At 64.7% G+C, this 56,023-nt stretch carries 55 protein-coding genes and 1 tRNA gene (1 of these 56 cut by a window edge); 38 read left to right on the top strand and 18 right to left on the bottom strand.

All coding sequences use genetic code 11. The features are described from left to right. The 7 genes from U4Z31_RS18225 to U4Z31_RS18195 all read right to left on the bottom strand — a co-directional run. Positions 1–324 carry the 5' portion of a diacylglycerol kinase gene (locus U4Z31_RS18225; RefSeq protein ID WP_044844680.1) on the bottom strand. 213 nt of this gene lie to the left of the window's left edge, so the window shows 324 of its 537 coding nt (coding positions 1–324); its start codon is at positions 322–324; the stop codon falls past the left edge of the window. Next, positions 321–1,355 (bottom strand): glycosyltransferase family 1 protein, encoded by a 1,035-nt coding sequence (locus tag U4Z31_RS18220; protein ID WP_321810993.1) that lies wholly within the window; start codon positions 1,353–1,355, stop codon positions 321–323. Before U4Z31_RS18220 ends, U4Z31_RS18225 begins: the two co-directional genes overlap by 4 nt. Positions 1,356–1,385: 30 nt before the next feature. Next, a complete protein-coding gene (locus U4Z31_RS18215; RefSeq protein ID WP_044844678.1) occupies positions 1,386–2,324 on the bottom strand; it encodes a UDP-2,3-diacylglucosamine diphosphatase in 939 nt (312 codons plus the stop codon). Between the two features lie 300 nt (positions 2,325–2,624). Next, entirely contained in the window at positions 2,625–3,137 is a 513-nt protein-coding gene (locus tag U4Z31_RS18210) for an RDD family protein (protein ID WP_321810992.1), read from the bottom strand. 6 nt (positions 3,138–3,143) lie between these two features. Then, positions 3,144–3,905: a DUF3106 domain-containing protein gene (locus U4Z31_RS18205; protein ID WP_321810991.1), complete on the bottom strand. Its 762-nt coding sequence runs from the start codon at positions 3,903–3,905 to the stop codon at positions 3,144–3,146. Positions 3,906–3,935: 30 nt separating this feature from the next. After that, positions 3,936–4,361, bottom strand: a complete 426-nt coding sequence (locus U4Z31_RS18200) for a DUF3619 family protein (RefSeq protein WP_044844675.1) — start codon at positions 4,359–4,361, stop codon at positions 3,936–3,938. Then, the gene (locus U4Z31_RS18195; RefSeq protein WP_040144687.1) at positions 4,358–4,921 is read right to left on the bottom strand and encodes an RNA polymerase sigma factor; all 564 of its coding nucleotides are present in this window, start codon (positions 4,919–4,921) and stop codon (positions 4,358–4,360) included. Before U4Z31_RS18195 ends, U4Z31_RS18200 begins: the two co-directional genes overlap by 4 nt. Before the next feature lie 352 nt (positions 4,922–5,273). Between U4Z31_RS18195 and U4Z31_RS18190 the strand changes: the two genes are divergently transcribed. The 7 genes from U4Z31_RS18190 (at position 5,274) to U4Z31_RS18160 (ending at position 15,172) form a co-directional block, all read left to right on the top strand. Continuing rightward, on the top strand, positions 5,274–7,037 hold the full coding sequence (locus U4Z31_RS18190; RefSeq protein WP_321802123.1) for an acetolactate synthase 3 catalytic subunit: 1,764 nt from the start codon (positions 5,274–5,276) through the stop codon (positions 7,035–7,037). A 112-nt stretch (positions 7,038–7,149) separates the two neighbouring features. Further along, positions 7,150–7,641 (top strand): acetolactate synthase small subunit, encoded by a 492-nt coding sequence (gene ilvN / locus U4Z31_RS18185; protein WP_034207977.1) that lies wholly within the window; start codon positions 7,150–7,152, stop codon positions 7,639–7,641. Between the two features lie 104 nt (positions 7,642–7,745). Continuing rightward, the gene (ilvC, locus tag U4Z31_RS18180; protein WP_044844673.1) at positions 7,746–8,762 is read left to right on the top strand and encodes a ketol-acid reductoisomerase; all 1,017 of its coding nucleotides are present in this window, start codon (positions 7,746–7,748) and stop codon (positions 8,760–8,762) included. 1,179 nt (positions 8,763–9,941) lie between these two features. Then, complete coding sequence (ltrA, locus tag U4Z31_RS18175) at positions 9,942–11,654, top strand: group II intron reverse transcriptase/maturase (RefSeq protein WP_321810990.1); 1,713 nt, start codon at positions 9,942–9,944, stop codon at positions 11,652–11,654. A gap of 116 nt (positions 11,655–11,770) precedes the next feature. Beyond that, a complete protein-coding gene (locus U4Z31_RS18170) occupies positions 11,771–12,415 on the top strand; it encodes a phosphatidylserine decarboxylase (RefSeq protein WP_039370565.1) in 645 nt (214 codons plus the stop codon). 15 nt (positions 12,416–12,430) lie between these two features. Beyond that, positions 12,431–13,303: a CDP-diacylglycerol--serine O-phosphatidyltransferase gene (gene pssA / locus U4Z31_RS18165; protein WP_044844672.1), complete on the top strand. Its 873-nt coding sequence runs from the start codon at positions 12,431–12,433 to the stop codon at positions 13,301–13,303. Between the two features lie 324 nt (positions 13,304–13,627). Then, on the top strand, positions 13,628–15,172 hold the full coding sequence (locus U4Z31_RS18160; protein WP_044844671.1) for a 2-isopropylmalate synthase: 1,545 nt from the start codon (positions 13,628–13,630) through the stop codon (positions 15,170–15,172). A 79-nt stretch (positions 15,173–15,251) separates the two neighbouring features. Here U4Z31_RS18160 and U4Z31_RS18155 read toward each other — a convergent pair whose 3' ends face one another. From U4Z31_RS18155 to U4Z31_RS18145, 3 genes are all read right to left on the bottom strand, one after another. Next, positions 15,252–16,802 carry a SulP family inorganic anion transporter gene (locus U4Z31_RS18155; protein WP_321810989.1) on the bottom strand — a complete coding sequence of 517 codons (1,551 nt, stop codon included), beginning with the start codon at positions 16,800–16,802 and terminating at the stop codon, positions 15,252–15,254. A 36-nt stretch (positions 16,803–16,838) separates the two neighbouring features. Then, positions 16,839–17,480, bottom strand: coding sequence for a carbonic anhydrase (locus U4Z31_RS18150; RefSeq protein WP_321810988.1), 642 nt, complete (start codon positions 17,478–17,480; stop codon positions 16,839–16,841). Between the two features lie 386 nt (positions 17,481–17,866). Next, positions 17,867–18,379 carry a hypothetical protein gene (locus tag U4Z31_RS18145; protein WP_321810987.1) on the bottom strand — a complete coding sequence of 171 codons (513 nt, stop codon included), beginning with the start codon at positions 18,377–18,379 and terminating at the stop codon, positions 17,867–17,869. A 190-nt stretch (positions 18,380–18,569) separates the two neighbouring features. Here U4Z31_RS18145 and U4Z31_RS18140 point away from each other — a divergent pair, with 190 nt between their 5' ends. From U4Z31_RS18140 to U4Z31_RS18005, 28 genes are all read left to right on the top strand, one after another. Next, positions 18,570–19,829 (top strand): branched-chain amino acid ABC transporter substrate-binding protein, encoded by a 1,260-nt coding sequence (locus tag U4Z31_RS18140; RefSeq protein ID WP_321811045.1) that lies wholly within the window; start codon positions 18,570–18,572, stop codon positions 19,827–19,829. 117 nt (positions 19,830–19,946) lie between these two features. Then, complete coding sequence (rpsO, locus tag U4Z31_RS18135) at positions 19,947–20,216, top strand: 30S ribosomal protein S15 (RefSeq protein ID WP_006398792.1); 270 nt, start codon at positions 19,947–19,949, stop codon at positions 20,214–20,216. Between the two features lie 291 nt (positions 20,217–20,507). Beyond that, entirely contained in the window at positions 20,508–22,655 is a 2,148-nt protein-coding gene (gene pnp / locus U4Z31_RS18130; RefSeq protein ID WP_044844667.1) for a polyribonucleotide nucleotidyltransferase, read from the top strand. 143 nt (positions 22,656–22,798) lie between these two features. Then, the gene (locus tag U4Z31_RS18125) at positions 22,799–23,818 is read left to right on the top strand and encodes an NAD(P)H-quinone oxidoreductase (protein WP_044844666.1); all 1,020 of its coding nucleotides are present in this window, start codon (positions 22,799–22,801) and stop codon (positions 23,816–23,818) included. A gap of 140 nt (positions 23,819–23,958) precedes the next feature. Then, complete coding sequence (gene tpiA, locus U4Z31_RS18120) at positions 23,959–24,714, top strand: triose-phosphate isomerase (RefSeq protein ID WP_124522488.1); 756 nt, start codon at positions 23,959–23,961, stop codon at positions 24,712–24,714. Positions 24,715–24,786: 72 nt separating this feature from the next. Continuing rightward, positions 24,787–25,167, top strand: a complete 381-nt coding sequence (secG, locus tag U4Z31_RS18115; RefSeq protein WP_282505630.1) for a preprotein translocase subunit SecG — start codon at positions 24,787–24,789, stop codon at positions 25,165–25,167. Positions 25,168–25,278: 111 nt separating this feature from the next. Next, positions 25,279–25,363 (top strand) — tRNA-Leu (locus U4Z31_RS18110). 154 nt (positions 25,364–25,517) lie between these two features. Beyond that, a complete protein-coding gene (locus U4Z31_RS18105) occupies positions 25,518–25,877 on the top strand; it encodes an NADH-quinone oxidoreductase subunit A (protein ID WP_006398798.1) in 360 nt (119 codons plus the stop codon). Positions 25,878–25,939: 62 nt separating this feature from the next. Then, on the top strand, positions 25,940–26,419 hold the full coding sequence (locus U4Z31_RS18100; protein ID WP_006398799.1) for a NuoB/complex I 20 kDa subunit family protein: 480 nt from the start codon (positions 25,940–25,942) through the stop codon (positions 26,417–26,419). 21 nt (positions 26,420–26,440) lie between these two features. Further along, the gene (locus U4Z31_RS18095) at positions 26,441–27,043 is read left to right on the top strand and encodes an NADH-quinone oxidoreductase subunit C (protein WP_044844664.1); all 603 of its coding nucleotides are present in this window, start codon (positions 26,441–26,443) and stop codon (positions 27,041–27,043) included. Positions 27,044–27,052: 9 nt separating this feature from the next. Continuing rightward, a complete protein-coding gene (locus tag U4Z31_RS18090) occupies positions 27,053–28,306 on the top strand; it encodes an NADH-quinone oxidoreductase subunit D (protein WP_044844663.1) in 1,254 nt (417 codons plus the stop codon). A 180-nt stretch (positions 28,307–28,486) separates the two neighbouring features. Next, positions 28,487–28,972 carry an NADH-quinone oxidoreductase subunit NuoE gene (nuoE, locus tag U4Z31_RS18085; protein WP_006478266.1) on the top strand — a complete coding sequence of 162 codons (486 nt, stop codon included), beginning with the start codon at positions 28,487–28,489 and terminating at the stop codon, positions 28,970–28,972. Further along, positions 28,969–30,279, top strand: coding sequence for an NADH-quinone oxidoreductase subunit NuoF (nuoF, locus tag U4Z31_RS18080; protein WP_321810986.1), 1,311 nt, complete (start codon positions 28,969–28,971; stop codon positions 30,277–30,279). Before nuoE ends, nuoF begins: the two co-directional genes overlap by 4 nt. An 84-nt stretch (positions 30,280–30,363) precedes the next feature. Then, positions 30,364–32,694, top strand: a complete 2,331-nt coding sequence (gene nuoG / locus U4Z31_RS18075; RefSeq protein ID WP_321810985.1) for an NADH-quinone oxidoreductase subunit NuoG — start codon at positions 30,364–30,366, stop codon at positions 32,692–32,694. Continuing rightward, positions 32,695–33,762, top strand: coding sequence for an NADH-quinone oxidoreductase subunit NuoH (gene nuoH / locus U4Z31_RS18070; RefSeq protein ID WP_044844661.1), 1,068 nt, complete (start codon positions 32,695–32,697; stop codon positions 33,760–33,762). A 15-nt stretch (positions 33,763–33,777) separates the two neighbouring features. After that, positions 33,778–34,266 carry an NADH-quinone oxidoreductase subunit NuoI gene (nuoI, locus tag U4Z31_RS18065; RefSeq protein WP_011885529.1) on the top strand — a complete coding sequence of 163 codons (489 nt, stop codon included), beginning with the start codon at positions 33,778–33,780 and terminating at the stop codon, positions 34,264–34,266. 114 nt (positions 34,267–34,380) lie between these two features. Beyond that, entirely contained in the window at positions 34,381–35,031 is a 651-nt protein-coding gene (locus tag U4Z31_RS18060) for an NADH-quinone oxidoreductase subunit J (RefSeq protein WP_044844660.1), read from the top strand. An 18-nt stretch (positions 35,032–35,049) separates the two neighbouring features. Further along, positions 35,050–35,355: an NADH-quinone oxidoreductase subunit NuoK gene (gene nuoK, locus U4Z31_RS18055; protein ID WP_004185739.1), complete on the top strand. Its 306-nt coding sequence runs from the start codon at positions 35,050–35,052 to the stop codon at positions 35,353–35,355. A 17-nt stretch (positions 35,356–35,372) separates the two neighbouring features. After that, entirely contained in the window at positions 35,373–37,430 is a 2,058-nt protein-coding gene (gene nuoL, locus U4Z31_RS18050; RefSeq protein WP_124487230.1) for an NADH-quinone oxidoreductase subunit L, read from the top strand. An 18-nt stretch (positions 37,431–37,448) separates the two neighbouring features. Then, positions 37,449–38,939 carry an NADH-quinone oxidoreductase subunit M gene (locus U4Z31_RS18045; protein WP_044844658.1) on the top strand — a complete coding sequence of 497 codons (1,491 nt, stop codon included), beginning with the start codon at positions 37,449–37,451 and terminating at the stop codon, positions 38,937–38,939. A gap of 36 nt (positions 38,940–38,975) precedes the next feature. Continuing rightward, a complete protein-coding gene (gene nuoN, locus U4Z31_RS18040) occupies positions 38,976–40,430 on the top strand; it encodes an NADH-quinone oxidoreductase subunit NuoN (protein WP_193759852.1) in 1,455 nt (484 codons plus the stop codon). Continuing rightward, positions 40,430–40,726, top strand: a complete 297-nt coding sequence (locus U4Z31_RS18035; RefSeq protein ID WP_044844656.1) for a DUF2818 family protein — start codon at positions 40,430–40,432, stop codon at positions 40,724–40,726. Before nuoN ends, U4Z31_RS18035 begins: the two co-directional genes overlap by 1 nt. Positions 40,727–40,762: 36 nt before the next feature. Continuing rightward, positions 40,763–41,353 carry an NUDIX domain-containing protein gene (locus tag U4Z31_RS18030; RefSeq protein ID WP_044844655.1) on the top strand — a complete coding sequence of 197 codons (591 nt, stop codon included), beginning with the start codon at positions 40,763–40,765 and terminating at the stop codon, positions 41,351–41,353. A 136-nt stretch (positions 41,354–41,489) separates the two neighbouring features. Further along, positions 41,490–41,912, top strand: a complete 423-nt coding sequence (locus U4Z31_RS18025; RefSeq protein WP_006756910.1) for a DUF1178 family protein — start codon at positions 41,490–41,492, stop codon at positions 41,910–41,912. A 54-nt stretch (positions 41,913–41,966) separates the two neighbouring features. After that, positions 41,967–43,163, top strand: coding sequence for an acyl-CoA dehydrogenase family protein (locus U4Z31_RS18020; protein ID WP_124522494.1), 1,197 nt, complete (start codon positions 41,967–41,969; stop codon positions 43,161–43,163). A gap of 19 nt (positions 43,164–43,182) precedes the next feature. Beyond that, a complete protein-coding gene (locus tag U4Z31_RS18015) occupies positions 43,183–44,316 on the top strand; it encodes an acyl-CoA dehydrogenase (protein ID WP_321810984.1) in 1,134 nt (377 codons plus the stop codon). Between the two features lie 34 nt (positions 44,317–44,350). Beyond that, positions 44,351–44,812, top strand: a complete 462-nt coding sequence (locus U4Z31_RS18010; protein ID WP_044844653.1) for a MaoC family dehydratase — start codon at positions 44,351–44,353, stop codon at positions 44,810–44,812. After that, on the top strand, positions 44,809–45,285 hold the full coding sequence (locus tag U4Z31_RS18005; protein WP_044844652.1) for a MaoC family dehydratase: 477 nt from the start codon (positions 44,809–44,811) through the stop codon (positions 45,283–45,285). Before U4Z31_RS18010 ends, U4Z31_RS18005 begins: the two co-directional genes overlap by 4 nt. A 51-nt stretch (positions 45,286–45,336) precedes the next feature. On the opposite strand, the gene U4Z31_RS18000 is transcribed toward U4Z31_RS18005, so the two are convergent. Both U4Z31_RS18000 and U4Z31_RS17995 read right to left on the bottom strand, forming a co-directional pair. Then, the gene (locus U4Z31_RS18000; protein ID WP_044844731.1) at positions 45,337–46,029 is read right to left on the bottom strand and encodes a glutathione binding-like protein; all 693 of its coding nucleotides are present in this window, start codon (positions 46,027–46,029) and stop codon (positions 45,337–45,339) included. Positions 46,030–46,203: 174 nt separating this feature from the next. Beyond that, the gene (locus U4Z31_RS17995; RefSeq protein WP_124522500.1) at positions 46,204–46,995 is read right to left on the bottom strand and encodes an oxepin-CoA hydrolase, alternative type; all 792 of its coding nucleotides are present in this window, start codon (positions 46,993–46,995) and stop codon (positions 46,204–46,206) included. A 211-nt stretch (positions 46,996–47,206) separates the two neighbouring features. Between U4Z31_RS17995 and U4Z31_RS17990 the strand changes: the two genes are divergently transcribed. Next, the gene (locus tag U4Z31_RS17990; RefSeq protein WP_257772852.1) at positions 47,207–47,863 is read left to right on the top strand and encodes a glutathione S-transferase; all 657 of its coding nucleotides are present in this window, start codon (positions 47,207–47,209) and stop codon (positions 47,861–47,863) included. Positions 47,864–47,912: 49 nt separating this feature from the next. On the opposite strand, the gene U4Z31_RS17985 is transcribed toward U4Z31_RS17990, so the two are convergent. Both U4Z31_RS17985 and U4Z31_RS17980 read right to left on the bottom strand, forming a co-directional pair. Next, complete coding sequence (locus U4Z31_RS17985; protein WP_321802130.1) at positions 47,913–49,085, bottom strand: pyridoxal phosphate-dependent aminotransferase; 1,173 nt, start codon at positions 49,083–49,085, stop codon at positions 47,913–47,915. Between the two features lie 33 nt (positions 49,086–49,118). Next, positions 49,119–49,616 carry a putative toxin-antitoxin system toxin component, PIN family gene (locus U4Z31_RS17980; protein ID WP_044844648.1) on the bottom strand — a complete coding sequence of 166 codons (498 nt, stop codon included), beginning with the start codon at positions 49,614–49,616 and terminating at the stop codon, positions 49,119–49,121. Between the two features lie 57 nt (positions 49,617–49,673). On the opposite strand from U4Z31_RS17980, the gene yaaA reads away from it, so the two are divergent. Next, positions 49,674–50,456, top strand: coding sequence for a peroxide stress protein YaaA (gene yaaA, locus U4Z31_RS17975; protein WP_321810983.1), 783 nt, complete (start codon positions 49,674–49,676; stop codon positions 50,454–50,456). A gap of 88 nt (positions 50,457–50,544) precedes the next feature. Continuing rightward, positions 50,545–51,699 carry a M14-type cytosolic carboxypeptidase gene (locus U4Z31_RS17970; RefSeq protein WP_321810982.1) on the top strand — a complete coding sequence of 385 codons (1,155 nt, stop codon included), beginning with the start codon at positions 50,545–50,547 and terminating at the stop codon, positions 51,697–51,699. An 82-nt stretch (positions 51,700–51,781) separates the two neighbouring features. Here the strand turns inward: U4Z31_RS17970 and U4Z31_RS17965 are convergent, their stop codons facing one another. From U4Z31_RS17965 to U4Z31_RS17950, 4 genes are all read right to left on the bottom strand, one after another. After that, the gene (locus U4Z31_RS17965; protein WP_321810981.1) at positions 51,782–52,435 is read right to left on the bottom strand and encodes a BspC domain-containing protein; all 654 of its coding nucleotides are present in this window, start codon (positions 52,433–52,435) and stop codon (positions 51,782–51,784) included. A gap of 136 nt (positions 52,436–52,571) precedes the next feature. Further along, positions 52,572–53,246: an energy-coupling factor ABC transporter permease gene (locus tag U4Z31_RS17960; RefSeq protein WP_044844644.1), complete on the bottom strand. Its 675-nt coding sequence runs from the start codon at positions 53,244–53,246 to the stop codon at positions 52,572–52,574. A 75-nt stretch (positions 53,247–53,321) separates the two neighbouring features. Then, a complete protein-coding gene (locus U4Z31_RS17955; protein ID WP_044844643.1) occupies positions 53,322–54,158 on the bottom strand; it encodes a response regulator transcription factor in 837 nt (278 codons plus the stop codon). Positions 54,159–54,367: 209 nt separating this feature from the next. After that, positions 54,368–55,585 (bottom strand): DUF2863 family protein, encoded by a 1,218-nt coding sequence (locus U4Z31_RS17950; RefSeq protein WP_044844642.1) that lies wholly within the window; start codon positions 55,583–55,585, stop codon positions 54,368–54,370. Positions 55,586–56,023 lie beyond the last annotated feature (438 nt).

The following is a 56,023-nucleotide window of genomic DNA, read 5'->3' as shown; positions in this document are numbered from 1 at the left end:
CGCGCGCGATGCGGCGGGGACCGGTGAGAACGCACCGATCGGCAGCATCAGCGCGGCGAGCGTGAGCTCCTGGCGAAACGCGCTCTCCTCGCGGATCGCGACGCGAAACCCGTTCAGCGAATGCTTGAGCGCGTACCACGCGCGCGTGATGCCGCGGTGGCGCTTGTACGGGTTCGGCGGCAGCGGCGCCAGGCGATCGTCGGGGCCGAGCGGTTCGTGCGGGTGCACGTCCGCGTCGGCGTGCGGCTCTTCTTCGTCGAACGGACGATGCAGTGGCGCCGTGATGGCAGGGGACGGAGTCTTGTCGTTCAGGTCTCGTTTCAAACGGCGGCACCTTCGGCGGGCGAGTACGCAGTCTTCGGCAGCGGCTTCAGATGCGACGCGAACTGCTCGGACGCCGCGCGCCACGAGAAGCGTTCGGCCCACGCGCGGGCCGTCTCGCGTTCAATCTTCAGCGCCTCCAGGCAGGCTTCCTGCAGGTCTTCGTGCATCGCGCCGGCAGCGCCCCCGCCGAGCACGTCGATCGGGCCCGTGACGGGGTAGGCGGCGACCGGCGTGCCGCACGCGAGCGCTTCCAGCAGCACGAGGCCGAACGTGTCGGTGCGACTCGGGAACACGAACACGTCGGCCGCAGCATACACCTTGGCGAGCTCGGCTTGCGACAGTACGCCAAGATAGTTCGCTTCCGGGTAGCGCGACTTCAGCTCGGCGAGCGCCGGACCTTCGCCCGCGACCCACTTCGAGCCGGGCAGGTCGAGGCGCAGGAACGCCTCGACGTTCTTCTCGATCGCGACGCGGCCCACGTACAGGAAGATCGGCCGGGCGGTGTTGAGCACCTTCGACTCCATCGGCCGGAAGATGTCGAGATCGACGCCGCGCGTCCACAGCACGACGTTCGTGAAGCCGAACTTCTCGAGATCCTGCTTCACGACCGGGGTCGGCGCCATCACCGCGAGCGACGGCCCGTGGAACCAGTGCAGGAACTTGTAGGTCGCCGACAGCGGAATCCCGAAGCGCGCCTGCACGTATTCCGGAAAGCGCGTGTGATACGCGGTCGTGTACGGCAGCTTGCGCGCGCGTGCATAGCGTCGCGCGGCGAGGCCGAGCGGGCCTTCGGTCGCGATGTGCAGCGCGTCGGGGGCGAACGCATCGATCCGCGCGCGCAGCGTGCGGTACGGCAGGATCGACAGGCGGATCTCGGGATAGGTCGGGCAGGGCACCGTGCGGAATTCCAGCGGCGTCAGCATTTCGACCCGGTGGCCGAGCGCGGTGAGTTCACGGGTGGTGCTCTTCAGCGTGCGCACGACGCCGTTGACCTGCGGTTCCCACGCGTCGGTGACGATCATGATCTTCATCGCGGCATGTGTCCTGTAAGTGGAGTTGTGTCAGGCAGTGGCCTTGGCCTTGCGCGACGGGGCAGCGGACGGCGCGGTGCGCATCGCCGTCCAGTAGACGACCTTCAGTTCGCCTTCCATCGTCTCGACGAGCGCGGACAGGCTCTCGACCCAGTCGCCGTCGTTGCAGTACAGCACGCCGTCGATGTCGCGGATCTCCGCCTTGTGGATGTGCCCGCACACGACGCCGTCGCAGCCGCGGCGGCGCGCCTCGTCGGTCATCACCGTCTCGAACTGCGAGATGAAGTTCACCGCGTTCTTCACCTGATGCTTCAGGTACTGCGACAGCGACCAGTACTGGAAGCCCAGCCGGCTGCGGATCCGGTTGAACCAGCGGTTCAGCACGAGGATCAGCGTGTAGAGCGTGTCGCCGAGATACGCGAGCCATTTCGCGTGCTGGATCACGCCGTCGAACAGGTCGCCGTGCACGATCCACAAACGTTTGCCGGCGAGCGTCGTGTGGAACGCCTCGCCGCGCACCTGGATGTCGCCGAACGCGAGGTCGCAGAACTGCCGCGCGCCTTCGTCGTGGTTGCCCGGGATGTAGACGACCTGCGTGCCCTTGCGCGCCTTGCGCAGCACCTTCTGCACGACGTCGTTGTGCGCCTGCGGCCAGTACCAGCCCTTCTTCAGCTGCCAGCCGTCGATGATGTCGCCGACGAGGTACAGGTATTCCGAATCGTTGTGGCGCAGGAAATCGAGCAGGTACGGCGCCTGGCAGCCGCTCGAGCCGAGATGGATGTCGGACAGCCAGATCGTGCGGTAGCGATGCGTGGACGGCTCGGGGTCGTCGCGCTGCGTGACGTGTGCGGCCGCCGGTTCGTGCGGCGAAAGGGCATCGGTTGCGGCCGAGCCGGACAGGAAGGCGGTGACGGCGCGGGCGCCGAGCGGTTGACGGAACAGGGAGGTCGCGGACGTTTTCTGGCCCATGCATGACTCGCGCCGGTTGACATTACCGGCATTGCGCCATGCGGGCGTGACCATGCCGTGACAGTCACGAGACGTTCTTATTACTGTCGTCGCGGCGTGTTTAGCAGTGAATGTGGCGGTGTTGCGTAATCTGCCGAACCGACCGGCCTGCGGTTACCGTGCAAGCCGCGCGGGGCGGGCGTGTGGGCGGTTTCGAGGGGTTTTATCTGATGAATGCACGAATGCACGAATGCACGGATGCACGGATGCACGGATGCACGGATGCACGGAGCCGTCCCGCGATCACGCGAACCGCGCGGGTCAGCGCGGAATCGCGACGATGCGTGTGCGGGCGATGCGGTCGTGCGGAAACTGGCGATCGGTATGCAGGCGGGCGGCGCCGGCCCATACGACGATCCATGCGGCGGCGAGCGCGAGCGTGACGGGCACCGACAGGCCGAGGAGCGGATGCAGTGCGAGCGGCGGCAGGAACCACAGCCAGCCGAGCGCGTAGCGGACGAGCGCGTGGCCGGCGTTCAGCGGCCGGCCGCTCGACGATTCGAGCCGCAGCCGCCAGGTCTTCATCGGCAGCGTCTGGCCGCCATGGGTCCAGAACCAGACGAAGTACGCGCCGACGACGAGTGCGATCCACGCGGCGAGCAGGTTGTGATGGACGAGGCCGTTGCGCTGCTGCGTCGCGAGGCTGAAGGCGAGGGCGGCGAAGAATACGACGCCGAACAGCAGCACGGCTTCGTACAGCATCGCCGCGAGGCGCCGCCGCACGGACGGCGCGGCGGCGACGGCCGGGGCCTCGGGTGCGGGGGCGCTTGCCACGGCGGGTCAGGAACCCTTGAACATCGACGGCGCGTCGGCCGGCGACACGGGCGTGACGGTCGCGGGTGCGGGGGCGGTGCCGGACGTGGCCGATGCGGTCACCGGCGGCGCGCCGGCGCCGACCGATGCGGGCGCCGGTGCCGCAACAGGGTTGCTCGCCGGATGTTCGTGCGAATTGACGAGGCGGCGCACGTCGCGGTCGGCGACGGTCGGCGGCGCGCTGACGACGCTCGGCCGGCGCCGGCGCTCGGTCGCGGCGAGGCGCTGCTTCTGTTCTTCGGGCAGTTGCTGGTAGGCCTTCCATGCGCGCTCGCGCGCCTGCGCGGAAAGCTCCTTCGCGCTCTGGTAATTCTCGCGCGCGACGCGGCGCTGCTCGGGCGTCATCCGCGCCCACTCGGACATCCTGTCCTGCAGGTGCTTCTGCTCATCGGGCGTCAATTTCGCGAAACGGGACGCGATCTTCAGCCATTTGCGCTTGCGCGCATCGCTGAAGCCATCCCACTGATCGGCGAATGGCGCGAGTGCCTCGCGTTGCGCGGGCGTCAGGCGCGCCCACGAGAGCGGGCCGTTGGCGGCCGGCAGCGGCAGGGGCAGCGGGGCGAGTTCGGTGGTCAGGCCGGCTGCGGCCGAGGTCGGCGCGGGCGCGCTGCTGGCCGCGGCGGAGACCGTCGCGGGGGGCGGGTTGAATCGGGAATAGGTGGCGACGTAGGAAATGGCGATCGCGATCACGCATCCGAAAAATACGGCCAGGCCGCGTTTCTGACTCACCCGTGCGATCCCCTCGTTATTGTCTGTTTGTTAGCGTGTGTGCGAAAGATACGCGTTGAACCCGTGATCGAGATACGCGTTGAGCGGCAGGTCGTCGCTGAGCATCGCCGCGTCGATGTCGGCGAGTTCGGCGGTGCGCTGCATGTCTTCCCAGTACGCGATGCCGACGAGCCCCGCGAGCAGCAGCGCGAGCGGCCACGCGCGCAGCAGGCGGCGCGCGAACGACGTCTGCGGACGGCTCGCGGGCGGCGTGCCGTATGCGGCGGCGGCACCGGCGAAGGCGGGCACGAACACCGGCGCGGTGGCGGCTTCCGGCTTCTTGCGCGCGAGCGCGGCCCGGCGCGCGACGGCCAGACGATCGGTGGTCGCGGCAGGCAGCGCCGCGGCACGTTCGTCCAGTGCGCGGCGGACCTTCAGCGCGAATTCGTGTTCTCGATTTACGGGAGCGGAGCTCATAGCGTGATTCCTTTGGCCTTGAGCGCTTGCGCCAGGGCATGGGTGGCTCGCGAGCAGTGCGTCTTGACGCTGCCTTCGGAGCACCCCATTGCGGCGGCAGTCTCGGCGACATCCATATCTTCCCAATAACGCATCAGGAACGCTTCCCGTTGACGCGTCGGAAGTTTCTGGATTTCTTCGTCGATCAGGGCCAGAACCTGCTCCCGCTCGAGGCGGTGCTCGGTGCTCTCGACACCTGCATTGTCGTCCGCGGACTCGAGCGTTTCCAGCGGATCGAAGTCCTCGTCGTCCGTATTGTTGAGCGACGAGAACAGCGTGACCCAGGTGTTGCGGACCTTCTGCCGGCGGAACCAGTCGTGGATCGCGTTCTGCAGGATCCGCTGGAACAGCAGCGGCAGTTCGGCCGCCGGCCGGTCGCCGTATTTCTCCGCCAGCTTGATCATCGCGTCCTGCACGATGTCGAGCGACGCATCGTCGTCACGCACGGCGTACGCAGCCTGCTTGAACGCGCGCCTTTCGACGCCCGCCAGAAAGTCGGCGAGTTCCTTGTCTGATGCCATTCCGTAAAGGTATGCGCTGCGGACTGCGGCGTGTGAAAGGTCGAAAAATTTCGTAAAACCCGCGGATGCTAACAAATTTTCGCGCGACTTGGCACCGGTTGCGGCTCGCCCCGTTGCTTGCGAGCCGCGTCCGCGGCCCGCCGGGCGGGGCCCATGATGCGCTGCGGGATATTTTGCTTGACGACCCAATCATGACCCGCTATCGTCAGCGATTCGCAACATGAAGTGATGGTCTCATTTGAGGCTGGCCCAAGAAGCCCGCCCTTCAAACTGGACGCGCCGCTTGAACCCGAGCCACAAGCCCGGCAGAGAGCACCCGATCAATTTTTTGCCGAAAATTCGAAAGGTCAAAATGAACATGCCCAGCGCGGAATTCTCCACGTCGGAACCCCTTTCCCCTCCCGATAGCGACTCCATCGGCGCCACCGTGCTCATGAAGGCACTGGCCGACGAAAACGTCGAATTCATCTGGGGCTACCCCGGCGGCTCGGTACTCTACATCTACGACGAGCTTTACAAGCAGGACAAGATTCAGCACGTGCTGGTGCGCCACGAACAGGCGGCCGTGCACGCAGCCGATGCGTATGCGCGTTCCACCGGCAATGTCGGCGTCTGTCTCGTGACGTCCGGCCCCGGTGTCACCAATGCGGTGACCGGCATCGCGACGGCCTACATGGATTCGATCCCGATGGTCGTGATCAGCGGCCAGGTGCCGACTGCCGCGATCGGCCAGGACGCGTTCCAGGAATGCGATACGGTCGGCATCACGCGTCCGTGCGTGAAGCACAACTTCCTCGTGAAGGACGTGCGCGACCTCGCGGAAACCGTCAAGAAGGCGTTCTACATCGCCCGCACCGGCCGTCCGGGCCCGGTGCTGATCGACATCCCGAAGGACATCTCGAAGACGCCGTGCCAGTACGAGCCGGTCAAGAGCGTGTCGCTGCGCTCGTACAACCCCGTTACGAAGGGCCATTCGGGCCAGATCCGCAAGGCCGTGTCGCTGCTGCTGTCGGCGAAGCGTCCCTATATCTACACGGGCGGCGGCATCATCCTCGCCGATGCGGCACGCGAACTGAACCAGTTCGCCGACCTGCTCGGCTACCCGGTCACGAACACGCTGATGGGCCTCGGCGGCTATCGCGCGTCGGACAAGAAATTCCTCGGCATGCTCGGCATGCACGGCACCTACGAAGCGAACATGGCGATGCAGCACTGTGACGTGCTGATCGCGATCGGCGCGCGCTTCGACGACCGCGTGATCGGCGACCCGGCGCACTTCGCATCGCGTCCGCGCAAGATCATTCACATCGACATCGACCCGTCGTCGATCTCGAAGCGCGTGAAGGTCGACATCCCGATCGTCGGCGACGTGAAGGAAGTGCTGAAGGAGCTGATCGAGCAGTTGCAGACGGCCGAGCATGGCCCCGACACCGAAGCGCTCGCGCAATGGTGGAAGGACATCGAAAGCTGGCGCGCGAAAGACTGCCTGAAGTTCGACCGCGACAGCGAGATCATCAAGCCGCAGTACGTGGTCGAGAAGGCGTGGGAGCTGACGGACGGCAACGCGTTCGTGTGCTCGGACGTCGGCCAGCACCAGATGTGGGCTGCGCAGTTCTACCGTTTCAACAAGCCGCGTCGCTGGATCAACTCCGGCGGCCTCGGCACGATGGGCTTCGGCCTGCCGGCAGCGATGGGCGTCAAGATGGCGCACCCGGACGACGACGTGCTGTGCATCACGGGCGAAGGCTCGATCCAGATGTGCATCCAGGAACTGTCGACCTGCCTGCAGTACGACACGCCCGTGAAGATCATTTCGCTGAACAACCGCTATCTCGGCATGGTCCGCCAGTGGCAGCAGATCGAATACAGCAAGCGCTATTCGCATTCGTACATGGATGCGCTGCCCGACTTCGTGAAGCTCGCCGAAGCGTACGGCCATGTCGGCATGCGGATCGAAAAGACCTCGGATGTGGAGCCGGCGCTGAAGGAAGCGCTGCGCCTGAAGGACCGCACCGTGTTTCTCGACTTCCAGACCGATCCGACCGAAAACGTCTGGCCGATGGTACAGGCCGGCAAGGGCATCACCGAGATGCTGCTCGGATCGGAAGATCTGTAACGGCGCGACGCGCGTCCAGGCCGGGAGCGGCCGCCTTCACGAAGGGCGGTGCGGCACCGGGCGGCGCGCGGCGCGAGTGAATCGACACGGACACATTCTGGAAGAAGCGAACATGAGACACATCATTTCCGTCCTGCTGGAAAACGAACCGGGCGCGCTGTCGCGCGTGGTCGGTCTGTTTTCCGCACGCGGCTACAACATCGAAACCTTGACGGTGGCGCCGACCGAAGACCAATCGCTGTCGCGGCTCACCATCGTTTCCATTGGCTCCGACGACGTGATCGAACAGATCACGAAGCATCTGAACCGCCTGATCGAGGTGGTGAAAGTGGTGGACCTGACCGACGGTGCACACATCGAACGCGAGCTGATGCTGATCAAGGTACGTGCAGTGGGCAAGGAGCGCGAAGAAATGAAGCGGATGTCGGACATTTTCCGCGGCCGCATCATCGACGTGACCGAAAAGACCTACACGATCGAATTGACGGGCGCGAGCGACAAGCTCGACGCATTCATCCAGGGGCTGGACGCCACCGCGATCCTAGAGACCGTGCGTACCGGCAGCTCCGGCATCGGACGCGGCGAGCGCATCCTGAAGGTGTGATGCAGAAATTGCCAAAGAGGCACGCCGGGTGCGCCGTCATGTCCCGGCCCGCAGTACTCCATCTGAACGAATTGTTGAATTTTTGAATTAGCGAAGGAACCATCATGAACGTTTTCTACGACAAAGACGCTGACCTCTCCCTCATCAAGGGCAAGCAAGTCACGATCATCGGCTACGGCTCGCAAGGCCATGCACACGCACTGAACCTGAAGGACAGCGGCGTGAACGTGACGGTCGGCCTTCGCAAGGACGGCGCGTCGTGGAGCAAGGCTGAAAACGCAGGCCTCGCGGTCAAGGAAGTCGCGGAAGCGGTGAAGGGCGCGGACGTCGTCATGATGCTGCTGCCGGACGAGCAGATCGCCGACGTGTACGCGAAGGAAGTGCACGCGAACATCAAGCAGGGCGCCGCACTGGCATTCGCGCACGGCTTCAACGTCCACTACGGCCAGGTGATCCCGCGCGCCGACCTCGACGTGATCATGATCGCGCCGAAGGCCCCGGGCCACACCGTGCGCGGCACGTACTCGCAAGGTGGCGGCGTGCCGCACCTGATCGCGGTTGCGCAGAACAAGTCGGGCGCGGCACGCGACATCGCGCTGTCGTACGCGGCAGCGAACGGCGGCGGCCGTGCCGGCATCATCGAGACGAACTTCCGTGAAGAGACCGAAACCGACCTGTTCGGCGAGCAGGCCGTGCTGTGCGGCGGTACCGTCGAGCTGATCAAGGCAGGTTTCGAGACGCTGGTCGAAGCCGGCTACGCGCCGGAAATGGCGTACTTCGAGTGCCTGCACGAACTGAAGCTGATCGTCGACCTGATCTACGAAGGCGGCATCGCGAACATGAACTACTCGATCTCGAACAACGCCGAGTACGGCGAGTACGTGACGGGCCCGCGCGTCGTCACGGAAGAGACGAAGAAGGCGATGAAGCAGTGCCTGACCGACATCCAGACGGGCGAGTACGCCAAGAGCTTCATTCTCGAGAACAAGGCAGGCGCCCCGACGCTGCAGTCGCGCCGCCGCCTGACGGCCGAGCACCAGATCGAGCAGGTCGGTGCGAAGCTGCGCGCGATGATGCCGTGGATCGCGAAGAACAAGCTCGTCGACCAGACGAAGAACTAAGCACCGCGTGCTGCTCCGGCCCTTCGAGTGGAGGGTCGGTTTCAAAAAGCCGTCCGAAGGCAGCAGTGCCCCGGGCGGCTTTTGCTATCCTACGGGCTTTGGTGCGACACGCACGCTCGTGTCCGGGCAGTCCCAACGTAAGGGACATCGACTAGCGGTGTTAAGGAGGCGTCAGTACGAGCCTTACCAGCCGCGAAAAGTGCAATGTGGGCCTCATGAAGCCCGGCAGTCTTTGCACTTCTGGTAACGAGACGAACCCGGTATGGGTATGCCGGGTATCGCCATAGGCGACGTCCGGTGTGCTGAACTACGCCGGACTTCGCATTGCATTGACCTGATTACCGTCAGGTTCCGCCCAGTCAGCGGCTTCATCTCCGCTGACCAAGCGGATTGGAGTATGCAAATCCCGCGCCCTCGGGCTACGGATTCGTTACGCGATACGAGCGATAGCTCGGTGTGTCATTGTTCGGCCTCACCAGCAGCAAAGGTGAGTGAAGGGAACCTGCTGTACGACCAGCAGTAGCCTAGGAAGACATGCGCCACTGGTAACGGTGGGGTGTGAAGCTCTTCTGACAATGTAGCCTCCGGAAGTTTCGGGCATGCATGAGTCGCGAGACACGTGCGTGGAGACTCCCAGCAGCGATGGGGTCAAGGAGCTAGGCTGACCGACATGGTTAACGTAAGTGAACTGCTGATAAACCTCGTAAGTAGTGGAAGTGCCTAAGCTGCTGTCAGGCATGAACCAAAAGGTGTGCGGTCGGATAACCCGTTCAAAGCTCGGGTTACGTCGTCGCTGGACCGCCGGGGGAGAGGCAGAACCTAAATCGGTCGTGTGACATGCCGGGAACGTGGTAAGCCCGTATTGCTGCCAACGCGTGAGCGTTGGCAGGCGAACCGTGAGGAACGCTGTTGGCAGTGCGGGTATGGGAGGACGGAGAAAGCGAACGCCGGGCGGTAATGGTCCGGATAGAGGTTGAGACATCACCTCACGCGAAAGCGGGCAGACTTCCGTCTGGTCTACCGTCGCAAGACGGCTGACTAACCCTCAAGCTGAAATTGTGATTGCTGGTGGCTTCTTAGCCATCAGTGTTGTTCTTTTCCCTTGTGGGAGCAAAACGCTCCCGCAAGGGGCGTGTTGCTTTCCGCGAAGGGATTCACTTCTTTGAGCAGGAGAGCAGCATGAAAGTATCTGCCCGTGAGGGTGGGTCTGCGCTCTCCCACGCGCTGGACCACTGGCACGACGTCGATTGGCGTCGCGTGGAACGGAACGTGAGAGGGATGCAGATTCGAATTGCGAAGGCAACGCGGGAAGGTGACTGGCGCAGGGTGAAAGCCCTGCAACGGATGCTGACCCGCACGTTGTCCGCAAAGTTGTACGCGGTACGACGTGTTACGCAAAACCAAGGTGCGCGAACGGCTGGAGTCGATCGCGAACTGTGGGACACGCCTGAGAGCCGATGGGAAGCTGTCGGCAAGTTGAAGCGGCGCGGATACAAGCCTCTGCCATTACGGAGAGTCTTTATCCCCAAGGCCAATGGGAAGTTACGCCCTCTGGGCATACCGACCATGCGGGACAGGGCGATGCAAGCCCTGTACTTGCTGGCTTTGGAGCCGGTGTCGGAGTCGACGAGCGACCCGAACTCATATGGGTTTCGGGCCAATCGCTCAACGGCCGACGCTATGTCGCAGTTGTTTGTCTCGCTGTCTCAGAAGGCTTCGGCCCAATGGGTCTTGGAGGCGGACATCAAAGGCTGCTTCGACTACATCAACCATGACTGGCTGGTGAACCATGTCCCGATGGACAAGGAGATCCTCCGCAAGTGGTTGAAGGCTGGCCTGATTTACAAGGGGCAGCTACAGGCAACCGAGGCCGGTACGCCACAGGGAGGCATCATTTCCCCGACGCTGGCCAACGTGACGCTGAACGGGTTGGAGCGTGAATTGATCGAGCACTTGCGTGCGAGATTCGGGATCGCGAAAACCAAGAAGTTGAAAGTAAATGCGGTGCGATACGCAGACGACTTCGTGATCACCGGTGACTCGCAAGAGATACTGGCGAGCGAGGTCAAGCCTTGGGTTGAAGCATTCCTTGCGCAGCGAGGACTGCAACTTTCCGAGGAGAAGACGCGCATCGTGCACATTGACGAAGGCTTCGATTTCCTTGGGTGGAATTTCCGGAAGTACTCGGGAACGCTACTCATCAAACCGAGCAAGAAGAACGTGCAGACGTTCTATCGCAAGGTTGCGGAAACGATCGGCGGCAACAAGGCGGCAAAGCAGTCGGACTTGATTCGATTGCTGAGTCCGATGCTACGAGGGTGGGCGCAGTATCACCGCCCCGTGGTGGCAAAGCAGGCGTACAGCCGCATGGAGTCTTTGGTCTTTCAGAGGCTCTGGCGGTGGGCGAGGAGGCGGCACCCGAAGAAGAGGGCTGACTGGGTGAGAAAGAAATATTTCCACACGGTTGGAACTCGACACTGGGTATTCGCTGTCCGAGCGGTTCGCGAAGACGGTAGTCAGGGGCTGAATGAGCTGTACCACCTCAGTGGTACGGAAATCAAACGGCACAAGAAGATCAAGGGCGGCTACAACCCCTTTGATCCGGAGTGGGAGCAGTACGGCGAGCTGTTGCGGCAGGGGCGGATGGGAGACACCATGCGCTACCGAAAACAATGGGCGAGCCTGTACATGTCGCAGGGCGGGTTGTGTGCGCACTGCGGCTGTGCCCTGTCGGACGAGACGGGATGGCATGACCATCATCTGGAATACCGGATGAATGGCGGCACCGATGCTCTGTCCAACCGGGTTTTGCTTCACCCCGACTGTCACCGGCAGGTGCACGCCGGTAAAATTGCGGTAACTAAGCCGGTCCGACCCCAGGTCGGACTTTGATCTACATGTAGGCTCGAGCCGTATGCGGGGAAACTCGCACGTACGGTTCCTAGGGGGCCCCTTCTCCGCAAGGAGAGGGGGCTACCCTACCAATTCACCGAACACCGAACGAACCCATGAACTATCCTCATCCGATCATCGCGCGCGAAGGCTGGCCGTTCATCGCGATTGCAGCCGTCATCGCGTTGTTGATCCACGCCGTCGGGGGCTTCGGCTTCGCGTGGCCGTTCTGGCTGCTGCTCGTCTTCGTCGTCCAGTTCTTCCGCGATCCGCAGCGCCCGATCCCGGCGCAGCCGAATGCGGTGCTGTGCCCGGCCGACGGCCGCATCGTCGCGGTCGAGACCACGCAAGATCCGTACGCGAACCGCGAAGCGCTGAAGATCAGCGTGTTCATGAATGTCTTCAACGTTCACTCGCAGCGTTCGCCCGTCGACGGCGCGATCTCCAAGGTCGAGTACTTCCCGGGCGCGTTCCTGAACGCGGCGATCGACAAGGCGTCGACCGAGAACGAGCGCAATGCGGTCGTGATCCAGACGGCGAGCGGCAAGACCGTCACCGCCGTGCAGATCGCCGGCCTCGTCGCCCGCCGGATCCTCTGCTACGTGCGCGCCGGCGAGCCGCTGTCGCGCGGCCAGCGCTACGGTTTCATCCGCTTCGGTTCGCGCGTCGACGTGTATCTGCCGCTCGGCAGCCGCGCGAAGGTGTCGATCGGCGAGAAGGTCTACGCGTCGTCGACGATCCTCGCCGAGCTCGAACAGTAAGCGGCGGGGCGCACGATGGCCGCATTCAAACCGCGTCGGCCGCGTAACGGCTCCGGCCAGACGCCACGTCCGTTCCGCCGCAACAAGGGAATGGCGCCCGATCCCGCGCCGCTCGAGAGCCGCCGCGCCGCGCGCCAGCGGTTCCTGAAGACGCGCGGCATCTATCTGCTGCCGAACGCATTCACGACCGCCGCGCTGTTCTGCGGCTTCTTCGCGGTCGTGCAGGCGATGAACGTGCGCTTCGAGATCGCCGCGATCGCGATCTTCGTCGCGATGGTGCTCGACGGGATGGACGGGCGCGTCGCGCGGATGACGCATACGCAAAGCGCGTTCGGCGAACAGTTCGACAGCCTGTCGGACATGGTGTCGTTCGGCGTCGCCCCCGCGCTCGTGATGTACGAGTGGGTGCTGAAGGATCTCGGCCGCTGGGGCTGGCTCGCCGCGTTCGTCTATTGCTCGGGCGCCGCGCTGCGTCTCGCGCGCTTCAACACGAACATCGGCAGCGTCGACAAGCGCTTCTTCCAGGGCCTGCCGAGCCCGGCCGCCGCCGCGCTGATCGCCGGCTTCGTCTGGCTCGCGACCGACAACCGAGTGCCGATGAAGCTCGGCTGGCTGCCGTGGGTCGCGTTCGCACTGACGATCTATGCGGGCGTGACGATGGTGTCGAACGCACCGTTCTACAGCGGCAAGGCGCTCGACGTGCGGCACCGCGTGCCGTTCGCGGCGATCCTGCTGGTCGTCGTCGCGTTCGTGCTCGTGTCGTCCGATCCGCCGCTGATGCTGTTCTGCCTGTTCGTGCTGTACGGACTGTCCGGCTACGTGTTCTGGGCCTACATGGCCGTGCGCGGACGGGCGAATCCCGCGCGCTCGTCGCAACGCGACCACTGACGCGCAACCTGTCCGGAAACGGCGGCCTCGGAGATGATTCCGGGCCGCCGTTTTCATTTGCCCCTTTTTCGTGCGTCGGAGCCCGGTATCCCGGGTGCCGTCCGATTGCGCACCCGACGGAATGTCGCTATAGTCTTCGGCATGACTGCATTTCCCCGCCTCTCCCTCCTTCTAGCCGGTGCGCCGCTACGCGCGCTAGCTTTGGCGCGCCTGCCGCGCTGACCGTTCTCGCCCTCCGTCAAGCCTCGTCTGTTGTTGAGCGTCGCCAGCGGTGGCGCGATCTCATTACGTTCGATTCCCGTATAAAGAGCCCTGGAGCCCCCCATGACAGACAAGCTGATCATTTTCGATACGACGTTGCGTGACGGTGAACAATCGCCCGGCGCGTCGATGACGAAGGAAGAGAAAATCCGCATCGCGAAGCATCTCGAGCGGATGAAGGTCGACGTGATCGAGGCCGGTTTCGCGGCCAGCTCGAACGGCGATTTCGACGCGATCCACACGATCGCCGGTCTCGTGAAGGACAGCACGATCTGCTCGCTGGCGCGCGCCAACGACAAGGACATCCAGCGTGCGGCCGACGCGCTGAAGCCGGCCAACAGCTCGCGGATCCACACGTTCATCGCGACGTCGCCGCTGCACATGGAAAAGAAGCTGCGCATGACGCCGGACCAGGTGTTCGAGCAGGCGCGCCTCGCGGTGCGCTTCGCGCGCAAGTTCACTGACAACGTTGAATTCTCGCCGGAAGACGGCAGCCGTTCGGATCTCGACTTCCTGTGCCGGGTGCTGGAAGCGGTGATCGCCGAAGGGGCGACGACGATCAACATCGCCGACACGGTCGGCTACGGCGTGCCGGAACTCTACGGCAACCTCGTGAAGACGCTGCGCGAACGCATTCCGAACTCGGACAAGGCGATCTTCTCCGTGCATTGCCACAACGATCTCGGGATGGCGGTGGCGAACTCGCTCGCCGGCGTGAAGATCGGCGGCGCGCGCCAGGTCGAGTGCACGATCAATGGTCTCGGCGAGCGCGCGGGCAACACGTCGCTCGAGGAAATCGTGATGGCCGTGAAGACCCGCAAGGACTACTTCGGCCTCGACGTCGGCATCGACACGACGCAGATCGTGCCGACCTCGAAGCTCGTGTCGCAGATCACCGGTTTCGTCGTGCAGCCGAACAAGGCGGTGGTCGGCGCGAACGCGTTCGCGCACGCGTCGGGCATCCACCAGGACGGCGTGCTGAAGGCGCGCGACACCTACGAAATCATGCGCGCGGAAGACGTGGGCTGGACCGCGAACAAGATCGTGCTCGGCAAGCTGTCGGGTCGCAACGCGTTCAAGCAGCGCCTGCAGGAACTCGGCGTGTCGCTCGACAGCGAAGCCGAACTGAACGCCGCGTTCATGCGCTTCAAGGACCTCGCCGACCGCAAGGCCGAGATCTTCGACGAAGACATCATCGCGATCGTCTCGGAAGAATCGGCGCTCGCGCACGAGCAGGAGCACTTCAAGTTCGTGTCGCTGTCGCAGCGTTCGGAGACGGGCGAGCAGCCGCAGGCGAAGATCGTGTTCGCGGTCGAAGGCAAGGAAGTGACCGGCGAGGCACGCGGCAACGGGCCGGTCGACGCGACGTTCAACGCGATCGAGGGTGAAGTCGGCAGCGGTTCCGAACTGCTGCTGTACTCGGTGAACGCGATCACGACCGGCACGCAGGCGCAGGGCGAAGTGACGGTCCGGCTGTCGAAGAGCGGGCGGATCGTCAACGGTGTCGGCACCGATCCGGACATCGTCGCCGCGTCCGCGAAGGCGTACATCTCGGCGCTGAACAAGCTGCATTCGAAGGACGACAAGGTCAACCCGCAGCGCGCGTAAGCGCTGCGCGTCGAGCGCCCGAAGCACACGAAACGCCCCGTGCGGCCTCGCGCCGCGCGGGGCGTTTTTCATGCGCCGCTCATTCGGCGGCCGGCGCGCGGAACGACCAGCGGCGCGCGGCCGGGCGGGGCGCCGGGCTGCGGCGGCGGAATTCGACCGCGATCCCGCGCCGCGGCGCATCGGCGATGAACGCGTCGAGCAGTTCGAGCACGTCGTGGTCGATGTAGTCGGCGCGCGTCGCGTCGATGATCACGGCCGCGCGGTCCGGAATGTGCCGCAGGTGATGCTTGACCTGCACCTTGCCGAGGAACGACACGTCCTTGCGGAACGACAGCAGGAAGTGGTCGTCGTGCTGCGCGAGCGTGACGGGGCTCTTCAGGTTCGCCACCGCGACCGCCAGCACGCTGCAGGCGAGGCCGAGCGCGATGCCGAACAGGAGGTCGACCGCCAGCACGCCCGCGATCGTCGCGGCGAACGGCACGAACGCGGCCGGGCCCTGCTTCAGCACCGAGCGGAACAGCGCCGGTTTCGCGAGCTTGAAGCCGGTGTGGATCAGGATCGCCGCGAGGCTCGCGAGCGGGATCAGGTTGATCAGCCCGGTGAGCGCGAACACGCTGGCGAGCAGCAGGATCCCGTGCACGATCGCCGACATCCGGCTTTGGGCACCCGCGTTCACGTTGACCGAACTGCGCACGATCACCGACGTGATCGGCAGCCCGCCGACCGCGCCCGCGACGAGATTGCCGACGCCCTGGGCCTTGAGTTCGCGGTCCGGCTGGGTCGGCCGGCGCTTCGGATCGATCTGTTCGACCGCCTCCAGGCTCAGCAGCGTCTCGAGGCTCGCGACGACCGCGAGGGTGATCGCGACGCGCCACACGTCCGGATTGACGAGTTGCGCGAAGTTCGGGCCGAGCTCGGCATGCTTCAGCGATGCCGCGAGCGCCGCGAACGATTCGAGCTCCGGCAGCGTGACGCGATGCGCGGCGCCCGGCGCGACCGACGGTGCAACGACGCCGAGCACCAGCGTCGCGCCGATGCCGAACACGACGACCGCGAGCGGCGCAGGCGCCGCGCGTACCCAGCCGAAGCGCTTGAGCGCGGGCGTGTCCCACGCGACCAGCAGCGCGAGCGAGGCGAGCGCGATGGCCGTTGCGGCCCAGGCGGTCGGCAGGCCGGGCCATGATGCAAACGATTGCGCGGCCGGCCCGCCGATGCCGAATGCGAACGGAATCTGCTTCACGACCAGCAGCAGGCCGATCGCCGCGAGCATGCCCTTGATGACGGGCGACGGTACGTACGCGGCGAAGCGGCCGGCGCGCAGCATGCCGAAGCCGAACTGCAGCACGCCGGACAGCAGCACCGCGAGCAGGAACGCGGAAAAGCTGCCGAGTTGCGCGATCCCTTCGACGACGATCACGACGAGGCCGGCGGCCGGCCCGCTGACCGACAGTGACGAGCCGCTCAACAGCGCGACGATGATCCCGCCGACGATGCCGGACACGAGCCCGGCGAACGGCTCGACGCCGGACGCATTGGCGATGCCGAGACATAACGGCAGCGCGACGAGGAACACGACGATGCCGGCGACGATGTCGCGCGGCAGGGTGGACAGGCGGTCGTTCAGTTTCATGGTTGGGGTGATTTCATTGGCGTAGGGAGGGGCAGATCAGCCGAGAGCGACGGCCATGGCGGCATGCTCCGGTTCGGCTTCGGCCGGCGCTGTCGTGTAGCCGGAATCGAGTTCCTTCAGGCGGCCGTCGGCGAGCGAAAAGATCCAGCCGTGCACGAGCGGCGGCCGCTGCCGGCCATGCACGATCGGCGAAGCGCGCAGCAGCCGCACCTGTTCGAGCACGTTGAGTTCCGCCAGGCGGTCGGCGGCGGCCGTGTCGTCGAGTCCGTCGAGCGTGTCGCGATGGCGCCGTGCAAGCGCGCACAGCGGCGCGATGCGGCGCGCGACGTGCGGCAGGTCGGCCGGCGGCGGCAGCAGCGACGCGCGCACCCCGCCGCATCCGTAGTGGCCGCACACGATCACGTGGTCGACTTCGAGCACGCGCACGGCGTACTCGAGCACGCTCGCGGAATTGTCGTCGTCGGGATGGAACAGGTTCGCGATGTTGCGATGGACGAACAGCTCGCCGGGCACGCAATGCGTGATGGTTTCGGCTGGCACCCGGCTGTCGGCGCAGCCGATCCACAGCACGCGCGGATTCTGGCCGCGCGCGAGTGCGTCGAAGACACCGGGCGTGTGCTCGTGCGTCTCGCGGGCCCAGGCGATGTTGGCAACCAGCATGCTCTTGGGGCGATTCATGAGGACTCCTTTCTGATAAGGACAAACAAATACCGGACGAAGTGGAGCAATAGGATGCTTTCTAAATTGAAAGGTTCAATTTCATCCGATATTAGGGGTATGCCCTAACATCCGGTGCCAATGATACAAATTGTTTCAACTCGATCTGGCGAGGTGCACCGAATGCACCAATGCAACGCATGACATGTATCGTGCATGCCTGTTTCCCGCCGGCGGCCGCGTGGCGCGGGGCTCGCCGCGATGCTTTGGGCGCATATTCGATCGGAAAGGATTGCTGCTTCAATTCGAAATTAATCGAATATGACGGAAAAAATGAAATGGCCATTCACGCAACGATTCGTGAATGGCCATTGTGAAAATTGCGCGTAAATGCGCAATCGATCCGATCAGAACAGATTGCGGCGGTCGGGATCGTGCAGCGGGTCCGGTGTTTTCTGCGTGGTGCGCAGGATGCCCTGCGGGTCGAAGTAGAAGCTGTACATCATGTACCAGACGTTGTCTTCGAGATAGCGGTAGGTCCATACCTCGCGCTTCATCAGCGGGAAGTAGGACGTCTCGACCGGGCGGCCGAAATTGACGAGCACGTCGGTCTTGGTCCACTTGCCGATATCCGCGCGATAGAACTCGCTCGGCTGCAGCACCTGGCGCACGTTGACGATCCGGTGGGCCGCGTCGACGTCGGCCGCGACCGTGATCTCGCCCATCGGCTGGGTCGGCCACATCAGGCGCTTGCCGCCGCCGGGCAGGTCGTAGATCTCGCGCGGCGGGCCCATGCGCGCGACGATCGCCGACTCGTCCTGGCCGGCCTGGTATTGCTGCCACGGTTGCGCACAGCCGGCGAGCAGCGCCGCCGCACAGGCGACCAGCACCGGCAGGCGCGCGGGAATGCGAATGCGCATGGGATCCTCCAGAACGCTCTAACCGTTCAGTTGTATCACGGACGGCGCGCGCCGGCGCATCGTGCCGAAAAAATCGGTGCGGATCGCCGGCCGGGTGTCGTCGGGCTATCGTTGCGCGCCGGGCTTGCGGCCGGCGCCGCCCGCGTCCTATGATCCGCGCTTCTCGGACAGGTTGAAGGGCAGGGAGCCGATGCAGCTGTGGAAACGGTACGCGCTCGCATGGAGCGCCGGGTGGATGCTGGCGTCGTCCGCGTTCGCGGCAGGCGAGCCGGTGCGGATCGCGCTGATCGAAGGGATGTCGGGCCCGTTCGCGAACGCGGGCGCGGCCGTCGAGCGCAACCTGCGCTTCGGCGTCGAGCGGGTCAACGCAGCGGGCGGCGTGAAGCTGCGTGATGGCGCGCACCCACTCGAACTCGTCGTGCTCGACAGCAAGGGCAGCCCGGAGGAGGCGCTGGTGCAGTTGCGCGCAGCGGCGGACCGGCACATCGGTTTCGTCGCGCAGGGCAACAGCTCGGCGGTCGCGGCCGCGCTCGTCGCGGCGCTCGACAAGCTGAACGCGCGCAATCCGGACAGCCGGATGCTGTTCCTCAACTATTCGGCCGACGATCCGGCGCTGACCGGTGCGCGCTGCAGCTTCTGGCATTTCCGCTTCGACGCGCACGCGGGGATGCGGATGGCCGCGCTGGCGGACGTGATGGCGCGCGACCGCCCGCTGCGCAAGGTCTACCTGCTGAACCAGGACTACAGCTTCGGCCACGACGTCAGCGCGCTGGCGCGGCAGGCGCTGGCCGAGCGGCGCCCCGACGTGACGATCGCCGGCAACGAATTCCACCCGATCGGCCGCATCAAGGATTTCTCGCCGTACATCGCGAAGATCCGCGCAAGCGGCGCGGACGCCGTCGTGACCGGCAACTGGGGCAACGACCTCACGCTGCTCGTGAAGGCTGCACGCGAGCAGGGGCTGAACGCGAAGTTCTATACGTTCTATGGCAACAGCCTCGGCGCGCCGGCCGCGCTCGGCGATGCGGGCGTGGGCCGGGTGGTCGCCGTCGCGGACTGGCATCCGAACGCGGGCGGCGCGCAATCGGACGCGTTCTACCGCGCGTTTCGGACCCGTTTTCCCGCTGCCCCGGACGACTATCCGGTGCGACGGATGAGCCTGATGATCGAGATGCTCGCGGCGGCGATGAATCGCGCCGGCTCGTCCGACCCCGTCGCAGTGGCGCGCGCGCTCGAAGGGCTGTCGCTCGACGACGGCTTCCACGCGTCGTCGATGCGGGCGCAGGATCACCAGTTGATCCAGCCCCTTTACGTGATGGAAATGGACAAGGCCGGCACGCCGGGCGTGCGCTTCGACAACGAGGGCTCGGGATACGGTTTCCGGACCGTCCTCGCGGTGCCCGCGCAGCGCACGCAGATGCCGTCGACCTGCTCGATGACGCGCCCGTGACAGGAGGCGATGGAACGGCGTGCAGTTGTGCTACAATGCCCGCCGGTTGTAAGTCACGGCACGGCCATTCTTCCGTGTCCGCCTGTTAGTTAGCCAGTAGGAAACAAAGGAAATCTCATGTCTGTTGCAGATATCAAGAAGTCGGAAGTCGTTGCTCAGTTCGCCCGCGGTACCAACGACACGGGTTCGCCCGAAGTCCAGGTCGCACTGCTGACCGCACGTATCGTCGAACTGACGGGTCACTTCAAGACCCACGCGAAGGATCACCACAGCCGCCGCGGCCTGCTGCGCATGGTGAGCCGCCGCCGCAAGCTGCTCGACTACCTCAAGGGCAAGGATGCCGACCGTTACCGCGCGCTGATCGAGAAGCTGGGTCTGCGTAAGTAATCGAGGCGATTGCCGCCAGCAAGATGCCTGTGTCAGTCCGCTGATGCAGGCATTTTGTTTTTGCGCGGTGCGTAGCGTCACGCGCACCGCAGGTCGTCCGGCACGTGGGTGCCGGGCTGCCGGAACGGCTGATACCGGGGTCGGGATTTGTGTCATTCCAGCGCGCCGCTCGTCGAGCGGCGTGCTGGAATGGCATAAAAAACACACCTTGCTCCGGGTGATTCGGTCGGGACGCCGCCGCGCGGGATGGCCCGCACGGCGAATGAAATGAATGAATTCAAAGGAGCAACCATGTCCATGTTCAACAAGGTCGTGAAGGAATTCCAGTGGGGCCAGCACAAGGTGCGCCTCGAAACCGGTGAAGTCGCCCGCCAGGCGAGCGGTGCCGTGATCGTCGACGTGGAAGACACCGTCGTGCTGGCCACCGTCGTCGGCGCGAAGTCGGCGAAGCCGGGTCAGGACTTCTTCCCGCTGACCGTCGACTACCTCGAGAAGACCTACTCGGCCGGCAAGATTCCGGGCGGCTTCTTCCGTCGCGAAGGCCGTCCGTCGGAACACGAGACGCTGACGTCGCGCCTGATCGACCGTCCGCTGCGCCCGCTGTTCCCGGAAGGCTTCTACAACGAAGTCCAGGTCGTGATCCACGTGCTGTCCGTGAACCCGGAAATCCCGGCGGACATCCCCGCGCTGATCGGCGCATCGGCCGCGCTCGCCGTGTCGGGCCTGCCGTTCAACGGTCCGGTCGGTGCCGCGCGCGTCGCGTACATCGACAACGCCTATGTGCTGAACCCGACGCGTGACCAGATCAAGGCATCGAGCCTCGACCTCGTCGTCGCCGGTACGGAGCGCGCGGTGCTGATGGTCGAATCGGAAGCCGACCAGTTGCCGGAAGACGTGATGCTGGGCGCGGTCGTGTTCGGCCACGAGCAGATGCAGACGGCGATCGACGCGATCCACGAACTCGTGCGCGAAGGCGGCAAGCCCGAGTGGGACTGGCAGCCGGCACCGAAGAACGAAGCGCTGATCGCGCGCGTGACGGAACTGGCGCACGGCGACCTGCTCGCCGCTTACCAGCTGCGCGACAAGCAAGCGCGTTCGACGAAGCTGAAGGAAGTCTACGCGGCAACCTCGGCGAAGCTCGAGGAAGACGCGCTGGCGGCCGGCACGGTCGCGGCCGACAAGGCGACCGTCGGCAACATCCTGTTCGACATCGAAGCGAAGATCGTCCGTTCGCAGATCCTGAACGGCGAGCCGCGCATCGACGGTCGCGACACGCGCACCGTGCGTCCGATCGAGATCCGCACCGGCGTGCTGCCGCGCACCCACGGTTCGGCGCTGTTCACGCGTGGCGAAACGCAGGCGCTCGTCGTCGCGACGCTCGGCACGAAGGGTGACGAGCAGATCATCGACGCGCTCGAAGGCGAATACCGCGAGCGCTTCATGCTCCACTACAACATGCCCCCGTTCGCGACCGGCGAAACGGGCCGCGTCGGCTCGCCGAAGCGTCGTGAAATCGGCCACGGCCGTCTCGCGAAGCGCGCGCTGGTCAAGTGCCTGCCGAGCGCCGACGAATTCGGCTATTCGATCCGCGTCGTGTCGGAAATCACCGAATCGAACGGTTCGTCGTCGATGGCATCGGTGTGCGGCGGCTGCCTCGCGCTGATGGACGCCGGCGTGCCGATGAAGGCGCACGTCGCGGGCATCGCGATGGGCCTGATCCTCGAAGGCAACAAGTTCGCGGTGCTGACCGACATCCTCGGCGACGAAGATCACCTCGGCGACATGGACTTCAAGGTGGCCGGCACGGAGCAAGGCGTGACGGCGCTGCAGATGGACATCAAGATCCAGGGCATCACGAAGGAAATCATGCAGGTCGCGCTCGCGCAGGCGAAGGAAGGCCGCATGCACATCCTCGGCAAGATGACGTCGGCGGTCTCGGGTGCGAACACGCAACTGTCGGAATTCGCGCCGCGCATGATCACGATCAAGATCAACCCGGAAAAGATCCGCGACGTGATCGGCAAGGGCGGTTCGGTGATTCGCGCGCTGACCGAAGAAACCGGCACGACCATCGACATCTCGGATGACGGCGTCGTGACGATCGCGAGCACGAACAGCGAAGGCATGGCCGAAGCGAAGAAGCGCATCGAGCAAATCACGGCCGAGATCGAAGTCGGCCAGGTGTACGAAGGCACGGTGCTCAAGCTGCTCGATTTCGGCGCGATCGTGAACCTGCTGCCGGGCAAGGACGGCCTGCTGCACATCTCGGAAATCGTCAACGAGCGCGTGAAGGACATCAACGACTACCTGAAGGAAGGCCAGCAGGTGAAGGTCAAGGTGATCCAGACGGACGAGAAGGGTCGCGTGCGTCTGTCGGCGAAGGCGCTGCTGAACGAAGCAGCGGCGGCGTCGCATTCGGATACGCCGCCGCAGCAGTAAGCGGACAGGCGTGAGAACGGCCGGCAGTGCGAAAGCGTGCCGGCCGTTTTTTCTGTAGCATCGTTGTGCGGCGCAGCAGCGCCGGCGAGGCGCCCGTGCCGCGCACGGGTGCGCCACCCGATTCCGATCCTGGAGCGACCACCATGCAAGCCATCGAAATCACCGAATTCGGCGCCCCCGACGTGCTGAAGCTCGCGGAGCGTCCGCGCCCCGAACCGAAGCGCGGCGAAGTGCTGATCAAGGTGGCGGCTTCCGGCGTGAACCGGCCCGACGTATTCCAGCGCAAGGGCGCCTATGCGCCGCCGCCGGGGGCATCGGATCTGCCGGGCCTCGAGGTCGCGGGCGAGATCGTCGGCGGCGACCTGTCGGATGCGGCGCTGAACCCGTTCGGCCTGAAGCTGGGCGATCGCGTCTGCGCGCTGCTCGCGGGCGGCGGCTACGCCGAGTACGCGGTCGCGCCGCTGCCGCAATGCCTGCCGGTTCCCGACGGGCTGACCGACATCGAAGCCGCATCGCTGCCTGAAACGTTCTTCACGGTGTGGAGCAACGTGTTCGACCGCGCGCTGCTCGGCGCGGGCGAGGGCGGCGAGCAGGAAACGCTGCTCGTGCAGGGCGGCTCGAGCGGGATCGGCGTGACGGCGATCCAGATCGCGCACGCGCTCGGCTATCGCGTGTTCGCGACGGCCGGGAATGCCGACAAATGCCGGGCATGCGAGGCGCTCGGCGCCGAGCGCGCGATCAACTACAAGACCGAGGACTTCGTCGAGGTCGTCAAGTCGCTGACGCACGATCGCGGCGTCGACGTGATCCTCGACATGGTCGCGGGCTCGTACGTGCCGCGCGAACTGTCCGCGCTCGCGGATGGCGGTCGCCTCGTGCTGATCGCGCTGCTCGGCGGGGCGAAGGCCGAGGTCAACCTGAACGAGATCCTGCGCCGCCGGCTGACGGTGACGGGCTCGACACTGCGTCCGCGTCCGGTCGAATTCAAGGCGCGCATCGCCGCACAGCTGAAGGCGCGCGTCTGGCCGCTGCTCGCGGACGGCCGCATCAAGCCCGTGATCTACCGCGTGCTGCCGGCCGGCGAGGCCGCGCAGGCGCATGCGCTGATGGAAAGCGGCGAGCACATCGGCAAGATCGTGCTCGATTGGGGTACGACCACCTGACGGCCGTGCGGCCGGACTTGACATGCGCGGTTTGACCGGTTCAAGCCGCGCGCAGTAAAATCGCGGGTTTGCTTCGCCAGATCCAACCTGACGGCCGGTTTCCGGTGCGTTAATGACAAGATAGTGACGAGACAGACACGATGTCGAAACAACGAACGAAGCGAGTGATCGGCAACTGGAAGATGCACGGCCGGCTGGCCGGCAACCAGGCGTTGCTGAACGAAGTGGTGCAGGGCGCAGGCGCGGTGGCGGCCGAGACGTCGATCGGCGTGTGCGTGCCGTTCCCGTATCTCGCGCAGGTTCAGGCGCAGCTCGCCGGCGGCCGTGTCGCGTTCGGCGCGCAGGACGTGTCCGCGCACGAGCAGGGCGCGTTCACCGGTGAAGTGGCGGCCGCGATGGTGGCGGAGTTCGGCGCGCAGTATGCGATCGTCGGTCACTCGGAGCGCCGCGCGTATCACGGCGAGCGCAGCGAAACCGTCGCTGCGAAGACGCAGCGCGCGCTCGCGGCAGGCCTCACGCCCGTCGTGTGCGTCGGTGAAACGCTCGACGAGCGCGAAGCGGGTGCGACCGAGCAGGTGGTCGGTGCACAGCTCGACGCCGTGCTGGCCGTGCTGACGGCCGACGAAGCGGCGCGCATCGTCGTCGCGTACGAGCCGGTCTGGGCGATCGGCACGGGCAAGAGCGCGACGTCGGCGCAGGCGCAGGACGTACACGCATTCCTGCGTGCGCGTCTCGCGGCGAAGGGGGCGGCGGACGTATCGGTGCTGTACGGCGGCAGCGTGAAGCCGGACAACGCGGAAGAGCTGTTCGCACAGCCGGACATCGACGGCGGCCTGATCGGCGGCGCGTCGCTGAAGGCGGAAGATTTCCTGGCGATCTGCCGGGCCGCGCGTTGAGCGGTCCGGGGTCGAATTGAACCATGATGGCGGCCGGTCGGTCCGGTCGCCTGATCCAATCGGGTGGGTGTGATGCTGTTATTCAAGACGCTGATTATTGTCGTGCAGGTACTGTCTGCACTGGGTGTGATCGGGCTGGTGCTGCTCCAGCACGGCAAGGGTGCCGACATGGGTGCTGCATTCGGCAGCGGCGCGTCGGGCAGCCTGTTCGGTGCGACCGGCTCCGCGAACTTTCTGTCGCGCACGACGGGCATTCTCGCGACGATCTTTTTCGTCGCGACGCTCGCACTGACGTATCTCGGTTCGTACAAGTCGACGCCGTCGGCCGGCGTGCTCGGCGCGGCAGCGACCGCGCCGGCATCGGCACCTGCAGCATCGGCACCGGCAGTCGCGGCGTCCGCCGCGGTTGCGGGGTCGGCCGCAAGCGCGCCGGGCCAGGACGTCCCGAAATAAAAAGTTAAATTTTTTGCGGTTGTGCGTTGAACAAATCTGGAACTCGGGTTAGAATTTAATTCTTGAAGCGATTCGCGGGAAACGAGCAGTACAACCCGAGTTGCATGCAGTGCCGACGTGGTGAAATTGGTAGACACGCTATCTTGAGGGGGTAGTGGCGAAAGCTGTGCGAGTTCGAGTCTCGCCGTCGGCACCAAAGTTACTCAATGCCAGCCGCTTCTAGTGGCTGGCATTTTTCATTTGTGGGGTGTGCCTTGCGATTGTCTTGTGATTGCACGCACTCCGAAATGATTCCTTCCGCCGGAAGTGGTATTCTCCGGACGCTCAGAACCAACCGATAGAGGATTGCCTTGAACCTCGCAGCCTATTACCCCGTCTTGTTGTTCCTCCTCGTGGGCACTGGTTTAGGTATAGCGCTGGTCAGCATCGGCAAGCTCCTTGGTCCCAACAAGCCGGACGTCGAGAAGAACGCACCGTACGAGTGCGGCTTCGAAGCCTTTGAAGACGCCCGGATGAAATTCGACGTCCGGTACTACCTCGTCGCCATCCTGTTCATCATCTTCGATCTCGAAACCGCATTCCTGTTTCCGTGGGGCGTCGCGCTCCGGGACATCGGCTGGCCGGGTTTCATCGCAATGATGATTTTTCTGCTCGAATTCCTGCTGGGCTTTGCCTATATCTGGAAGAAAGGCGGCCTCGACTGGGAGTGATGGGTTAATCGCCGGTTTGCATGGGCGGCCACGCTGGGCCGCTCGTCTGGAGTGGAAAGCAAATGAGTATCGAAGGGGTCTTGAAGGAAGGGTTTGTCACCACGACGGCTGACAAGCTGATCAACTGGACGCGTACCGGCTCGCTGTGGCCGATGACGTTCGGGCTCGCGTGTTGCGCCGTCGAGATGATGCATGCGGGCGCGGCCCGTTACGACCTGGACCGGTTCGGGGTCGTGTTCCGTCCGAGCCCGCGTCAGTCGGACGTGATGATCGTCGCCGGCACGCTGTGCAACAAGATGGCGCCCGCACTGCGCCGCGTGTACGACCAGATGGCCGAGCCGCGCTGGGTGATCTCGATGGGGTCGTGCGCGAACGGTGGTGGCTACTACCACTACTCGTACTCGGTGGTCCGCGGTTGCGACCGGATCGTGCCGGTCGACGTCTACGTGCCGGGCTGTCCGCCCACGGCCGAGGCGCTGGTCTACGGCGTGATCCAGCTTCAGGCGAAGATCCGCCGCACCAACACCATCGCCCGTCAATAAAGCCCCGAGCGTCCCCTCAATATGGCAAGCAAAATCGAGACCCTCAAGGCCAACCTCGAAGCCGCGCTCGGCGCGCGCGTGGTGAGCCTCACCGAAGCGATCGGTGAACTGACGCTCGTCGTGAAGGCGAGCGATTACCTCGAAGTCGCAAAGACGCTGCGCGACGATCCGAAGCTCCGTTTCGAGCAGCTGATCGACCTGTGCGGCATCGACTATCAAACGTACGGCGACGGCGCCTACGACGGCCCGCGTTTCGCGGCCGTGTCGCAGCTGCTGTCGGTCACGAACAACTGGCGCCTGCGCCTGCGCGTGTTCGCGCCGGACGACGATCTGCCGATCGTGGCGTCGCTCGTCGACATCTGGACCTCCGCAAACTGGTACGAGCGCGAAGCGTTCGACCTGTACGGCCTCGTGTTCGAGGGTCACCCCGACCTGCGCCGCATCCTCACCGACTACGGCTTCATCGGCCATCCGTTCCGCAAGGACTTCCCGGTGTCGGGCTATGTCGAAATGCGTTACGACCCGGAAGAGAAGCGGGTCGTCTACCAGCCGGTGACGATCGAGCCGCGCGAAATCACGCCGCGCGTGATCCGCGAGGATCGCTATGGCGGTCTGAAACATTAAGGGGGCGTCATGGCAGAAATCAAGAACTACACCCTCAACTTCGGCCCGCAGCACCCGGCAGCGCACGGCGTGCTGCGCCTGGTGCTCGAGCTCGACGGCGAAGTCATCCAGCGTGCCGATCCGCACATCGGCCTGCTGCACCGCGCGACCGAAAAGCTCGCGGAAAGCAAGACCTTCATCCAGTCCGTGCCGTACATGGACCGTCTCGACTACGTGTCGATGATGGTCAACGAGCACGGCTACGTGCTCGCGATCGAGCGCCTGCTCGGCATCGACGTGCCGGAGCGCGCGCAGTACATCCGCGTGCTGTTCGACGAGATCACCCGCGTGCTGAACCACCTGATGTGGATCGGCGCGCACGCACTCGACGTCGGCGCGATGGCCGTGTTCCTGTACGCATTCCGCGAGCGCGAAGACCTGATGGACGTGTACGAAGCGGTGTCCGGTGCCCGGATGCACGCGGCGTACTACCGTCCGGGCGGCGTCTATCGCGACCTGCCTGACGCAATGCCGCAATACAAGGCGTCGAAGATTCGCAACGAGAAGGCGCTCGCGAAGATGAACGAAGCGCGCAGCGGCTCGGTGCTCGACTTCATCGACGACTTCTTCACGCGCTTCCCGAAGTGCGTCGACGAATACGAAACGCTGCTGACCGACAACCGGATCTGGAAACAGCGCCTGGTCGGGATCGGCGTCGTCAGCCCGGAGCGTGCGCTGCAGATGGGCCTGACGGGCCCGATGCTGCGCGGCTCGGGCATCGCCTGGGACCTGCGCAAGAAGCAGCCGTACGAAGTGTACGACCGCATGGATTTCGACGTGCCGGTCGGCGTGAACGGCGATTGCTACGACCGCTATCTGGTGCGCGTCGAAGAAATGCGCCAGTCGGTCCGTATCGCGAAACAGTGTATTGAGTGGCTCCGCAAGAATCCGGGCCCGGTGATGACCGACAATCACAAGGTTGCGCCGCCGTCGCGCGTCGGCATGAAGACCAACATGGAAGACTTGATTCACCACTTCAAGCTCTTCACCGAAGGTTTCCATGTGCCGGAAGGCGAGGCGTACGCGGCAGTCGAGCATCCGAAGGGCGAGTTCGGCATCTACCTCGTGTCGGACGGTGCCAACAAGCCGTATCGCCTCAAGATCCGCGCACCGGGCTTCGCGCACCTCGCGTCGCTCGACGAAATGGCGCGCGGTCACATGATTGCCGACGCCGTCACGATCATTGGTACGCAGGACATCGTGTTCGGCGAAATCGATCGCTAATGGTTGCGCCGCCTGCGCGAGCGGGCGGCGAGCAGTCAGTCACACGCGAAGTCACATGCGGTATGCGCCGAGCCGGCGCAGCTTCGCAAGCTGTCAACAGTGAGCGCCAGGTCTGCCGTCCATGCACAGCAGTGCGGCAGGTTGTTCGTTCGGTAGGAATTGAAAGAGTCGTGTCTGAAAATGATCTCAGCTGAAGGCCTGAAGGAAATCGATCGAGCGTTGACGAAGTATCCCGCCGATCAGAAACAGTCCGCCGTGATGTCGGCGTTGGCCGTCGCTCAGGAAGAGCACGGCTGGCTGTCGCCCGAACTGATGCAGTTCGTCGCGGACTATCTCGGCATGCCGGCCGTCGCCGTGCAGGAAGTCGCGACGTTCTACACGATGTACGAGCTCAAACCGGTCGGCAAGCACAAGATCACGCTCTGCACGAACCTGCCGTGCCAGCTTGGCCCGCACGGCGGCGCGGAAGCGACTGCCGACTACCTGAAACAGAAGCTGGGCATCGGCTTCGGCGAAACCACGCCCGACGGCAAGTTCACGCTGAAGGAAGGCGAATGCATGGGCTCGTGCGGCGATGCGCCGGTGCTGCTGGTGAACAATCACAGAATGTGCAGCTTCATGAGCCGCGAGAAGATCGACCAGCTGCTTGAGGAGCTCTCGAAATGACGTCCCTCCACGACCGTCACATCAAACCGCTGATCCTCGCTGGTCTGAACGGCGAGAACTGGCATCTCGAAGACTACGTTGCGCGCGGCGGCTACAAGCAGCTGCGCCGCATTCTCGAAGAAAAGGTTCCGCCGGAGCAGGTGATTGCCGACGTGAAGGCGTCGGGCCTGCGTGGCCGTGGCGGTGCGGGCTTCCCGACCGGCCTGAAGTGGAGCTTCATGCCGCGCCAGTTCCCGGGACAGAAGTACCTCGTCTGCAACTCGGACGAAGGCGAGCCGGGCACGTTCAAGGATCGCGACATCCTGCGCTGGAACCCGCATGCGCTGATCGAAGGCATGGCCATCGGCGCGTACGCGATGGGCATCACCGTCGGCTACAACTACATTCACGGCGAAATCTTCGAAGTGTATCGACGCTTCGAGGCCGCGCTCGATGAGGCGCGCGCCGCGGGTTTCCTCGGCGACAACATCATGGGCTCGGAATTCTCGTTCCAGCTGCACGCGCACCACGGTTACGGCGCGTACATCTGCGGCGAGGAAACGGCGCTGCTCGAATCGCTCGAAGGCAAGAAGGGCCAGCCGCGCTTCAAGCCGCCGTTCCCGGCGAGCTTCGGCGTGTACGGCAAGCCGACCACGATCAACAACACCGAGACGTTCGCCGCGGTGCCGTTCCTGCTGTCCATCGGGCCGCAGAATTACCTCGAGATCGGCAAGCCGAACAACGGCGGCACGAAGATCTTCTCGGTGTCGGGCGACGTCGAGCGTCCGGGCAACTATGAAGTGCCGCTCGGCACGCCGTTCGCGACGCTGATGGAGCTCGCCGGCGGGATGCGCGGCGGCCGCAAGATCAAGGCCGTGATTCCGGGCGGCTCGTCGGCGCCGGTGATCCCGGGCGACATCATGATGCAGACCGATCTCGATTACGACTCGATCGCGAAGGCGGGCTCGATGCTCGGCTCCGGCGCGGTGATCGTGATGGACGAGACGCGCTGCATGGTGCGTTCGCTGCTGCGCCTGTCGTACTTCTACTACGAGGAATCGTGCGGCCAGTGCACGCCGTGCCGTGAAGGCACCGGCTGGCTGTATCGCGTCGTGAATCGTATCGAGCACGGCGAAGGCCGCCAGGAGGATCTGGACCTGCTGAACTCGGTTGCCGAGAACATCATGGGCCGCACGATCTGCGCGCTCGGCGATGCGGCGGCGATGCCGGTTCGCGGGATGCTCAAGCATTACTGGGACGAATTCGCGTACCACGTCGAGCACAAGCACTGCATGGTCGGCGGCCACGCGCACGCGGCGGCAGCCTGAAGCGAAGCACCGGTTGCGGAATTTGAGCGCACGGTCGGGCGAAGGCGCGAACGGGCGGAAATAGGTTAAGGACCATTCACCATCATGGTTGAACTTGAAATAGACGGCAAGAAGGTCGAGGTGCCCGAAGGCAGCATGGTGATCCAGGCTGCGCACAAGGCGGATACGTACATTCCTCACTTCTGCTATCACAAGAAACTGTCGGTCGCGGCCAACTGCCGGATGTGTCTCGTCGAAGTCGAGAAGATGCCGAAGGCCGTGCCTGCCTGCGCGACGCCCGTGTCGGCCGGCATGATCGTGCACACGCAGTCCGACAAGGCCGTGAAGGCGCAGCAGTCGGTGATGGAATTCCTCCTCATCAACCATCCGCTCGACTGCCCGATCTGCGATCAGGGCGGCGAATGCCAGCTGCAGGATCTGGCGGTCGGCTACGGCAAGTCGTCGTCGCGCTACTCGGAAGAGAAGCGCGTGGTGTTCCACAAGAACGTGGGCCCGCTGATCTCGATGGAAGAAATGTCGCGCTGCATCCACTGCACGCGCTGCGTCCGCTTCGGCCAGGAAGTCGCCGGCGTGATGGAGCTCGGCATGCTGGGCCGCGGCGAGCACTCGGAAATCACGACGTTCGTCGGCAAGACGGTCGACTCCGAACTGTCGGGCAACATGATCGACCTGTGCCCGGTCGGCGCGCTGACCAGCAAGCCGTTCCGCTACAGCGCCCGTACGTGGGAACTGTCGCGCCGCAAGTCGGTGAGCCCGCACGATTCCGTCGGCGCGAACCTCGTCGTGCAGGTGAAGAACAACCGCGTGATGCGCGTGCTGCCGTTCGAGAACGAAGCGATCAACGAATGCTGGATCTCGGACAAGGATCGTTTCTCGTACGAAGGCCTGAACAGCGAAGAGCGCCTGACGAAGCCGATGCTGAAGCAGGGCGGCCAGTGGATCGAAACCGACTGGCAGACCGCGCTCGAATACGTCGCGAAGGGCCTGAAGGGCATCGCCGCGGATCACGGCGCGAATGCGCTGGCGATGCTCGCGAGCGCGCACAGCACCGCTGAAGAGCTGTTCCTCGTGAAGCAGCTCGCCAACGAACTGAAGACGCCGAACGTCGACTTCCGTCTGCGTCAGCAGGATTTCTCGGCGCCGGTCCACGGCGCACCGTGGCTCGGCATGCCGATCGCCGACCTGTCGAACGTGGATGCCGCGTTCGTCGTCGGTTCGTTCCTGCGCCGTGACCACCCGCTGTTCGCCGCACGCCTGCGCCAGGCCGCGAAGAACGGCGCGAAGCTGCACTTCCTGCACGCGACCGCCGACGACTCGCTGATCCCGACCGCGAAGCGCATCGTCGCCGCGCCGTCGGCATGGCTCGACGAACTGGCCGGCGTGGCCGCAGCCGTCGCGCAACTGCGCGGCGTCGCGCTGCCGGACGCGCTCGCGGGCGTCGCCGCATCGCCGGCTGCGCAAGCGGTCGCCCAGTCGCTCGTGAACGGCGAGCGCCGCGCGGTGCTGCTCGGCAACGCAGCCGTCCGTCATCCGCAATTCGCGAAGCTGCACGCCGTCGCACAGTGGATCGCCGACAACACCGGCGCCACGTTCGGCTTCCTGACGGAAGCGGCGAACACGGTCGGCGCGCACGTCGTCGGCGCACTGCCGGGCGAAGGCGGCCTGAACGCACGCGAAGCGTTCGCGCAGCCGCGCAAGGGTTACGTGCTGCTGAACGTCGAACCGGAATTCGACACGGCCGATCCGGCGCAGGCGCTTGCCGCGCTGAACCAGGCCGAGACGGTCGTCGTGATGTCGCCGTTCAAGCACGGCCTCGATTACGCCGACGTGCTGCTGCCGATCGCGCCGTTCACGGAAACGGCCGGTACGTACGTGAACGCGGAAGGCTCGGTGCAGAGCTTCAACGGCGTCGTGCGCCCGCTCGGCGACACGCGTCCGGCGTGGAAGGTGCTGCGCGTGCTCGGCAGCCTGCTCGGTCTGCCGAACTTCGAATACGAAACGGCGGAAGAAGTGCGTCTCGCGGCGCTCGGCGACGCAGGCGTCGCGAACCGTCTGTCGAACCAGGCGTCGGCCGCACCGGCCCGCGTCGCGGCAACGGCCGCGAACGGCGGCTTCGAGCGCCTCGCCGACGTGCCGATCTATCATGCCGACGCACTCGTGCGCCGCGCAGGTGCGCTGCACCTGACGGCCGCCGCGAAGGTAGCGAACGCCGCAGCCCTGCCGGCCGCGCTGTTCGACAAGCTGGGCTTGAAGGAAGGCGACGCGGTGCGCGTGCGCCAGGGCGAGCGTGCGGTGCAGTTGCCGGCCGTGCGCGACGCGAATCTTGCGGAGACGGTCGTTCGCGTGTCGGCGGCAACGCCTGCCGGCGCAGCGCTCGGCAGCCTGTCCGGTGAACTGGTGGTGGAGAAGGCGTAAATGAGCTTGTTCGATACGATCAACGCGGGCGGCGCCCAGGTTCTCGGCGTCGCGTGGCCGACGGTGTGGGCAATCGTGCGCATCCTCGTCGTCTCCGTCGTCATCCTGCTGTGCGTCGCGTACCTGATTCTGTGGGAACGCAAGCTGATCGGCTGGATGCACGTGCGTCTCGGCCCGAACCGCGTCGGCCCCGCCGGCCTGCTGCAGCCGATCGCCGACGTGCTGAAGCTGCTGCTGAAGGAAGTGATTCAGCCGAGCGCCGCCAGCCGCTGGCTGTACCTGATCGCGCCGGTCATGACCGTCGTGCCGGCGTTCGCCGTGTGGGCGGTGATCCCGTTCCAGGCCGAAGCCGTGCTCGCGAACGTGAACGCGGGCCTGCTGTACGCGATGGCGATCTCGTCGATCGGCGTGTACGCGGTGATTCTCGCCGGCTGGGCATCGAACTCGAAGTACGCGTTCCTCGGCGCGATGCGCGCCGCGGCGCAGATGGTCTCGTACGAAATCTCGATGGGCTTCGCGCTGGTGCTCGTGCTGATGACGGCCGGCAGCCTGAACCTGTCGGAAATCGTCGGCTCGCAGCAGCACGGTTTCTTCGCCGGCCACGGCGTGAACTTCCTGTCGTGGAACTGGCTGCCGCTGCTGCCGGCGTTCGTCGTCTACTTCGTGTCCGGCATCGCCGAAACGAACCGTCACCCGTTCGACGTGGTGGAAGGGGAGTCGGAGATCGTCGCGGGTCACATGATCGATTACTCGGGCATGGCGTTCGCGCTGTTCTTCCTCGCCGAGTACATCAACATGATCGTGATCTCGGCACTGGCCTCGACGCTGTTCCTCGGCGGCTGGGACGCACCGTTCGAATTCCTGTCGTTCATTCCGGGCATCTTCTGGCTGGTGCTGAAGGTATTCGCGCTGCTGTCGGTGTTCATCTGGGTGCGCGCGACGTTCCCGCGCTACCGTTACGACCAGATCATGCGTCTGGGCTGGAAGGTGTTCCTGCCCGTCACGGTGATCTGGGTGGTCGTGGTCGGCTTCTGGATGATGTCGCCGCTCAACATCTGGGTGAAGTAAAGATCGGACGAAATCATGACGGCAATCCAACACTTCTTTAAGACCTTCTTCCTGACGGAGCTGCTGAAGGGGCTCGCGCTGACCGGTCGTTACACGTTCCGGCGCAAGTTCACCGTGCAGTTCCCGGAAGAGAAGACCCCGATTTCGCCGCGTTTCCGCGGGCTGCATGCGCTGCGCCGCTACGAAAACGGCGAAGAGCGCTGCATCGCGTGCAAGCTCTGCGAGGCCGTGTGCCCCGCGATGGCGATCACGATCGAATCGGAAACGCGCGCGGACAACACGCGCCGCACGACGCGCTACGACATCGACCTGACGAAGTGCATCTTCTGCGGTTTCTGCGAAGAAAGCTGCCCGGTCGATTCGATCGTCGAGACGCAGATTCTCGAATATCACGGCGAAAAGCGCGGCGACCTGTATTTCACGAAGGAAATGCTGCTCGCGGTGGGCGATCGCTACGAGAAGGACATCGCTGCGGCGAAGGCTGCCGACGCGCCGTATCGTTGATTGTGTTTGCAGTGCCGGCCCGGCATGAACGGGCCGAGCCGCCGCGACGGGTGCGGCACGCGAGAGCGTCCCGCAAGCCGCGCCTGACTATGGCCTAACGATGAACCGGTAATCATGGAATTCACGACCGTACTGTTCTACATCTTCGCGCTGCTCCTGGTGGTATCAGGGCTGAAGGTGATCACTTCGCGCAACCCGGTGGCGTCTGCGCTTTTCCTTGTGCTGGCGTTCTTCAACGCCGCCGCGATCTGGATGCTGCTGGAAGCGGAGTTCCTCGCGATCCTGCTGGTGCTGGTGTACGTGGGCGCCGTGATGGTGCTGTTCCTGTTCGTCGTGATGATGCTGGACATCAACATCGATTACCTGCGCCGCGACTTCAAGCGCTTCGTGCCGATGGCGACCGTCGTCGGCGCGATCATCGTGGTCGAGACTGCGCTGATCCTGTGGCGCGGCTACGGCGACACGCACACCGTGCACGCGATGGCGACGGGCGCGATGGCCGACTGGTCGAACACGCGTCTGATCGGCAAGGTGATCTACACCGACTACATCTTCGCGTTTGAAATCGCCGGCCTGGTGCTGCTGGTCGCGATCATCGCCGCGATCGGGCTGACCGAGCGCAAGGGCAAGGACAGCAAGCGCCAGCGCGTGTCGGATCAGGTCAAGGTGCGCCGCGACGACCGCGTGCGCCTCGTGAAGATGGAAGCGGACAAGCCGCAGCCGGAAACGGCGCAGAGCGAAGCCGGTACGAGCACCAACGGCTAAGCGGAGGAAAGGAAAACCATGCTGACTCTTGCTCATTACCTCGTGCTCGGCGCGATCCTCTTTGCGATCGCGATCGTCGGGATCTTCCTGAACCGCCGCAACATCATCATCATCCTGATGGCGATCGAGCTGATGCTGCTGGCGGTGAACACCAACTTCGTCGCGTTCTCGCACTACCTCGGCGACGTGCACGGCCAGATCTTCGTGTTCTTCGTGCTGACCGTCGCCGCAGCGGAAGCCGCGATCGGTCTCGCGATTCTGGTGACCCTGTTCCGTAAGCTCGACACGATCAATGTCGAGGATCTCGATCAGCTCAAAGGTTAATTTCAGGCAACGCTGTTATGTCAACGACACTCAATGAAAACCTGCTGCTGGCGATTCCGCTCGCTCCGCTGGCCGGCTCGCTGATTGCGGGGCTGTTCGGGAACGCAGTCGGGCGCAAGGGCGCACACCGGATCACGATCCTCGGCGTAATGATCGCGTTCCTCCTGTCGGCGAAAGTCTTCGCCGACGTCGTGATGGGCGGCGCGAGCTTCAACGCGACCGTCTACGAATGGATGCGGGTCGGCTCGCTGAAGCTCGAAGTCGGCTTCCTCGTCGATTCGATGACGGCGATGATGATGGTCGTCGTGACCTTCGTGTCGCTGATGGTGCACGTCTACACGATCGGCTACATGCAGGAAGAGGACGGCTACCAGCGCTTCTTCTCGTACATCTCGCTGTTCACGTTCTCGATGCTGATGCTCGTGATGAGCAACAACTTCCTGCAGCTGTTCTTCGGCTGGGAAGCGGTGGGTCTGGTGTCGTACCTGCTGATCGGCTTCTACTTCACGCGTGAGAGCGCGATCTACGCGAACATGAAGGCGTTCCTCGTGAACCGCGTGGGCGACTTCGGCTTCCTGCTCGGCATCGGCCTGCTGCTCGCGTTCGCGGGTTCGATGAACTACGGCGAAGTGTTCGCGAAGCGTGCCGAGCTCGCCAGCCTGCACTTCCCGGGCACCGACTGGGGCCTGCTGACCGTCGCCTGTATCTGCCTGTTCATCGGCGCGATGGGTAAATCGGCACAGTTCCCGCTGCACGTGTGGCTGCCCGACTCGATGGAAGGCCCGACCCCGATCTCCGCGCTGATTCACGCGGCGACGATGGTGACCGCCGGCATCTTCATGGTGTCGCGCATGTCGCCGCTGTTCGAACTGTCGGATACCGCGCTGTCGTTCATCACGGTGATCGGCGCGATCACGGCGCTGTTCATGGGTTTCCTCGGCATCATCCAGAACGACATCAAGCGCGTGGTCGCGTATTCGACGCTGTCGCAGCTCGGCTACATGACCGTCGCGCTCGGCGTATCCGCGTACCCGGTCGCGCTGTTCCACCTGATGACGCACGCGTTCTTCAAGGCGCTGCTGTTCCTCGGCGCGGGCTCGGTGATCATCGGCATGCACCACGACCAGGACATCCGCAACATGGGCGGCCTGCGCAAGTACATGCCGATCACGTGGATCACGTCGCTGATCGGCTCGCTCGCACTGATCGGCACGCCGTTCTTCTCGGGCTTCTACTCGAAGGATTCGATCATCGAGGCCGTGAAGGAATCGCATCTCGCGGGTTCGGGCTTCGCGTACTTCGCCGTGGTCGCAAGCGTGTTCGTGACGGCGCTGTACTCGTTCCGCATGTACTTCCTCGTGTTCCACGGCGAAGAGCGCTTCCGCAACCCGAAGCATCCTGAATCGCCGATGGGCATGGCGGCCGCGCACGGCCACGACGATCACGGCCACGGCCACGGTCACGACGACCACGCGCACGAACCGCACGAGACCCCGTGGGTCGTGTGGCTGCCGCTCGTGCTGCTCGCGATTCCGTCGGTCATCATCGGTGCGATCGCGATCGGCCCGATGCTGTACGGCAGCTTCTTCGAACATGGCGTGGCCTTCGACAAGGTGATCTTCATCGGCGAAAACCACCCGGGCCTCGAAGAGCTGGGCAAGGAATTCCACGGCTGGGCCGCGATGGGCCTGCACTCGCTGACGACGCTGCCGTTGTGGCTCGCGATTGCCGGCGTCGTGGTCGCGTGGTTCCTGTACCTGAAGCGTCCTGAGCTGCCTGCCGTGATCCGCCGCGCGTTCGGCCCGATCTACACGCTGCTCGACAACAAGTACTACATGGACAAGATCAACGAAGTGGTGTTCGCCCGTGGTTCGGTGGCGATCGGCCGCGGCCTGTGGAAGGAAGGCGACGTCGTCGTGATCGACGGCCTCGTCAACGGCAGCGCCAAGTTCATCGGCTGGTTCGCCGGCGTGATCCGCTTCCTCCAATCCGGTTACATCTATCACTACGCGTTCGCCATGATCATCGGCATGCTGGGGCTCCTGACCCTGTTTGTAACGCTCGGCGGCAAATAAGGCGAGGGGACAAGAACAATGCACGCTTTTCCGATTCTCAGTACCGCGATCTGGTTGCCGATCGTTTTCGGCCTCCTGGTACTCGCGGTAGGTAACGACAAAAATCCGGGGACGGCCCGCTGGGTCGCGCTGATCGGCTCGCTGCTCGGTCTCGCGGTCACGGTCCCGCTGATCACGGGCTTCGACTCGAGCACGGCTGCGCTGCAGTTCGTCGAGCAGTCGACCTGGATCGAACGCTTCAAGATCTCGTACCACCTCGGCGTCGACGGCATCTCGATGTGGTTCGTCGTGCTGACCGCGCTGATCACGGTGATCGTCGTGATCGCCGCTTGGGAAGTGATCACCGAGAACGTTGCGCAGTACCTCGCGGCCTTCCTGATCCTGTCCGGGATCATGATCGGCGTGTTCTCGGCCGCTGACGGCCTGCTGTTCTACGTGTTCTTCGAGGCGACCCTGATCCCGATGTACATCATCATCGGCGTGTGGGGCGGCCCGAACCGCGTGTATGCGGCATTCAAGTTCTTCCTGTACACGCTGGCCGGCTCGCTGCTGATGCTGGTCGCGCTGATCTACCTGTACACGCAGACGCATTCGTTCGACCTCGCGACGTGGCAGGGCGCCAAGATCGCGATGACGCCGCAGATCCTGCTGTTCATCGCCTTCTTCCTCGCGTTCGCGGTGAAGGTGCCGATGTGGCCGGTGCACACCTGGCTGCCGGACGCGCACGTGGAAGCGCCGACGGGCGGTTCGGTCGTGCTGGCGGCGATCATGCTGAAGCTCGGCGCATACGGTTTCCTGCGCTTCTCGCTGCCGATCACGCCTGACGCAAGCCACTTCCTGGCACCGGTCGTGATCACGCTGTCGCTGATCGCGGTGATCTACATCGGTCTCGTCGCGATGGTGCAGGCCGACATGAAGAAGCTGGTCGCGTATTCGTCGATCGCGCACATGGGCTTCGTCACGCTCGGCTTCTTCATCTTCAACCAGCTCGGCGTCGAAGGCGCGATCGTCCAGATGATCTCGCACGGCTTCGTGTCGGGCGCGATGTTCCTGTGCATCGGCGTGCTGTACGACCGCGTGCACTCGCGCCAGATCGCCGATTACGGCGGCGTCGTGAACGTGATGCCGAAGTTCGCGGCATTCGCGATGCTGTTCTCGATGGCCAACTGCGGCCTGCCGGGCACCTCGGGTTTCGTCGGCGAGTTCATGGTGATTCTCGCGGCCGTCCAGTACAACTTCTGGATCGCATTCGGCGCGGCATTCACGCTGATCCTCGGCGCGGCCTACACGCTGTGGATGTACAAGCGCGTGTACTTCGGCGCGGTCGCGAACGATCACGTTGCCAAGCTGAAGGACATCGGCCGTCGCGAATTCGTGATGCTGGCAGTGCTCGCCGCGTTCACGATGCTGATGGGCCTGTATCCGAAGCCTTTCACCGACGTGATGCACGTTTCCGTGGAAAACCTCCTCTCCCAAGTCGCGCAGTCGAAGCTGCCGCTGGCCCAGTAATCGCGAGCGGAGGAACTCAAGATCATGAACGCTCCTATGAATGTCCTGTTGCCTGACGCGCTGGTGATGGTCGCCATCGTCGTCGCATGGCTGAACGACACCTTTACCGGTGCCGCTGGCCGCCGCCTGACCTATCTGATCGCGGTGGTTTCGTCGGTCGTCGCCGGCGTGTGGTTCGCGGTGCAGGCGCTCGACCCGCAGCCGTACTACTTCTTCTCGCGGATGGTCGTCGTCGACTCGTTCGCGAGCATGATGAAGGCCGTCGTGTCGATCGGCTTCGCGGTCTCGCTCGTCTATTCGCGCAAGTACCTCGAAGACCGCGACATGTTCCGCGGCGACGTGTTCCTGCTGGGCATGTTCTCGCTGCTCGGTCAGCTGGTGATGGTGTCGGGCAACAACTTCCTGACGCTGTACCTCGGCCTCGAACTGATGTCGCTGTCGCTGTACGCCGTCATCGCGCTGCGCCGCGATGCCGCGCAGTCGAGCGAAGCCGCGATGAAGTACTACGTGCTGGGCGCGCTCGCGTCGGGCTTCGTGCTGTACGGCATCTCGATGCTCTACGGCGCGACCGGCTCGCTCGAGCTGGGCGAGGTGTACAAGGCGGTCGGCGGCAACACCGACGCAGCCGTGCTGATGTTCGGCGTGATCTTCATCGTCGCCGGTATCGCGTTCAAGCTCGGCGCCGTGCCGTTCCACATGTGGGTGCCGGACGTCTACCAGGGCGCACCGACCGCGATGACGCTGTTCGTCGGCGGCGGCCCGAAGGTTGCCGCGTTCGCGTGGGGCCTGCGTTTCCTGGTGATGGGCCTGCTGCCGCTCGCACAGAACTGGCAGACCGCGCTCGTGATCCTCGCCGCGCTGTCGCTGATCGTCGGTAACATCACCGGCATCGTCCAGCGCAACATCAAGCGGATGCTCGCGTATTCGGCGATCTCGAACATGGGCTTCGTGCTGCTCGGCCTGCTCGCCGGCATCGTGAAGGGCGACGCGGCCGCACCGGCGAACGCGTACAGCTCGGCGATGTTCTACGCGATCGTCTACCTGATCACGACGCTCGGCTCGTTCGGCGTGGTGATGCTGCTCGCACGCCGCGATTTCGAAGCGGAAACGATCGACGATTTCAAGGGCCTCAACAAGCGCAGCCCGGTGTTCGCGTTCGTGATGATGGTCATGATGTTCTCGCTGGCAGGTATCCCGCCGACCGTCGGCTTCTACGCGAAGCTCGCGGTGCTCGAGGCGACCGTCAATGCGGGCCTCACGTGGCTGGCCGTGCTGGCCGTGATCACGTCGCTGTTCGGCGCGTTCTACTACCTGCGCATCGTCAAGCTGATGTACTTCGATGCACCGCAGGATACGGCTCCGGTCACCGGCGATTTCTGCAAGCGCACGATCCTCGTGCTGAACGGCCTCGCGGTCGTCGTGCTCGGCCTGATCCCGAGCCCGCTGCTGACGGCCTGCCTGCAGGCGATTCGTCACACGCTGCCGCTGTAATGTCGGCAGCCGGCTGGTTCATCGTGCTGTTGGCGCTCGTCTGCGCCAACCTGCCGTTCCTGAACCAACGCCTCTTCGCCGTCGTGCCGATCGGTGCGACGAAGAAGAACGCGTGGGTTCGGATCGGCGAGCTGATCGTGCTGTATTTCGTCGTCGGCGCGCTCGGCTTCTGGCTCGAGTCGCGCGCCGGCAACCGCTTCGAACAGGGCTGGCAGTTTTACGCGATCACGTTCAGTCTCTTTGTCGTGTTCGCGTTTCCCGGCTTCACGTTCCAGTATCTCGTCAAACGACGCTGACGGCTTCGGCCGTCGCGCTCATTCTTGGAGCCGCCGATGGCCGAACTACCCAATCACGACGCCGCACTGACCGAAACCTGCCTCGAGAGCGAGGCGATTTTCGAAGGCTCGTTCCTCAAGCTGAAGCGCGATACCGTCCGTCTGCCGGACGGCAAGCAGGCCACGCGCGAATACGTCCAGCACCCGGGCGCGGTGATGGTGATCCCGCTGTTCGACGACGGCCGCGTGCTGATGGAAAGCCAGTACCGCTATCCGATCGGCAAGGTCATGGCCGAATTCCCGGCCGGCAAGCTGGATCCGAACGAAGGCGCGCTCGCCTGCGCGGTGCGCGAATTGCGCGAGGAAACCGGCTACACGGCACGCGAATACGTGTTCCTGGCCCGGATTCACCCGATCATTTCCTATTCGACCGAATTCATCGACCTGTATCTCGCGCGCGGCCTGACGGCCGGCGAGCGCAAGCTCGACGAAGGCGAATTCCTCGAAACCTTCACGGCGACGCTGCCCGACCTGCAGGAGTGGGTGCGCACGGGCCAGATCACCGACGTGAAGACGATCATCGGCACGATGTGGCTCGACAAGGTGCTGTCCGGCGCCTGGCCGCTGGGTCCGGTCGAGCAGCCCTGACGACGCGTCAGCGGCGGGTGGGGCGCCGCGTTACAATCGGGTGACGCGGTTGCTGGCCGGCCGCGCGATCCTGGTTTAGCACGATCGTTCACAAAAGCGCGTTTTGCGCTACACTCGTCACACGCCCTGATTCAGCATGAAGGTCCTCGATTTACAGTGCCCGCACGGCCATCGGTTCGAAGGGTGGTTCGCTTCCGCCGATGAGTTCGAAGCGCAGTTGTCCCGCAAGCTGGTCGAATGTCCGGTATGCGGGACGACCGAGATCAACCGGATGCCGTCGGCGCCTCGCCTGAACCTGTCGGGCGCGACGCAGGCCCAGCCGGCCGATCCGCGTGCGCTGCAGGCGCAGGTGATGCGCGCGCTGCGCGAGGTGCTGGAGAAGACCGAGAACGTGGGCGAGCGCTTCGCCGAGGAAGCGCGGCGCATCCATTACAACGAGGCGCCGGCACGCAGCATTCGTGGCGTCACGACGCCGGAGGATGCGCAATCCTTGGCCGAAGAAGGCATCGACGTGATGCCGCTGCCGATTCCTGCCGCGCTGAAAGAACCGCTGCAATGACGTATGCAGTGTGTCCTTGGCGGCCCGGACGGCCGCGGCCAGGAGACACTGCGCATGGATCTGGATTATTCCCCCGCCGACGACGCGTTCCGCGTCGACGTCCGCGCCTGGCTCGAGGCCAATCTGCCTCACGCACTGCGCGCCAAGGTACTCGATCACAAACGACTCGACCGCGAGGATTTCGCGAGCTGGCACCGGATTCTCGGCCAGCGCGGCTGGTCCGCGCCCGCGTGGCCGGCCGAATACGGCGGCCCGGACTGGAACGCGACGCAGCGGCACATCTGGGATGAGGAGTGCGCACGCATCGGCGCGCCGACCGTGCTGCCGTTCGGCGTGTCGATGGTCGCGCCGGTGCTGATGAAATACGGCAGCGAAGCGCAGAAGCGCCATTATCTGCCGCGCATTCTCGACGGCACCGACTGGTGGTGCCAGGGCTATTCGGAGCCGGGCTCCGGGTCGGATCTCGCATCGCTGCGCACGCGCGCCGAACGCCACGGCGATCACTACGTCGTCAACGGCCAGAAGACCTGGACGACACTCGGCCAGTACGCGGACATGATGTTCTGTCTCGTGCGCACCGATCCGGCGGCGAAGAAGCAGGAGGGCATCTCGTTCCTGCTGATCGACATGAAGACGCCCGGCATCACCGTGCGTCCGATCATCACGCTCGACGAGGATCACGAAGTCAACGAAGTGTTCTTCGAGGACGTGAAGGTGCCCGTCGAGAATCTCGTCGGCGATGAAAACCGCGGCTGGACCTACGCGAAATACCTGTTGGGCCACGAGCGCACCGGCATTGCACGCGTCGGCGCGTCGAAGCGCGAGCTCGCATTCCTGAAGCGCGTGGCGTCGAACCAGCGCAAGAACGGCAAGCCGTTGCTCGCCGATCCCGTGTTTGCCGCGAAGATCGCGGCGCTCGAGGTCGAGCTGATGGCGCTCGAGGTGACGGTGCTGCGCGTCGTGAGCCGCGAGACGAGCGGCAAGGGGCCGGGCCCCGAGGCATCGATGCTGAAGATCAAGGGCACCGAGGTGCAGCAGGCGCTCACCGAGCTGATGTTCGAGGCGATCGGGCCGCTCGCCGCGCCGTTCGATGTCCCGTTCCTCGAGGGCGAGCGCGAACACAGCAGCGCGGGCGACGACGATGCGGCGCCGCTCGCCGCGTACTACTTCAATTACCGGAAGACGTCGATCTACGGTGGTTCGAACGAGATTCAGAAGAACATCATCGCGCAGATGATCCTGGGGCTGTGATCAGGGAACGGAGACAACCATGGATTTCAGCTTTACCGATGAGCAGCAACAGTTCGCCGACGCGCTGCGCCGTTATCTCGGCGAGCAATACGGTTTCGACGCGCGCCAGGCCATCGTGCGCAGCGAGGCGGGCGTGTCGGATGCACAATGGAGCGCATTCGCGGAGCTGGGCCTGACCGCGCTGCCCGTGCCGGACGCACAGGGCGGATTCGGCGGCGGCCCGGTCGACATGCTGGTCGTGATGCAGGAGCTCGGCCGCGCACTCGTGGTCGAGCCGTACTGGGCGACGGCGGTCGGTATCGAGGCGCTGCGCATCGCCGGGTCCGGCACGGGCGACGATGCCGCGCTGCTGGAAGCGATCGCACAAGGGCAGAAGCGCGTTGCCGTTGCATTCCACGAACCGCGGGCGCGCTACGACCTGTACGAACTCGAAACGCATGCGCGCGAGCAGGGCGGCACGTTCCGGCTGACCGGCATCAAGTCGATCGTTCAGCACGGCGCACAGGCCCATGTGTGGATCGTGCCCGCGCGCGTCGACGGCGGCGGCATCGGCCTGTTCGTCGTCGATCGCGATGCCGCGGGCGTGAAGCTCGTCGACTACCGGACGATCGACGGCCAGCGCGCCGCGACGATCGAGTTCAAGGAAACGCCCGCGCGGCAGTTGACGGGCGGCGCACGCGATGCGGCCGCACTCGAGCAGATTGCCGATTACGCGACCTTCCTGCTCTGCGCGGAAGCGGTCGGCGCACTCGACGAACTGAACCGCGCGACGGTCGAATACACGAAGACGCGCGAACAGTTCGGCGTGCCGATTGCGCGCTTCCAGGCGCTGCAGCACCGGATGGTCGACATGCTGATTCACGCGGAGCAGGCGCGCTCGCTGACTTACCTGGCCGCCGTGCGTTACGCGGGCGGCGACGCCGACGCGCGGCGCAAGGCGGTGTCGGCCGCGAAGGCGCGGGTCGGCGCGGCCGCGCGCTTCGTCGGCCAGCAGGCCGTGCAACTGCACGGCGGCATGGGTGTGACCAACGAGGTCGCCGCCGCACACCTGTTCAAGCGGCTGTCGATCATCGAGACGACCCTCGGCGACACCGATCATCACCTTGCGCGCATCGCGGCCCTGCCGGATTTCGCGCAGACCGACGCGGCATGACGGCGACGCGCGAGCGCGCTACAGGAGATAGACAGTGGGTATCAGTTACGAAGATCTGGAAGTCGGCAGTACGACCGAAATCGGCCGCTATACGTTCGAACCGGACGACATCAAGGCGTTCGCGCAACGCTACGATCCGCAGCCGTTCCACCTCGACGAGGAAGCCGGCAAGGCCTCGCCGTTCGGTGGACTGGTCGCGAGCGGCTGGCATACGTGTTCGGTGTTCATGAGCCTGCTCATCAAGAAGCTCGGGCCGGATTCGACCAGCATGGGCTCGCCCGGCATCGATTCGATCCGTTGGCTCAAGCCCGTGCGTGCCGGCGACACGATCACGATGTACCAGAAGGTCCACGACAAGCGCGTGTCGGCGAGCAAGCCCGATCGCGGCATCGTGTCGACGGAGTGGATCGGCCTCAACGGTGCCGGCGACACGGTGATCACCGTGCATACCAAGGTAATCTTCGGGCTGCGCCATCCGCAAGGAGCGGGTGCATGACGGACGTGACATTGCCGCTGATCGCGTCGACGCAAGCGTTGCTCGAGCGAGTCGGCGCGGAACCGCTCGCGAGCGGCTGGGTCGAGATCGACCAGCGCCGGGTCGACGGGTTCGCGGACGCGACCGGCGATCACCAGTGGATTCACGTCGATCCCGAGCGTGCGCGGCGCGAGTCGCCGTTCGGCGGCCCGATCGCGCACGGCTTCCTGACGCTGTCGCTGATTCCCGCGCTGATGACCGATGCGATGCGCTTCGAGCAGAAGATGGGCGTGAACTACGGACTGAACCGCGTGCGGTTCCTGAAGCCGGTGCCGGTCGGCGCACGCGTGCGCGCGCTGTTCGCGGTGAAGGAAGCCGCGCAGGCCGCGCGGGGCGGCGTGCAGGTGACGTGGTCGGTGTCGATGCAGGTCGAGCGTCCGGATGCGCCGTTGCCCGTTTGTTCGGCGGAATTCATTACACTGCACTACTTCTGAGGCGCGCGGCGGCAGCGACGGATGCCGCTGCGTCACAGGGCGCGCGGTGCTTCAGTGCTTCGCGTATTGCGTCGCGCCGAACAGCATCTCGCGTGCCTTGTCGTCCTGCAGCGGCTTGCGCAGCGACGCGAGTACTTCGACGCCTCGCTGCACGGCGGCACGCGCGGCAATGGCTTCATGCCAGCGCTTCACGTTCGGCAGTTCGTCGAGCACGATGCCCTGGTTTTGCCACGAACGCGTCCACGGGAACGTCGCAATGTCCGCGATCGTGTACGTGTCGCCCGCGAGATAGGCGGATTCGCCCAGGCGCTTTTCCATCACGTTGTACAGGCGCTTCGCTTCGTTCGTGTAGCGATTGACCGCGTACTCGATCTGCTCCGGCGCATACAGCCGGAAGTGATGCGCCTGGCCGAGCATCGGGCCGACGCCGCCCATCTGGAACATCAGCCATTCGAGCGTCGCGTAGCGCGCGGCCGGCTCGGTCGGCAGGAACTTGCCGGTCTTTTCCGCCAGGTAAACGAGGATCGCGCCGGATTCGAACAGCGAGATCGGCTTGCCGCCGGGGCCATCCGCGTCGACGATCGCGGGGATCTTGTTGTTCGGGCTGATCTTCAGGAATTCGGGCTCGAACTGGTCGCCCGCACCGATATCGACCGGATGCGCACGATACGCGAGGCCTGTTTCCTCGAGCATGATGTGTACCTTGTGGCCGTTCGGGGTCGCCCAGCTGTAGACGTCGATCATCGTCAACTCCTTTATTGCATGCGCGAAAACGGCGCCGACAGGGCGCCGCGACAGGCGGTCATTAGAGCATGGATCGATGCGGGCTGCAGGCGACGGCAACGTGCGGCCACGCGCCTGCGCGCGCGTGTCGCCGAGGCGGCGGAACCGGCGTTCGAGCGGTGGCCGCGCGCCGGATCAGCGCTTGTAGCGCGGCTGGCGTTTCTCGAGAAATGCGGTAATGCCTTCGAACGCGTCCGCGTGATGCAGTGACGCGACGAAGTGATCGCGCTCGGTGCCGAGGTGCGCATCGAGCGGCTGCGCGGTCGCATCGTCGAGCAATGACTTGATGCGTGTCAGCGCGTTCGGCGAGATGCCGGCAAGCGAGTCGGCCCACGCGAGCGCGTCGGACAGCGCGGCACCGGGCGCGGCGAGCCGGTTGACGACGCCGAGCGCATGCAGGCGTTCGGCCGCGACAGGCTTGCCCTCGAACAGGATTTCGGCGGCGAGCGCACGCGGCAGCGCACGTGCGAGGAACCACGAGCCGCCGCCGTCGGGCGTGAGGCCGACGCGTGCGTACGACATCACGAACTTCGCATCGTGCGCGGCAACGATCAGGTCGCACGCGAGTGCGAGCGAGAAGCCCGCGCCGGCCGCCGCGCCTTCGACGGCCGCGATCACGGGCTTCGTCGTTGCGCGCAGCGCCGTGATCCACGCGCCGAGCTGATCGATGCTGTCGGCCTGGTAGGACGGATCCTTCGAGCGGTTGTCGAGCAGCCGGTTCAGGTTGCCGCCCGCGCAAAAGAAGCGATCGGCCCCCGTGAGCACGACCGCGCGAATCGCGGGATCGCGCTCGGCGGTGGCGAGCGCTTCGACGCCGGCCGCATACATGTCGGGATGCAGCGCGTTGCGCGCGCCGGGATTGGACAGCGTGAGGACGAGCGTCGATTCGCTTTCGGGCGGACGCGAGGCCAGCAGTTCAGCACTCATGCGAGTGTGTCTCCATCGAATGGCGGGGTTGCGGCGCCGCATGTTGCGCGGGCTTGCGCGCCTACCCGTGAGGGTGATGCCGCAGCGGATGTATCGTTGTCTTGACGGACGCGAAACTGCTTTAGACTAGCACGAACGTGCTTTTCAGCGCGACGCATCCCGATGCGGCCGGCATCACTGCGGCCGCGCCTCAGCAACGAAGGAGACTCCGATGCTACAGCTGTGCGGTATTCCGTTGTCCAACTATTACAACAAGGTGAAGTTCGTCCTGCTCGAGCATGGCATCCCGTTCGAGGAATCGGCATGCGGTCTGCCGATCAACGATCCGGCGCTGCTCGCCGATTCGCCGCTCGGCAAGATTCCGTTCCTGAAGACGGAAGAGGGCGCGCTGTTCGAGTCGCAGGTGATCATCGAGTATTTGGCGGCGCGTTATCCCGACAAGGCCATTTTCCCGGCCGGGCCGTTCGCGGCCGCGAAGGTGCGCGAACTCGTCGAGACGCTCGAGCTGTATCTCGAATGGACCGCGCGCGAGGTCTATACGGAAGCGTTTTTCGGCGGCAAGGTCAGCGACGGGATGAAGGCGCACGTCGAGAAGCGCCTGCCGCGCGCGATCGATGCGTTCAAGCGGATGACGCAGTTCTCGCCGTACGTGCTCGGTGACACGTTCAGTCTTGCGGACATTGCCGCAGCGATCCACCTGCCGGTGATCGGGATGGCGACGAAGGCCGTCTTCGGCCGCGATTTCCTGCTCGACGCCGGCATCGACTGGAAGGCGCACGTGAAGCTGGTTGGCGAGCGGCCGGCCGCGCAGCGCGTGGCGGCCGATCGCAAGGCCTACGTCGAGGCGGCGAGCGCCGCGCGTTCGTAAGCGCGGTGCGGGCGCGGTGTCATGCCGCGCCCGGTCGCCGAGGCAAGCCTTACAGGCGCGCGAGCCGTTCGAGTGCGGATGCGAGCGTGCCTTCCTGCTTCGCAAAGCAGAAGCGCACGACGCCCGACTCGTGCGGCTCGTGGTAGAACGCCGACACCGGAATCGCCGCCACGCCGATTTCCGATGTGAGCCACTTCGAGAATTCCGCTTCGGGCAGATCGCTGATCGCCGAATAGTCGACGCACTGGAAGTACGTGCCGGTGCACGGTAGCAGCTTGAAGCGCGTGCGCTCGAGGCCGGCGCGGAAGAAGTCGCGCTTGTTCTGGTAGAAGCCGGCCAGCGTCAGGTACGGCGCCGGATCGCGCAGGTAGTCGGCGAGCCCGATCTGCATCGGCGTGTTCACCGTGAACACGTTGAACTGATGGACCTTGCGGAACTCCGCGGTCAGCGCGGCAGGCGCCGCGACGTAGCCGACCTTCCAGCCCGTCACGTGGTAGGTCTTCCCGAAGCTCGACACGATGAAGCTGCGCGCGGCCAGGTCCGGGTAGCGTGCGACGCTCTCGTGCCGCGCGCCGTCGTAGACCATGTGTTCGTACACTTCGTCCGACAGGATCAGCACGTTGGTGCCGCGCACGATCTCCTCGAGCCTGCGCATGTCGGCCTCGCGCCACACGGTGCCGGTCGGGTTGTGCGGCGTGTTGATCATGATCATCCGCGTCTTCGGCGTGATCGCGGCGGCCAGGCGATCGAACGGGATCGCATAGTCGGGCGCTTCCAGCGTGACGAACACGGGTTTGCCGCCGGCCAGTTCGATCGAAGGCAGATAGCTGTCGTAGGTCGGTTCGACGACGATCACTTCGTCGCCGGGATGCACCGCGCACAGGATCGCCGTCAGCAGCGCCTGCGTCGCGCCGGCCGTGACCGTGATCTCGGTGGCCGGATCGTAGCGCCGGCCGTAGACCTGCGCGATCTTGTCGGCGATCGCATCGCGCAACGGCGCGACGCCGGCCATCGGCGGATACTGGTTGTGACCGTTGCGCATCGCGGCCGCGACCGCGTCGACGATGCGCGGGTCGCAGTCGAAATCCGGGAAGCCCTGGCCGAGGTTCACGGCGCCTTTCTCGGCGGCGAGCGCGCTCATCACCGTGAAGATCGTCGTGCCGACGTTCGGCAGGCGCGAGGGGAAAACGGGAGTCGTAGGCATGTCGGTAGGAGCGTTCATCGATACGGTCGCAAGCGGGTGGCGCCGGGCTCGTCAGGCCGGCGTGGTGGGGGTGGCCGACGCGGCATCGAGCGCGCAGGCTTCGGTAAATGGCGCGGGCTGCGCGATCCGGAAGCCGAAGTCGCGTGCGGTGCGCTTCGCGAGCTTGAGCAGCGCACGGTCCTTCGACACGAGCCAGTCGGCCTGCGCGGCGCGCGCGAGCTCGAGAAACTTCTGATCGTCGCGGTCCTTGCACTTCGGCAGCGGCGGCGCGTCGGCGTCGACGGGCGGCGGCTCGACGAGGCGCGTCAGGCGGGCGACGGTCGCGAGCGCTTCGGCCTTGTCGATCGCGCGCGCCTGGAACTGCGGATAGTCGAGCACGAGCTCGAGTTCGTTCAGGCAGCGGCCGTCGATCACGGCGGCCAGCGTGCCGCGTTCGAGCGCAGCCCGGATCGGGCGGGTGGCGGGGTCGTCGAATACGAGTATGTCGATCCAGACGTTCGAGTCGAGCACGACGCGATGTGCGGCATGCGGGGCGAGGGAGCGGGTCATTCGTTACAATCGGTGGTTTTCGTCTGACCGCAAGGCACGGCGTGCCAGCGAGCCTCTATGATAATCGTTCTCTCCCCAGCCAAATCCCTCGACTACGATACGCCCGCCCACGTCCCGTCTTACACGAAGCCTGCATTCGTCGACGATGCGTCGGAACTGATCGACGGCCTGCGCAAGCTGTCGCCGCAGGACATCTCGACGCTGATGGACATCTCCGATCCGCTCGCGCGGCTGAACTTCCAGCGCTACGCGGACTGGTCGCCGACCTTCACGACGGCCAATGCGAAGCAGGCGGTGCTCGCGTTCAACGGCGACGTGTACGAAGGGTTCGATGCCAGATCGCTGTCGGCCGCCGATCTCGACTATGCGCAGCAGCACGTGCGCGTGCTGTCGGGCCTGTACGGGCTGCTGCGCCCGCTCGACCTGCTGCAGCCGTACCGGCTCGAGATGGGCACGCGTTTCGCGAACGCGCGCGGCAAGGATCTGTATGCGTTCTGGGGCGACCGCATCACGCGGGCACTGAACGAGCAGCTCGAGACGCGCAGCGGCGCGGCACGTGTGCTGGTCAACTGCGCGTCGACCGAGTACTTCAAGTCGGTCAAGCCGAAACTGCTGGCCGCGCCGATCGTCACGCCGGTGTTCGAGGACTGGAAGGGCGGCCGCTACAAGATCATCAGCTTCCATGCGAAGCGCGCCCGTGGCCTGATGGCGCGCTATATCGTCGAGAACCGCATCGCCGAGCCGGCCGCGCTGAAGGATTTCGCGGTGGAAGACTACGCGTTCGATGCCGCTGCGTCGAACGATTCGACTTACGTATATCGCCGGCGAATCGGCGAGTGACCGAGCCGGCCGTTCACGAGACGGCCGGTGCATGCATGAGGCCGGACACGTGGCAGACCGCCCGCTCCGGTCGCAATTGGAGAGACAGATGACCCTTTCGATCACCAGCAATTTCGACGCAGGCGCAGTCGACGTCGTGTCGTGCGACAGCCCGGACGCGATCCGGCTGCGCATACGTGGCGACAACCGCTCGGAATTCGCGCAATGGTTCTACTTTCGCCTGACGGGCGCGCGCGGCGAGCGGTGCGTGATGTCGTTCGAGAATGCAGCCGAATGCGCGTATCCGTCGGGATGGCGCAACTACAGTGCAGTCGCGAGCTACGACCGGGTCGACTGGTTCCGCGTGCCGACGACATTCGACGGCAAGACGATGACCATCGACCATACGCCCGAGTTCGACAGCATCTACTACGCGTATTTCGAGCCGTACTCGGAAGAGCGCCATGCGGCGTTCCTCGGCGCGGTTCAGCAATTGCCGCAGGCGAGCGTCGTCGAACTCGGCCGCACGGTCGAAGGCCGTCCGATGTCGCTGCTGACGCTCGGTACGCCGGAAGTCGACGGGGCACCGAAGAAGAAGGTATGGATCATCGCGCGCCAGCACCCGGGCGAGACGATGGCCGAGTGGTTCGTCGAAGGGCTCGTCAAGCGGCTCGCCGGATGGGGCGACTGGGCGGGCGATCCGGTGGCGCGCAAGCTGTACGACCGCGCGACGTTCTACATCGTCCCGAACATGAATCCGGACGGCAGCGTGCACGGCAACTTGCGCACCAACGCGGCGGGCGCGAACCTGAATCGCGAGTGGATGGAGCCCGATGCCGAGCGCAGCCCCGAAGTGCTGGCCGTGCGCGATGCGATCCATGCGATCGGCTGCGACATGTTCTTCGACATTCACGGCGACGAAGATCTGCCGTACGTGTTCGTTGCGGGTTCGGAGATGCTGCCGAGCTTTACCGAGCAGCAGGGCAGGGAGCAGACCGCGTTCATCGATGCGTTCAAGGTCGCGAGCCCGGATTTCCAGACCGAGCACGGCTATGCGGCGAGCAAGTACAAGGAAGACGCGCTCAAGCTCGCGTCGAAGTACATCGGCCATCAGTTCGGCTGCCTGTCGCTGACGCTCGAGATGCCGTTCAAGGACAACGCGAACCTGCCCGACGAGCGGGTCGGCTGGAATGGCGAGCGGAGCGCGGCGCTTGGCGCTGCGATGCTGGCGGCAATCCTGGTGCACGTCGAGACGTTCGCGTAAGCGCATCGTCGTCGATATGAAAAAGCCGGCGCATCGCATGATGTGCCGGCTTTTTGGCTTCTGTCGTTGCCGCTCCGTCGTATCAGGACTTCTTCGCGGTTTTCTTCTTCACGGCACTCTTCTGGCCGCTGGATTTTTTCGTTGCGACGGTTTTCTTGCCGGTGCGGCCGGATGCCTTGGCCTTCACCTTGCCGCGGTGCGACTTGCCGTTGAACTTCTTCGTCGACGACGACGGCCGCTCGACGCGCGGCTTCAGCGGCGGCACGGGATCGTTCCAGCTGAACGCAAGCATTTGCTGACCGACGTAGCCGCAGCGGAATTTCAGCGGTGTCGGGTCGCTGCCGTCGCTGTGGACGCCGAGGCCATCCACGGTAACGATGTTGTCGACCTTCACGCGCTGCTTGCCCTGATCGAACGAATCGTTCCACGGCGTGATCGTCGCCTTGCCGTTTTCGAACGCGTTCGGTGCGAAGTCGACGCGATCGAAGGCCGACGACGTGCTGGCGATGAAGCTGCCGTGCGCCGCACAATCGGCGACGATCGGATCGGCGTGCATCTCGTTGACGAATTTGTTGATCAGTTCGGAGCGCTGGTCGAGGAGGTCGGCGAATACCGGTGCCGGAAGCGCAAGCGACAGGCCCGCGACACAGGCCGCCAGCTTGCCGAGCGCCCGGAAAATCCGGAGCGAGGCAGGTGAGCTGTCCATCTGGTTATTGGTGAGGAGCAAATGAGGCATCGGGCACGTATAGATGCCCGATGAAGATCAGGAGTTCAATCTTAGCGTAAAAAAGTTGTGCGGCAGTAGGCGTTGCACTCTCCCGCGCTGCGCAAACGGATCGCCGCGCGCACCGCTCGCATCGGGGCCGCCGCGTTCAGGCGCGCGGGCCGCCGAGGCGATAGCGCCGAACGTCGAACGTCGTGACCCACGCCGGACGATAGACAGCGATGAGCGCGGTGGCCATGCCGGTGAACCACGCTTCGCCGAGCGCGAGCAGCGCGGTGTTCAGCAGATAGCCGGCGGGAATCACGACGGGCACGCCGTCCGCGAGCGCGAGTTGGACACCGGCCGCGGCCGCGGCGACCGAGACGATCGCGATGGCCGGTGACAGGAACCCCTGGCCGATGATGAACGATGCGAGGTTGTGCGGGAGCCACGCGATCGCGGCGCGTTGCAGCAACGCGGACACGGCGACCGGTAGCGCGCCGTAGATCAGATAGGTGAGACCGATGCCTTGCCACGGCGCATCGAAGACGATCGCGGCGACGGCCGTGACGGCACCCATCGCGATCAGCGCAAGCGTCCAGTCGAACAGCGTGACGAGCAGCGTCGCGCCGAGCAGGTGCATGACGATGCCATCTTCGAGCCACGCATTCGAGGCCCACAGCACCGTGATCGCAGTGACGAGCGCGAGCCACACGTGCTGGAGCGTTGCGTCCTGCAGCCGGACGAAGGGACGATTCCAGAGCGCGAGCACGAGCAGCGCCACGGCGGCGATCCAGCCACCGATGCCAACCCAGAGCGGAAGCGGTGTGAAAAGAAAACCCATGGGTCCATATTACTCGTTGAGCATCAAAGGTGGGAATCCGCACATGTCGACCGTCGCAATATCGAGACTGTCCGATCAGCGGTCGCGCCGAAACCGCGCCCGCGGTTCGGCCGCGAGCGGCAGGTCGCGAGTGCTGGTGTCCGCGGCAGGCAGCGGGTATGGACGGTCGTTCCGTTGCTTGCGCAGGGGGACCGGGCCGCGTTCGCCGATGACGGGCTTGCTTGCACGATCGCGGTTCGCCAGCAGCACCTCGAGATGGGGCGACAGCCAGCCGTTGTAGATCGCGACTGCGGCAGCGCGGTTTGCCGCGCCCAGCTGCTGGAAGATGCTGGCGAGGTGGATCTTCACGGTGCCTTCGCTGATGCCGAGCGTGCGGGCGATCATCTTGTTGGTGCTGCCCATATGGACGAAGCGCATGATCTGCGCCTGTCTAGGCGACAGGAGGCTGCTTGGCGGGCGGCGCGGCAGCGATCCGGCGAGCGTCTGGAAGTGGGCATCGTGACGCGCCGCGGCGGCGGAAGGCAGCAGGCTGAGCGCGATCGGCGGGATGTAATGGCCGCCCAGCAGAACCATTTCGAGCGCCCGCACGATCAGGTGCGGCCGTGTGGAGTGCGGGATCACGCCCGCGACACCGTAGTTGTAGAAGCGCTGGATGGCCTCCGGCGTGGATTCGTCGATCAGCACCGCGGCGGGCGTCGGCGAGCAGGCGCTGCAGAGCGCCTGGAGTTCGCTGTGCCGCCCGACGTCCAGCCAGTCGATGGCAACGAGGTCGAAACGTTGGGTACGCAGCAGCCGGCGCGCCTGGAAACCATCGGGTGCATCGTTGATGCGGGCGTGACGGTCGATCTGCCGCAGCAGGGCTTTCAGTCCGTCACGCCGTTCGGCGTCTGAGTTAAGCACCAGGAACCGCATATTCAACCTCCGTAAGGTGAGTCATTGAGCTGCCGTCGGCATGGGGTGGTTCCGATAATGACAAAAACCTTACACGATGTCTGCTTGGCTGAAAGGATTAGGAAAAGTCTGAAATTTCTCGTGAGGGAAATGCGGACGAAAAAAAAGCCGCTCCGGCAGGAACCGGGAACGGCTTCGTTGGGCAGGCTCAGCGGGCCTGCCGTGCACGATCAGTGAAAGTGCGGCTGGGCGGGCGATGCGTCTTCCGGCATTTCCGCGTGGACGATCTCGCCGAGCGGATCCGCATAGAGCGGCACGCCGCAGTCGTCGCAGTACTCGGGCTCGAAGCGGCCTGCGTGCCGGCGGACGTCGGTTACACCGCATTCCTTCAACAGACTCACGATCTCCTCGAGCGGCCCTTCGATCGGTGCTTCGCCTTCGAGCGTCGCACTGTCGATCGACACGTCACCGTTCTCGCGACCGTACAGCGGCCACACGACGCCATAGATCACGTCGTTGCTGGCACGTCGCGTGAAGCCGACGCGATACTCGTCGATCCGGCGCTCGCCGAAGCCTGCGACCACCGCGCGCAGCTCTTGCGGTGCCGCACCAAGTGTGTCGAAAAGATAACGGATGGCCGTTCGGACCGTGTGCGGACGGATGCGCTCGTCCGCGTCGCGGCAGGCCGAGTAGTACGCGTCCGGAAGCAGGCATTCGAACTCGCAGCCGGGCAGGGCAGCCGACAGGTTCGGGCCGCCCTGGGCAGTCCATTGCTCGAGACACTGGCCGCGTTCGATCCGGTTGCCGTGTTCTTCCTCCTGCCAGCGAAACAGCGGTGCGCCGGCCGGCGCGGCGACGACGGCGAGCAGGAAGCGCGGGTCGGCCAGGATCGGTGAGGTTTCGGGCAGGTCGCCGAAGCTGAGCTTGGCGGCGTGCTGGCCGAGCGCCGCGTGCGCGAGCTGCTGGGCGAGCCGATAGGTCTCGACGTGGTGGCGCGGCAACTGGTCGATGCTGTACAGGAACGGGGCCAGCCCGACGAGCGTGCCGGTGGCGAGCACGTGCGCCTGCAGGTGCGTGCGCAGTGCGTCGGCGACGTCGCCTTTCAGCGGGCCCGACGGAATCATGTAGCGCGTCCAGGCGAGAACGGGAACGGCGACCAGCAGCGCATCGTACGGCTGGCCGTCGTGTTCGATCACCATCGATTCGCTATGCGTCTCGGCCATGTCGGCGAGCGCGCCATAGGCGTCGGGGTGGTTCTGCTGCAGATGGTCGAGTGCTGCGTCGAGCGTGGTCTGGTTGCCGTTGCGAACAATCTTGGCAAGCAGCGCATCGAGCTTCGCTTCCCAGAAGCGATCCTCGATGCGACTGCCCGAGGCGAAGAGCGCAAGCGACAGGCCGACCAGTTTGTCGGCGTCGGGGGGGAGGCGTTTGGCGATTCGCTGGCGCATATTAAATACGTATAGAAAGAGGCGAAGAACCTCACATTCTAGTCCGTTCTTTGCGCCATAAGCGGTCTCGTGCTCCGGCATGGCCGGAAGGCCGAATCGGCGGGGATGAAAGAAAAATCCATCGAACCCCTTGCGCGATTGCCGGCAGGTGCTTAGAATCACGCCTCTTTCGCGCTAACGCAAACGCGGCGCGGGAGAAGAAGGGAAGCGGTGCTGTCGGGCGGGTCGTAGCGGCCTCGGCGGTGCTGGAAGTTGAACCCCAGTCGTCGCAACGAAGCAGTTAAAAAGTTGTTGACGAGCTGAAAAAGACGGTTCATAATCTCGCTTCTCTGCTGCTGAAAACGCAGCGCTGCTGGGAAACACGAAGTTTCTCGCAGACATGCTCTTTAAAAATTAACAGCCGATAAGTGTGGGCGCTTGATGGTCGCGAGCTGATCT

The organism is Burkholderia sp. BCC1985, assembly GCF_905339915.1.
Taxonomy (GTDB): Bacteria; Pseudomonadota; Gammaproteobacteria; order Burkholderiales; family Burkholderiaceae; genus Burkholderia.
The sequence above is the reverse complement of the archived record's forward strand: the minus strand, read 5'-3'. Positions and strand labels throughout refer to the sequence as shown.

Excerpts from the sequence above, each read along its gene's own strand:
- U4Z31_RS18005 (WP_044844652.1), top strand. The coding sequence starts at position 44,809 with ATGACGGACGTGACATTGCCGCTGATCGCGTCGACGCAAGCGTTGCTC.
- pnp (WP_044844667.1), top strand. The coding sequence starts at position 20,508 with ATGTCCATGTTCAACAAGGTCGTGAAGGAATTCCAGTGGGGCCAGCAC.
- yaaA (WP_321810983.1), top strand. The coding sequence starts at position 49,674 with ATGATAATCGTTCTCTCCCCAGCCAAATCCCTCGACTACGATACGCCC.
- U4Z31_RS18095 (WP_044844664.1), top strand. The coding sequence starts at position 26,441 with ATGGCAAGCAAAATCGAGACCCTCAAGGCCAACCTCGAAGCCGCGCTC.
- nuoN (WP_193759852.1), top strand. The coding sequence starts at position 38,976 with ATGAATGTCCTGTTGCCTGACGCGCTGGTGATGGTCGCCATCGTCGTC.
- U4Z31_RS17970 (WP_321810982.1), top strand. The coding sequence starts at position 50,545 with ATGACCCTTTCGATCACCAGCAATTTCGACGCAGGCGCAGTCGACGTC.
- U4Z31_RS18045 (WP_044844658.1), top strand. The coding sequence starts at position 37,449 with ATGCACGCTTTTCCGATTCTCAGTACCGCGATCTGGTTGCCGATCGTT.
- U4Z31_RS18000 (WP_044844731.1), bottom strand. The coding sequence starts at position 46,029 with ATGATCGACGTCTACAGCTGGGCGACCCCGAACGGCCACAAGGTACAC.
- U4Z31_RS17965 (WP_321810981.1), bottom strand. The coding sequence starts at position 52,435 with ATGCCTCATTTGCTCCTCACCAATAACCAGATGGACAGCTCACCTGCC.
- U4Z31_RS18060 (WP_044844660.1), top strand. The coding sequence starts at position 34,381 with ATGGAATTCACGACCGTACTGTTCTACATCTTCGCGCTGCTCCTGGTG.
- U4Z31_RS18200 (WP_044844675.1), bottom strand. The coding sequence starts at position 4,361 with ATGAGCTCCGCTCCCGTAAATCGAGAACACGAATTCGCGCTGAAGGTC.
- U4Z31_RS18195 (WP_040144687.1), bottom strand. The coding sequence starts at position 4,921 with ATGGCATCAGACAAGGAACTCGCCGACTTTCTGGCGGGCGTCGAAAGG.
- ilvN (WP_034207977.1), top strand. The coding sequence starts at position 7,150 with ATGAGACACATCATTTCCGTCCTGCTGGAAAACGAACCGGGCGCGCTG.
- U4Z31_RS18030 (WP_044844655.1), top strand. The coding sequence starts at position 40,763 with ATGGCCGAACTACCCAATCACGACGCCGCACTGACCGAAACCTGCCTC.
- U4Z31_RS18020 (WP_124522494.1), top strand. The coding sequence starts at position 41,967 with ATGGATCTGGATTATTCCCCCGCCGACGACGCGTTCCGCGTCGACGTC.
- U4Z31_RS18015 (WP_321810984.1), top strand. The coding sequence starts at position 43,183 with ATGGATTTCAGCTTTACCGATGAGCAGCAACAGTTCGCCGACGCGCTG.
- U4Z31_RS18035 (WP_044844656.1), top strand. The coding sequence starts at position 40,430 with ATGTCGGCAGCCGGCTGGTTCATCGTGCTGTTGGCGCTCGTCTGCGCC.
- U4Z31_RS17990 (WP_257772852.1), top strand. The coding sequence starts at position 47,207 with ATGCTACAGCTGTGCGGTATTCCGTTGTCCAACTATTACAACAAGGTG.
- ilvC (WP_044844673.1), top strand. The coding sequence starts at position 7,746 with ATGAACGTTTTCTACGACAAAGACGCTGACCTCTCCCTCATCAAGGGC.
- U4Z31_RS18090 (WP_044844663.1), top strand. The coding sequence starts at position 27,053 with ATGGCAGAAATCAAGAACTACACCCTCAACTTCGGCCCGCAGCACCCG.
- ltrA (WP_321810990.1), top strand. The coding sequence starts at position 9,942 with ATGAAAGTATCTGCCCGTGAGGGTGGGTCTGCGCTCTCCCACGCGCTG.
- nuoH (WP_044844661.1), top strand. The coding sequence starts at position 32,695 with ATGAGCTTGTTCGATACGATCAACGCGGGCGGCGCCCAGGTTCTCGGC.
- U4Z31_RS17950 (WP_044844642.1), bottom strand. The coding sequence starts at position 55,585 with ATGCGCCAGCGAATCGCCAAACGCCTCCCCCCCGACGCCGACAAACTG.
- nuoE (WP_006478266.1), top strand. The coding sequence starts at position 28,487 with ATGATCTCAGCTGAAGGCCTGAAGGAAATCGATCGAGCGTTGACGAAG.
- tpiA (WP_124522488.1), top strand. The coding sequence starts at position 23,959 with ATGTCGAAACAACGAACGAAGCGAGTGATCGGCAACTGGAAGATGCAC.
- U4Z31_RS17955 (WP_044844643.1), bottom strand. The coding sequence starts at position 54,158 with ATGCGGTTCCTGGTGCTTAACTCAGACGCCGAACGGCGTGACGGACTG.
- U4Z31_RS17960 (WP_044844644.1), bottom strand. The coding sequence starts at position 53,246 with ATGGGTTTTCTTTTCACACCGCTTCCGCTCTGGGTTGGCATCGGTGGC.
- U4Z31_RS18160 (WP_044844671.1), top strand. The coding sequence starts at position 13,628 with ATGACAGACAAGCTGATCATTTTCGATACGACGTTGCGTGACGGTGAA.
- nuoG (WP_321810985.1), top strand. The coding sequence starts at position 30,364 with ATGGTTGAACTTGAAATAGACGGCAAGAAGGTCGAGGTGCCCGAAGGC.
- U4Z31_RS17985 (WP_321802130.1), bottom strand. The coding sequence starts at position 49,085 with ATGAACGCTCCTACCGACATGCCTACGACTCCCGTTTTCCCCTCGCGC.
- U4Z31_RS18150 (WP_321810988.1), bottom strand. The coding sequence starts at position 17,480 with ATGAATCGCCCCAAGAGCATGCTGGTTGCCAACATCGCCTGGGCCCGC.
- nuoI (WP_011885529.1), top strand. The coding sequence starts at position 33,778 with ATGACGGCAATCCAACACTTCTTTAAGACCTTCTTCCTGACGGAGCTG.
- U4Z31_RS18155 (WP_321810989.1), bottom strand. The coding sequence starts at position 16,802 with ATGAAACTGAACGACCGCCTGTCCACCCTGCCGCGCGACATCGTCGCC.
- U4Z31_RS18215 (WP_044844678.1), bottom strand. The coding sequence starts at position 2,324 with ATGGGCCAGAAAACGTCCGCGACCTCCCTGTTCCGTCAACCGCTCGGC.
- U4Z31_RS18145 (WP_321810987.1), bottom strand. The coding sequence starts at position 18,379 with ATGCGCATTCGCATTCCCGCGCGCCTGCCGGTGCTGGTCGCCTGTGCG.
- U4Z31_RS18100 (WP_006398799.1), top strand. The coding sequence starts at position 25,940 with ATGAGTATCGAAGGGGTCTTGAAGGAAGGGTTTGTCACCACGACGGCT.
- U4Z31_RS18025 (WP_006756910.1), top strand. The coding sequence starts at position 41,490 with ATGAAGGTCCTCGATTTACAGTGCCCGCACGGCCATCGGTTCGAAGGG.
- pssA (WP_044844672.1), top strand. The coding sequence starts at position 12,431 with ATGGCCGCATTCAAACCGCGTCGGCCGCGTAACGGCTCCGGCCAGACG.
- U4Z31_RS18220 (WP_321810993.1), bottom strand. The coding sequence starts at position 1,355 with ATGAAGATCATGATCGTCACCGACGCGTGGGAACCGCAGGTCAACGGC.
- secG (WP_282505630.1), top strand. The coding sequence starts at position 24,787 with ATGCTGTTATTCAAGACGCTGATTATTGTCGTGCAGGTACTGTCTGCA.
- nuoF (WP_321810986.1), top strand. The coding sequence starts at position 28,969 with ATGACGTCCCTCCACGACCGTCACATCAAACCGCTGATCCTCGCTGGT.
- U4Z31_RS17995 (WP_124522500.1), bottom strand. The coding sequence starts at position 46,995 with ATGAGTGCTGAACTGCTGGCCTCGCGTCCGCCCGAAAGCGAATCGACG.
- U4Z31_RS18190 (WP_321802123.1), top strand. The coding sequence starts at position 5,274 with ATGAACATGCCCAGCGCGGAATTCTCCACGTCGGAACCCCTTTCCCCT.
- nuoK (WP_004185739.1), top strand. The coding sequence starts at position 35,050 with ATGCTGACTCTTGCTCATTACCTCGTGCTCGGCGCGATCCTCTTTGCG.
- rpsO (WP_006398792.1), top strand. The coding sequence starts at position 19,947 with ATGTCTGTTGCAGATATCAAGAAGTCGGAAGTCGTTGCTCAGTTCGCC.
- U4Z31_RS18140 (WP_321811045.1), top strand. The coding sequence starts at position 18,570 with ATGCAGCTGTGGAAACGGTACGCGCTCGCATGGAGCGCCGGGTGGATG.
- nuoL (WP_124487230.1), top strand. The coding sequence starts at position 35,373 with ATGTCAACGACACTCAATGAAAACCTGCTGCTGGCGATTCCGCTCGCT.
- U4Z31_RS18125 (WP_044844666.1), top strand. The coding sequence starts at position 22,799 with ATGCAAGCCATCGAAATCACCGAATTCGGCGCCCCCGACGTGCTGAAG.
- U4Z31_RS17980 (WP_044844648.1), bottom strand. The coding sequence starts at position 49,616 with ATGACCCGCTCCCTCGCCCCGCATGCCGCACATCGCGTCGTGCTCGAC.
- U4Z31_RS18170 (WP_039370565.1), top strand. The coding sequence starts at position 11,771 with ATGAACTATCCTCATCCGATCATCGCGCGCGAAGGCTGGCCGTTCATC.